This is a genomic window from Microbacterium sp. SD291 (assembly GCF_017355365.1).
GTDB lineage: Bacteria > Actinomycetota > Actinomycetes > Actinomycetales > Microbacteriaceae > Microbacterium.
In genome coordinates this window covers 1-55,931 of sequence record NZ_JADIJR010000012.1, presented here as the reverse complement: position 1 = coordinate 55,931, position 55,931 = coordinate 1, and the positions used below count along the sequence as shown (strand labels likewise).

Genomic DNA, 55,931 nt, shown 5'->3' with positions numbered 1-55,931 from the left:
AGAGCGCGGATGTTCGCCGCCTGCATGCCCTTGGGGCCACGCTCAGCGTCGAATTCGACCTTCTGGTTCTCACGGAGCTCCTTGAAACCGGAGCCGGTGATAGCCGAGTAGTGGGCGAAGAGGTCGTCCGAGCCGTCATCGGGAGCGATGAAGCCGAAGCCCTTTTCCGCGTTGAACCATTTCACAGTGCCAGTGGCCATGTGTTTCTACTTTCTACTGTTGAACGGGCCGCTTACGCGACCTTGAGCACCGCACCGGAACCTCCGGCAGGTACGAGGAAAGTCGCGCTCCGGGTGGAGGCGACGAGATGATGAACGCGGATGCCGTGAGCGGCTGCGTGTGACAAGTGGGAAGTCTTTCGGTGGGATCCGTGCCGAATCGATCGAGGCACAGAACTCGGATCCTGGTGTAGGGCCACACACGTCGCATCAAGCGTTCGCGGGCCGGTGATGAATGTCACCTCCGGTAGGAGGGCTACGCTCACCGTACCACGCCAGGCGGGGAATGCGCCCGGAAGGATTCTCAACCCGATCTCCGTCATCGGCGCAGCACCAGATCCGCCGTGTCGGAGCGTCGCCCTGCGGCGAGCGCGGCCTCGGTGCGGGTGGTGACGGCGAGCTTGCGCAGCACCGCCGAGACGTGCACGCTCACGGTCTTCACGCTGATGAAGAGCCGCTCCCCGATCTGCCTGTTGCTGAGTCCCTCCGCGATCAGCGCGAGCACCTGCCGCTCGCGTGCCGTGAGCTGGTCGGCCTCCGCCCCGCCGTCGTGACCGGACGGCCGCAGGCCCGCGGCATCCGCGAAGCCGCCGACCGCCCGGATGAGCTCGGCGTGGCCGAGACTCTCGGCGAGGTCGGATGCCGTGGCGATGACGCTCGCCGCCTCGGTGCGGTCGCCGTCCTGGACGAGTGCACGTGCGAGCTCCAGCCGCGTCACGACGCGGAACGTCACCGGCACGTCGTCGCCGTCCGCGAGTTCGACCGCGGTCTGCAGCGCCGGGATCGACGGCGCGAGCAGCGCCGAGAGGATCGCCGACCAGGAGTCACCCGTCAGCTGCGGGGACTGCGCCTCCCACGCGGACCTGATCGCCTCGGTCCACCCGCTCACGTCCGCGCCGGTCGCGCGCAGCGCGGAGATGATCCAGCCGGCCTGGAAGAGCACGCGGCGCTGGTGCAGCAGCACGGGGCCGTCGTCGCGCAGCATCCCGAGGACCGCGTCGAGCGCACCGGGGTAGTCGCCGCGGCTCTCCGCCACGGCGACCGCCATCACGATCGTGTCGTACCAGATCTGCCGCTCCGCCTGACCGGTCTCGATGAATGCAGGGAGCCATTCCCGCATCACCTCGTCGGCCTCGTCGGAGCGCCCTCGCCAGGAGAGCGCGCGCACGCGCGTCATCGTCGTGTACATCCGGAACACCCGGAGCGTGGTCTGCGAGAGGTCGCGGGCGAGCATCTCCTCGACCCGCTCGATCTCGCCGAGCTCGAGCAGCGGCACCGCCATGTTCTGCGTCATCACCGAGCCGGACGTGCGCTCCACGCCGTACGACCGGGACCGCGCGAAGCCCTCCTCGGCCACCCGCACCGCCTCCCGGAAGCGGCCGAGGAGCGTGAGCAGATCGGAGTAGTTGACCCGGTATCGCAGCTCGGCCGTCGACCCCCTGGCCAGGGTGCGGGCGAGTTCATACTCGCGGATGCCCGTCTCCACATCACCCATGTGCGTGCGGGAGGCGGCGCGGATGTTGGCCGCGATCGACGCCTCGTCGTCGGATCCCGCCCGCTCGGCGAGCACGCCGGCCTCGGCGCTGAGCTCCAGCCCCGAGGCGAGATCGCCGGCGATCATGTAGCGGCTCGCGAGCGTGTTCAGGATGGTCGCGTGGAGCCGGTCGTCGTCGACCCTCCCGTCGAGCACGGCGAGCGCCTCGCGCAGCAGCGGGATGGATCCGAGGCGGCCCAGATTCATCGTGTAATAAGCCTTGTCGCGCAGCAGCCGCGCGTGCAGGCGCGGATCGGCAGATGCCGGATCGACCTCGTCGAGCGCCAGGTTCACGACGGCGAGCGCGCGCTCTCCGTCGCCGGCGTTGCGGAGGATCGACGCCAGCGTCTGCAGGAGTTCGAGCCGTTCGATGCCCGCCGCGTCGGCGGCATCCGTCACCTGGGGCCAGATCTCGAGGGCGAGCTCGCCGAAGCGCGCCGCGCTCGCGAACGCGAACCGCGCCTTGGCATGGCGCATCGCCTCGACCGCAGCTCCCAGGGCCCTGCGGTCGTCCTGCGCGAGCCGCCAGTGGTAGGCCAGTGCGGCGGCACTGTCGTCGTGGCAGCTCTCCTCCAGGGCCTCGGCATAGGCGCGGTGCAGCCGCGAGCGCTCTCCCGGAAGGAGGTCGCCGTGCACGGCCTCGCGCAGCAGCGCGTGGCGGAAGCGGTAGGTGTCGTCGCCGACGACGAGGATGCCGCTGAGCGACGCCTCGCGAACCGCCTCCTCGACTCTCTCCTCCGGCAGGTCGACCAGGCACGCGAACAGCTGGTGCGTGAGCGGCTGCTCGGAGCCGGAGACCACCTTGACGACCCGCCTGGCGTCGTCGCCCAGGCGGTCGAAGCGCGCCAGCAGCAGGTCTCTGAGCCCGTCGGGCAACGGGCCCGACGTGCAGCAGGCGAGCTCCTCGACGAAGAACGGAATGCCCTCCGCCCGCTCCTGCACGCGCTCCAGCGCACCTTCGGAGAGGGGCCGGCCGATGAGCTGCTGGGCGAGGTCGCGCACCGCGTCGGCGCCGAGCCGCTTCAGCTCGACCCGCTCGAGCAGTCGGGCACGCGTCGCCTCGGCGATGAACCGGCTCACGGCGTCGCCCCGGCGCACGTCGTCGGTGCGGCAGGTGATCAGAAGAAGGATGCGCCCGCGCTCGAGCGCGCGCAGCAGGAAGGAGAGGATCGCCAGGGTGGACTCGTCGGCCCAGTGCAGGTCTTCGACGATGAGCACCTGGGGCGCCTGCTCCGCCGCCGCGTCGATGAGGCTCGCGATCGCGTCGCGGAGACGGTCGGGGCTGGTGCGCTCGCGATCGGCGAGCGCGGAGGACAGCTCAGGCAGCAGCATCCCGAGGGCCTCGACGCCGACGCCGACCGCCTCGCGGACCCGCTCGATGCCGAGGCGGGCGAGGATCGATCGGAGGATGCCCGTGAGCGGGCCGTACGGGGTCCGTGCGGAGCCCAGGTCGAGGCACCAGCCCACGTGCACGTCTGCGCGGCTCTCGACCTCGGCTCCGAACTCGCGCAGCAGCCGCGACTTGCCGATCCCGGCCTCGCCCTCGACGAGCAGGGCGGCGGGCACGCCGCCGAGCGTCCGCTCGAAGGCCGCACGGACGTGATCGAGGTCGGCGTCCCGGCCGACCATCGCGGCGCTGAGGACGGGAGGTGGCATGAATTCATCGTGCCACCCCCTTCGGACATCCGGGGCCGGATCCGCGACGTCTTCCGGAGAGCCCGATCCGACGCCCTCGGCGAGGATCGTCGTCACCGGGCGGTCGCAGGCTCGCAGCCCGCCGGGACGCCGCGGCGTGCGGCATCCGTCGTCCCTGCGGACTCCGCGGACCGAGACGTCCGCGGGGCCCGCGCCTTCTGCGCCGCGCGCCCGCTGAGCAGGCGCAGGATCCGCAGGAGTGCACCCTCCGGACGGCGGACGACCTGGCCGGGGTGCTCGGCGATGAACCGGCGCAGCTCGGCCGCGCGCTCCAGCTGCTGCTGCTCGTACTCGTTGACCTTGGCGGTGAAGTAGGGGTGCTCGTACATGGTGTCTCCTCGGCGGTTCTCTGTACCCCTACATTCCGCTCTGAGGCACCCCTCCGACATCGGACAGATTCCCTATCTTCCGGATGCCGTGTCGCGGCATCCGTCTAAGGTGGCCTCATGCCAGTCAGCCGCAGCCGCCGCGCCCGGCTGGATCGACGTCGACGGCGTCGAGTCGCCGCCGCCGACAACGACCTGACGCCCGGGGAGTGGGCGGCGCTGCAGCAGGAGTGGAGCGGATGCGCCTACTGCGGTGCGTCGGCCGTGCCGCTGCAGCGCGACTGCGTGCAGCCGATCTCGCGCGGCGGCCGCTACACCCTGAGCAACGTCGTGCCGGCGTGCGGCTCCTGCAACGCCAGCAAGTCGAACGGCGAGGTGACCAGCTGGCTGCGCCGGCGCGGGCTCGACGAGGCCGCGTTCCTGCTCCGCCATCACGCGGTGCAGCGGGCCTTCGCAGACGACGGGGCCGGGGACGACGCTGCGGACGACGGACCCGCCGACTGAGCCGCCGCCGTCAGCCGGGAAGCAGCGAACGGCGGAGGGACGGGCGGGATGCCGGCGGCACGATGATCGCGAGCACCCGCACCAGCGTCGTCATCCAGACGAGGCCGAGCCCCACGACGATCGCCTCCAGCGCGGTGAGGCCGTAGAGGCCGAACGGGACCCACATCACGAGCGCCGCCGCGATCAGGATCACCACCCCGATCGTCGTGATGACCAGGGCGCGCGGCGGCCCTGGCACGCGCAGCGTCGTGCACACCGCCGCGGCGGCGAACAGCGCGAGGGCCGCGAACGCGGCGATATTGTGCGGGATCGGCACCCGGTGCAGCGGAAGAAGCCCCACCGCGGCGAGCGCCGCACCGGTGGCGGCCCACAGCAGCACGATCGCGCCGATGCGTCCGAGAGCGTCGTCTCCGAGCATCCGGTGCAGATCGCGTCCGACGTACGAGCCGACCGTCGCGATCAGGAGTCCTGCGACGATGAGGGTCCCGTTGAAGGCCCAGGAGCCCGCGCCGTTGCCGAGCTGCGAGAAGTTCACCTCCCACCAGCGCGGGTCGACCGCGGTGACCATCGCGAAGAGCGTGCCGATGACGAGGTAGCTCGCGAGGAGCCCGGAGAGGTCCGCCGTGCGGAGGCCGATGCCCGCCCCGAACGCGAAGCGCCCGCCGATCGCCGAGGCGACGCCGGCGAGCAGGCCGCCGCCGATCGCGGCGAGCTCCAGCCCCTGCAGGCCGGCGGCGAGGATCTCTGTGGCCAGGAGCACTCCCATGGCGGTGACCGCCCCGATCGCGACGGTCAGGGCGATCGCCGACAGGTCGGACACCACTGCCTGCCAGCGCGGCATCGGCGCGGTCTCGCCGCGGCGGTGCCGGACCGTGCTGAGCACGAAGGCCGCGGATGCGATGATCCCGGCGATCGCCGCCACCGGAAGGGCGAGCGATCCCTCGCCGGTCAGCGGACGAGAATCGCCGCCGAGGAGCAGGATGCCGGCGCCCGCGCCGAGCGCGAACGACACAACCGTCGCCCAGACCGCCTCGGTCTCGCCGCGCAGACGCTGCGCCCGGTCCTGCTGCTCCATGCCTCCATGCAACCACGTCGTCCCGGCGAAGACGTCGGCCAGGGCGGGCGCGTGGCGAAACGGCCTGCGTCCTGAGCATCCGCCCCCGTCGCGGACCCACCTGGCCGCCTCCGCACTCACCAGGCGACCATTCAAGGTCCGCGGCCACATCCAAGGCCGCACTACCGTGGGACCATGCGCATCCCCGCCGCGATCCGTGCCTCCAGGCGCTCTCCGCTGCTGCAGGTCGTGAAGTCGGCTGCGGCGACGATCGCCGCGTGGCTCCTCGCCGGCTTGGCGTTCCCCGGACAGCTGCCCGTGTTCGCGGCGATCGCCGCGCTTCTGGTCGTTCAGCCGAGCGTCAACCAGTCTCTGTCGAAGGCGCTCGAGCGCAGCATCGGCGTGATCGTCGGCGTGCTGGTCGCGGTCGCGCTCGGCCTGCTGCTCGGTTCCCCGAGCTGGATCGTGCTGCTCGCGATCGTCGTGGCGATGCTGGTCGCCTGGGTGTTCCGCGCTTCTCCCGGCACCGGCAATCAGGTGGCGATCTCGGCCATGCTCGTGCTCGCGCTCGGCTCGTCGAGCCCGGAGTACGCGTTCGCCCGCATCGCCGAGACGCTGATCGGCGTCGTGATCGGCATCGTCGTGAACGCGCTGATCGTGCCGCCCGTGCTGGTCGCGCCGGCACGCCGTGACCTCGGGCTCCTCGGCAGGGAGCTCGCGGCGAGCCTCGACCGTCTCGCGGCCGCCCTTCCGGAGTCGCAGACACCCGCGCTGCTGCAGGAGCTGATGCTGCAGGTGCGGCTGCTCCGGCCGATGAAGGATGCTGCCGAGGCATCCATCGCCGCCGGCGAGGAGTCACTCACCCTGAACCCGCGCCGCTCCGCGCACCGCGAGGATCTCCGCGAGATGCGGGCGCTGCTCGAACGGCTCTCCCCGATCGTGACCCAGACGATCGGGATGACCCGCGCCTACTTCGATCACTACGACGACGCGATCGGGCAGGAGCCCGCCGTCACCGCGATCGCCGAGCAGCTGCGCCGCGCGGGCCACGATGTGCGCCTCGCGGTGCAGATCGCCGATGTGACACCCGAGCCGGAGACCCTGACCTCCGCGATCCCCGCGCTGACGGCTCCGCTCGTGATCAGGCCCCCGGCATCCGGCCACTGGATCCTGATCGGATCGCTGATGGAGGACCTCCGCCGCATCCGCGGGGAGCTGCTCGACGAGGTCTGAGTCCGAGCACCGCCACAACTCCGGAGATCCGAGCCGATTCACCGTGCAGTGGGGCGAATCGGCGGATTCGCGTGCCGGTTCTCCGGAGTTGCGGCACCGACTTACCCTGGAACCATGGCAGACATGACCGTCCCCGAAGTCCTCGCCGAACTCGCCGCGCTCGAAGATCCGAAGATGCGCGCGGCCAACGAGAAGCGCGGCGACGACCACGGCATGAACCTCAGCCGCCTGCGCGCGCTCGCGAAGCGCGTCAAGACCGATCAGGAACTGGCGAAGGAACTCTGGGCGACCGGCGAGACCCCGGCCAGGCTGCTCGCGCTGCTCATCTGCAAGCCCCGCGAGTTCACGGCCGACGAGCTCGACGGCATGCTCCGCGAGACCGACCGCCCCAAGGTGAACGACTGGTTCGTGAACTACGTCGCGAAGAAGTCGCCGCGCGCGGAGGAGATGCGGCTGCGGTGGTTCGGCGACGCCGACCCGACGGTCGCGGCCGCGGCGTGGTCGCTGACGTCCGTGCGCGTGGCCAAGGACCCTGAGGGCCTCGACCTCGAGCATCTCCTCGATCTGATCGAGCGGGGCATGAAGGCTGCCCCCTCACGACTGCAGTGGGCGATGAACGAGACCCTCGCGCACATCGGCATCGCGCACCCGCACCTCCGCGACCGCGCCCTCGCGATCGGCGATGAGCTCCAGGTGCTGGCCGACTATCCGACCGCCCCCGGATGCGTCTCGCCGTTCGCTCCGATCTGGATCACGGAGATGGTGAAGCGCCAGGCCTGACCGCCCGGCCGGGTCGCCGGATGCCCTCTGCCGCCCTCGCGCGCAGGCCCGCGGCGGCCGCGACGCGCGCGCCAGCGGCGGCCGCGACGCGCGCGCCGAGTCCTCGAGGACAAGGGAGACGTGATGCTGGGCGCGCTGCTGGGCGTGCTCCCGCTGATCGCACTGTTCTTCACGCTGCAGCGCTATTGGCGGTCGGGGCTCGCGGCGGGTGCCGTCAAGGGCTGACACCACCTCGACGAGAAACCGCCCCGGAGCTTCGGCTCCGGGGCGGTTTCTCGTGTGCGGCGGCTCAGGAGCCGATGAACTCCTCGGTCTCCCCGAAGGTGGGCCGCTCCCGGATCTCGACGACGTATCCGAGTCGGTCGGTGTCGAGGATGCGGATCTCGTTGTGCCCGCTCCGCCACAGCGGCGCGGGTGCGTAGAGGGTCTCCTGCGGGCCGATCTCCCAGTAGCGACCGAGGAGGAAGCCGTTCAGCCAGACCATCCCCTTCGCCCCGCCGGGGAAGGCGAGCCAGGCGTCTGCCGGTGCCGCGATGTCGAACGTCGCGACGGCGACCCCGTCGTCGGCTGCTGTGCCGGCCGTCACCGGCGCGCTCTGAGGCAGGATGCGGTGGCTCCAGCCGTGCACGTAGCGGCGGCCGATCGTCACGCCTCGCATGATGCCCTTGCCCTCGCCGGTCAGAGGCCCGTAGTTGATGCGTCCGAGACTCTCGACGACGATCGTCAGCCGGCCGGCGCCGCCCGCAGCCGGCAGCGCCAGCTTGGCGAGACCGTCGCGTTCGAGGGTGCCCAGGCGCTCCCCGTCCATGAAGACGGTGGCCCGATCATGGAGTCCGAGGATCGAGAGGGTCGCCTCCTGCGGGAACGAGCAGTCGGCCTCGTACGCGACGAGGCCGTCTTCGGCACCGAGCTGCTCGAATGTGAGCGGAACGGCCGAGCCGGCGACGACGGGTGCGGCGCGCACGACGTCCATCAGCGACGCCTGCGCCACGAGCGCGGCGGAGGCGGCGGACTGCCGTAGCGGCGGAGCCGGGATCGCGGGGAGCTCGCCGGTGTGGAACGGCGCGAACGCGGCACGCAGCGCGTAGAACTTCGCGTTCAGGGTGCCGTCCTCGCCGATGGGCGCGTCGGAGTCGTAGCTGGTCACGGTCGGCTGGAGCACGGCGTCGTGGTTGGCGCCGTTCCACAGACCGAAGTTCGTGCCGCCGTGCGCCATGTACAGGCTCACGGAGCCTTCGGCATCCAGCAGCTCCTGCACGGTGCTGATCATGCTGTCGGCGGAGCGCACGTGATGCCGCTCCCCCCAGTGGTCGAACCATCCGCCCCAGAGCTCGCTGCACATCAGCGCGGCGTCGGCCGGTCGCAGCTCCCTGGCCTTGGCGACCCCGGTGCCGAAGGTGAAAGTGGGCATCGCACCGGACACGCTGCCGTGGCGGAGCATGTCGGCCGTGATCCCGTCAGCCGTCGTCAGCATCTCGACGATGCCGCGCGCTCGCAGCCCGTCACGGAGGTGCGCGAGGTAGGCGGGGTCGCTGCCGAACGAGCCGTTCTCGTTCTCGACCTGAACGGCCACGACGGGTCCGCCGCTGATCGCCTGCAGCGGCACGAGTCGAGGGATCAGCTCGTCGTACCAGGCGTCGACCGCCGCGAGGAACACCGGATCGCCGGTGCGCAGCGCACGCGTGCGGCCGCTGAGCCAGAACGGGATGCCGCCGTTCGACCACTCCGCGCAGATGTACGGGCTCGGTCGCACGAGCACGTCGAGACCGACCTCGCCGGCGAGGCGGATGAACCGCTCCACGTCGCGCCAGCCGTCGAACCGGACGTCTCCCTCGGCGCGGTCGTGGAAGTTCCAGGCGATGTACGTGTCGACCGTGTTCGCCCCCATCGCGGCGAGTCGGCGAAGACGGTCCTCCCACTGGTCCGGGTGCACGCGGAAGTAGTGGATGCTGCCGGCGAGGATGCGGTGCGGGCGCCCCTCGCGGACGATCTCGCCGTCGCGCCACGTCAGCGTCGACGTGGTCGGGGAATCCGCGCGATCGTCTCGCGCGAGGATGTCGGTCATGAAGCTCCAGATGCCAGTGTTTGCGTTCACATTATCGCATCGCGGCGACCCTGGCAGCCCGTATTCACGCGGAATGATCGCTATCATGAGCACATGTCGCCTCGTCGCTCCAAAGAGGACCGCGCCCCCAGCCAGGTCGATGTCGCCCGCCTGGCCGGAGTCTCGACCCAGACCGTCTCCCGCGTGATGTCGGGTGTGGACAACGTCCGCCCGGAGACCGCCCGCCGCGTGCACACCGCGGTCGAGGAGCTCGGCTACCGGGTGCATGCCGCCGCAGCCTCGCTCGCCTCCGGGCGCACCCGGATCCTCGGGGTCGTCGTCGTCTCGACGGACCGCTACTCCTCTGCCGCCCTGGGCGTCGGCATCGAGCAGGCCGCTGCCGCCAACGGCTACACGGTGACGACGGCCGCCGTCGCGGACCACGCGTCCACCGATGCCTTCCACGACGCCTTCGACCGCCTTCAGCGCCAGGGAGCCGAGGGCATCATCCTCGGCGTGCCGGTCGAACTGGACAGCCCGTCCATGCGAGCGCGAACACAGCGGACCCCTGCGACCCGCACGGATCGCGTCTCGCTGCAGGCGGATGCTCCGCTCGCGGTCGATCAGAACGAGATCACCCGTCTCGCGGTCGAGCACCTCCTCGACCTCGGGCATCGCACGGTCTGGCACGTCTCCGGCGACGAGTACTGGGCCGAGACCGTGCAGCGCCGCGAGACATGGGAGCGGGTGCTGGAGGAGCGCGGCATCACTCCGCCGCCGGTGATCCCCGGCGACTGGACGCCCGAGTCGGGCTACCGCGCGGGGCGCACGATCGCCGCGATCCCCGATGCGACCGCCGTGTTCGTGAGCAGCGATGAGATGGCGTTCGGCGTCATCCGCGCGCTGCACGAGGCGGGACGCAGCATCCCCGAGGACGTCTCCGTGGTCAGCGTCGACGACATCTCTCTGGCCGCCTACGCGTCGCCCGCGCTCACCACCGTGCGGCAGCCGTTCGAAGCGCTGGGGCGCGCGGCCGCGCTGCGCCTGATCGCGGAGATCGAGGGCGGAGAGCCCGTCGGCGGCGAACCGGAGATCACGCCGACGCTCGTGGTGCGCGCCTCCACGGCGCCGCCGCGGGGCTGAGCGACGGCCCAGCCCCGCGGCGACTGCCGGTCAGGGTGTATCGCCGACCGCGTGCGGCCGCGGCACCGCGAGCATCGCGCCGGTGTCGGTGAACTCCTGCTGGATCTCCTCGTTGTGCCTGTAGGTCAGGAGGCTCACGAGCACCGCGGCGACGAAGGCGAACACGAACGCCGGGAGCAGCTCGTACAGCCCCGTGTTCAGCCCCTTCCAGATGAAGACCGTGGCGGCGCCGACGAACATGCCGGCGAGCGCACCCCAGTTGGTGAGCTTGCGCCAGAACAGGCTCAGCAGGATGATCGGCCCGAACGCCGCCCCGAAGCCGGCCCAGGCGAACGACACCAGACCGAGGATCGAGTCGTTCGGGGTGATCGCGAGGATGATCGCGATGATCGCGACCACGAGCACCGCCATCCGCCCCATCAGCACCAGTCTCTTCTGCGACGGCGGGGTCCTGCGCACCACGTTGTAGAGGTCCTCGACGAGGGCCGAGGAGCACACCACCAGCTGACTGGAGATCGTGCTCATGATCGCCGCGAGCACGGCGGCGAGCACGAGACCGGCGACGAACGGATGCAGCAGCGTCTGCGACATCAGGAGCACGACGGTCTCGGGGTTGTCCAGTGTGATGCCGCGCTGCGCCATGTACGCGATGCCGACGAGGCCCGAGATGATCGCGCCGAACATCGACAGGACCATCCAGGAGATCCCGATGCGCCTGGCGCTCTTCGCCTCCTGCGGCGAGCGCAGCGCCAGGAAGCGGACGACGATGTGCGGCTGCCCGAAGTAGCCGAGGCCCCACGCCAGCGCCGAGACGATCGCGAGGAACGTGCCTCCCGTGACCGCGCCGCCTCCGAGCATCGACAGGAAGCCCTCGCCGCCGTTCGCGGTGATCAGGGTGCTGGTCTCATCGAGCCCGCCGATCGCGATCACGGCCGCCACGGGCACGACGATCAGCGCGATCACCATCATGAGCCCCTGCACGACGTCGGTGAGGGAGGCCCCGAGGAATCCGCCGAAGAGCGTGTACAGCAGCGTGATGCCGCCGACCAGCAGCATCCCGAACATGTAGTCGCCGTTGAACGAGCTCTCGAAGAAGACACCGGCGGCGACCATCCCCGAGGAGATGTAGAGGGTGAAGAAGACCAGGATGATGAGGCCGGCGAGCACGCGCAGCGAGCGGCTCGAGTCGCGGAGGCGGTTCTCGAAGTAACTCGGGATCGTGATCGAGTTGCGCGACACCTCGGTGTAGGCGCGAAGGCGCGGCGCCACCAGCAGCCAGTTGAGGTAGGCGCCGATCGTGAGGCCGATCGCGATCCACGCCTCGATCAGGCCTGCGGCGTAGATGGCGCCGGGAAGGCCCATCACGAGCCAGCCGGACATGTCGGCGGCTCCCGCGCTGATCGCCGCGACCCACGGCGGGAGGTTGCGGCCGCCGAGCATGTAGTCCTCGTGGTCGGAGGTGCGCTTGTAGGCGAAATAGCCGATGAGGAGCATCCCGGCGAAATACACGCCGAGCGCCGCGTACATGAAGATCTGGTCGGACATCATCGTCCCTCCTGAGCGGTGCAGGTCACCGCATCCGTGCCTCGATGATCCCAACACGGATGCCGCAGCCGAACGCGCCACGCAGAGACTGCTGGTTACGCTGATGCCATGAGCACCCACATCGCTGCCGAGCAAGGCCAGATCGCCCCCATCGTCCTCTTCCCCGGTGACCCGCTGCGGGCGAAGTGGATCGCGGAGACCTTCCTCGAGGACGCAGAGCTGTACACGCAGACCCGGGGGATGCTCGGCTTCACGGGCACCTGGCAGGGGCACCGCGTCTCTGTGCAGGGGTCCGGCATGGGGCAGCCGTCCATGTCCATCTACGCGAACGAGCTGTTCGACTCGTACGGCGTCCAGACGATCGTCCGCGTCGGCTCGTGCGGGGCCCTGACCGAGAAGCTGAAGCTGCGCGACATCATCATCGCGAACGGCGCCTGCACGGACTCGGGCATCAATCGGGTGCGCTTCCATGGCCAGGACTACGCGCCTGTCGCCGACTTCGCGCTGCTGCGGGCAGCCGTCGAGGCGAGCAAGTCGGAGCCGCTGGATTCGGCCGTGCACGTCGGGCTGCTGTTCTCGAGCGACCAGTTCTACAGCACGCGTCCTGAGCTGACCGAGCCGCTCGTGAAGCACGGCGTGCTCGGCGTCGAGATGGAGACCAGCGGTCTCTACACCCTCGCCGCCTTCTACGACCGGCGGGCCCTCAGCATCTGCACGGTGTCCGACCACATCGTCACCGGTGAGGAGACCACCGCGCAGGAGCGGGAGCAGACCTTCGGCGACATGATCCGCATCGCGCTGCAGGCGGCGACCACGGTCTGACCGCTACGCCGCGGCCCGCGCGACATGGCTGCGGGCGTGCGAGGCGGCGGCGTCGATGTCGTCGAACAGATGGTTCTGGTGACGCAGCGAGGCGAGAACGCCGACGCGCTCGGCGAGCGGCAGATGCTGCGCGGGGATGCCCTTCACGAGCACCGTGATGCCCCGCCGCTCCAGTGAGGTGATCAGCTCGGTGATGACCTGTGCGCCGGTGGCGTCGAGGACCTGCAGCTGCGACATCCGCAGCACCACCACCTCGATGTCGCGGAGGGTGCCGACGCGCTCCATGGTCCGCTCCGCCGCGCCGAAGAAGAGCGCGCCCTCGAGCCGGAACACCGCGATGCGCTCGTCGCCCTGGCGCACGGGCCCCGGCAGCTCCTCACGGTGGACGCCGCTGGTGCGCGCCAGCTGACGCAGCGCGAAGAAGCCCGCCGCGAGGAACCCGATCAGCACGGCGTAGATGAGGTCGACGCTCACGGTGACGACCGCGGTGAGGCAGAAGACGACGGCATCCGCTCGCGTCGACCGCAGCACGGTGCGCACGGTCGCCGGCGCGATCATGCGGCAGGCGGTGACGATGAGCACGCCGGCGAGGGCGGCGAGCGGGATGTGCGAGACGACGGATGCTCCGACCAGGGCGACCACGAGCAGCAGCAGCGCGTGCGTGATCGCCGCGAGCCGGGTGCGGGCGCCGGCGCGGACGTTGACGGCGGTGCGGGCGATCGCGCCGGTGGCGGGCATCCCGCCGAACAGCCCCGCCGTCAGCGACGCGAGGCCCTGCCCCACGAGCTCGCGATCCGGGTCGTACGAGCCGGTGTCCGCGAGGGTCGACGCGACGCGGGCCGACAGCAGGGACTCGATGGCGGCGAGAGCGGCGACCGCCGCCGCGGGGCCCGCGAGGGCGAGCAGCGACGCCGGGTCGAGATGAGGCAGGGTCGGCGCGGGAAGCCCTGCCGGCAGCTCGCCGATCGTGTCGACGGGAAGGCCGGACGCGACCGCCAGCAGCGACGTCACGACGATCGCGAGAAGGGAACCGGGGAATCGCGGGTGGATTCTCGGCGACGCCAGCATGATCGCCACGACGATGCCGACGAGCAGCAGCGACCAGCCGAGCTTGGGCCATGACGCGCTCGCGAGCGACTGCCCTGCGGCGATCAGGGCGTTGGTGCTCTCGCCGGTCCGCGTGCCGGTGGCCGTGGGCACCTGCTGCAGGAAGATGATGACGGCGATGCCGAGGGTGAACCCCTCGATCACGGGCCACGGGATGTACCCGACCGTGCGGCCGAGTCTCAGGAGCCCCGCTGCCAGCACGAGGAGCCCGGCGAGGAGGCAGACCGCGGCCAGCGCCCCCGCACCGCGCTCGGCGAGGATGGGCGCGAGCACGACCACCATGGCGCCGGTCGGCCCGGACACCTGCACGTTCGAGCCGCCGAAGACCGCGGCGATGACGCCCGCGACGATGGCGGTGACAAGTCCGCTCGCAGCCCCGGCCCCCGAGCTGACGCCGAAGGCGAGTGCGAGCGGCAGAGCGACGATGCCGACCGTGACGCCCGCGAGCAGGTCAAGCCTCCAGGATCTGCGGAGACCCCGATAGTCGGATGCCGCCGGCAGCAGGCTCCGCGCGCTCCTGAGTCTCCAGGCACTCATGCCCGCACGGGGATCTCGGGCAGTCCTGCGGTCTCCACGAGCTGCTGCTGCGTGGTCTCCAGGATCTCGCCGAGCAGCGCCCTGGCGACGCGGAGGAGATCCGCCACCTGCGGGTAGGCGAGGCGGTAGTAGACGAGGCTGCCGCGGCGCTCGGACACGACGAGCCGGTTGCGCCGGAGCACGGCCAGGTGCTGCGAGACGTGCGAGGCCTCCAGCTCGACGACCTCGAGGAGATCCGACACGGAGACCTCGGCTGATGCCGACAGCACCTCGAGGATGCGGATGCGGATCGGGTGCGCGAGGCCCTTGAACAGCCCGGCCTTCACCTCGTAGAGCGGACGGCTCGGATCACTGAGCATCCTCGGCTCCTCCCGATGCGATCTGATGGATTCATCATATCGCGCTATCCTGGAGGCATGGCCGACAGCATCCCCCTCTGCCCCGAATGCTCGAGCGAGCACGCCTACGAGATGGGCGCCCTGCTCGTCTGCCCGATGTGCGGGCACGAGTGGTCGCCCGCCGATTCCTCCTCCTCGGGCGATCCGGCTTCCGCAGACGCCGAGCGGGTCGTGAAGGATGCGGTCGGCAACATCCTCGCCGATGGCGACACGGTCGTCGTCACCACGTCGATCAAGGTCAAGGGCTCCCCGCAGGGGATCAAGGCCGGCACGAAGGTGCGCGGCATCCGCCTGATCGATCCCGTCAACGGTCACGACATCGACTGCAAGGTCGACGGCTTCGGCGCGATGCTGCTGAAGTCGAGCCTCGTCAAGAAGGCCTGAGCCGCCGCTCCTCCCCGCATAGGGGATGATCGAAGGATGCTCCTCGACCCCGCCGCGCTTCCAGACGGATCCGATGCGGATGCCGTCTACACGGCGTTCGTCGAATGGGCGGAGTCGACCGGGATCACCCTCTACCCGGCGCAGGACGAAGCGGCGATCGAGATCGTCTCCGGCAACAACCTGATCCTGTCGACGCCGACCGGCACCGGGAAGTCGCTCGTGGCGATCGGCGCCCACTTCGCGGCCCTCGTCGCCGGACGGCGCACGTACTACACCGCGCCCATCAAGGCCCTGGTGAGCGAGAAGTTCTTCGCGCTGGTCGACGTGTTCGGCGCGTCGAACGTCGGCATGATCACGGGCGACTCCTCCGTGAACGCGGACGCCCCGATCATCTGCTGCACGGCGGAGATCCTTGCCAACCTCGCGCTGCGTCAGGGGACGGATGCCGACGTCGGCCAGGTCGTGATGGACGAGTTCCATTTCTACGCCGATCCCGACCGCGGCTGGGCCTGGCAGGTGCCGCTGCTCGAGCTGCCGCAGGCGCAGTTCATCCTGATGTCGGCGACCCTCGGCGACGTCACGGAGCTCGCGGCCGACCTCACGCGGCGGACGGGCCGGGAGACGGCATCCGTCTCCGGCGTCGAGCGCCCGGTGCCGCTGCACTTCTTCTACGAGCTGACGCCGATCCACGAGACGGTCGACGACCTGCTGAACACCGGGCAGGCGCCGGTCTACGTCGTGCACTTCTCGCAGGCCGCCGCGATGGAGCGGGCGCAGGCGCTGTCGAGCACGAAGGTCGCGACCAGAGAGCAGCGCGACGAGATCGCGGCGCTGATCGCGGAATTCCGCTTCACCACGGCCTTCGGCAAGACGCTCTCACGGTTCCTGCGCGCGGGCATCGGCGTGCATCATGCGGGGATGCTGCCGAAGTACCGGCGTCTCGTCGAACAGCTCGCGCAGCGCGGCCTGCTCCGGGTGATCTGCGGCACCGACACCCTCGGCGTCGGCATCAACGTGCCGATCCGCACGGTGCTGCTCACGGCCCTCACGAAGTTCGACGGCACGCGGATGCGGCAGCTGAACGCCCGCGAATTCCACCAGATCGCCGGTCGCGCGGGGCGTGCGGGGTACGACACGGCGGGCACGGTCACGGCCCAGGCCCCCGAGCACGAGACAGAGAACGCCGCCGCGATCAGGAAGGCCGGCGACGACCCGAAGAAGAAGCGCAAGCTCATCCGCAAGAAGGCGCCGGACGGCTTCGTGTCGTGGGGCGAGCCGTCATTCCGGAAGCTGATCGACGCCGTGCCGGAGACGCTGACCTCGCACATGCAGATCACGAGCGCGATGATGCTCAACGTGATCGCCCGCGGCGGCGACGTCTTCGGCAATATGCGCAGACTCGTATACGAGAACCACGAGTCTCGGCAGCGGCAGCGGGAGCTGGCGCTCCGCGCCATCGGGATCTACCGCACGCTGCTCGAATCGGGAGTCGTGGAGCGATACGACGCTTCGACAGGCTCAGCGAACCAGGATGCTGGGTCCCTGAGCTCGTCGACGGGCCCCGGCATCCGCCTCACCGTCGACCTGCAGCCGAACTTCGCGCTGAACCAGCCGCTGTCGCCGTTCGCTCTCGCCGCGTTCGACCTGCTCGACCCCGACCCTTCGGCGGGCTCAGGGACCGGCCAATATGCCCTCGACATGATCTCGATCGTCGAGTCGACCCTCGACGATCCGCGCGCGGTGCTCGGCCAGCAGGAGTTCCTCGCCCGCGGTGAGGCGGTGGCCGAGATGAAGCGCGAGGGCATCGAGTACGACGAGCGTATGGAGATGCTCGAGCAGGTCACCTACCCGAAGCCCCTCGACGAGCTGCTCAGCGCCGCCTTCGAGACCTTCAGCGCCGCCCAGCCGTGGATCCGCGACTTCGAGCTGCACCCCAAGTCGGTGGTCCGCGACATGTACGAGCGGGCCATGTCGTTCGGGGAATATGTCGCCCACTACAAGATCGCGCGCTCCGAGGGAGTCGTGCTCCGCTACCTCTCCGACGCCTACCGCGCAGCCTCCCAGACCATCCCCGAGGAGTTGAAGAACGACGACCTCCGCGACCTCATCGAGTGGCTCGGCGAGCTCGTGCGGCAGGTCGACTCGAGCCTGCTCGACGAATGGGAGGAGCTCGTGTCCGGCGTCATCCCGGCCCACGGTTCCGACGAGCCGATCGTGCCGCCAGCGCCGAAGCGCCTCACCTCGAACGTGCGCGCCTTCCGGATCCTGGTGCGCAACGAGCTGTTCCGCAGGGTGCAGCTCGCGGCGAGGGATGACGTGGACGCCCTCGCGGACCTGGATCCGTCGTTCGGCGCGGACGCCTGGTCCGACGCACTCGACGCCTACTTCGACGAGCATGGCGAGATCCTCACCGGAGCGGATGCCCGGAGCTCGAAGCTGCTGCTGATCACCGAGGGCGCTTCGGAGTGGTCGGTGCATCAGATCCTCGACGACCCGGCCGGCGACCACGACTGGCGCATCTCCGCGACCGTCGACCTCGCGGCATCCGACGAGGAGGGGGCGGCCGTCGTCACCGTGACCGGAGTCGCCCGCCTGTAACCCTCCCGCCAGCCGCCCCGCCGCGTCCGCGGCATCCTCCGCTCCATCCGTTTCGCCGTCGACTCCGAATCACCTGCAGACGTGACGACGACAGCGCATGACGAGGGAGACGCGATGAACGACCGCCGTGAGTGCCTGCGATTCATCTCGCTGGCGAGTCTCGCAGGACTTGTCAGCGGGGCGGTGTTCCTCGCGACCGCGGAGGTCGTCGCGCTCATCGGGGCGAGAGGGGCGAGTCCGATCCTCGCGGTCGGATCGTTCGTGATCGACGTCGTCCCGCAGCCCGTCAAGGAGTTCGCGATCGCGACCTTCGGGGAGTACGACAAGATCATCCTGCTCGCGAGCCTCGCCGCCGCCGTGCTCATCGCGTCGGCGATCGCCGGCGTTCTGCAGTACCTGCGTCCCCCGCTGGGGGCGGCGGCCTTCGTGGTCGCCGGTGCGCTGTCCGGGGCGGCGATCGTCACCCGTGCAGGGGCAGCGCCCTTCGCATTCGCCGCGCCGCTGCTGGCCACGGTGGCCGGCGTCATCGTCGTCATCATCCTCGCTCGACGGCTGCGCGAGAGGCGCCGCTCCGTGGGGACCCGACCGACAGCCGTCGAGGGCGAGACCGGGACCGCCCCGCAGCCCTCGACAGTGCTGGGCCGCCGTGGGTTCCTGCTGACGGCCGCGATCGCGGGAGTGTCCGCGGCGGTCGCGGGTGTCGCAGCCCGCACCGTCTCAGCCGCCACATCCTCGGTGGCCAGCATCCGCAAGGCGCTGCGCCTTCCCGACCCGCGAACGACCGTGACGGTTCCGGACGGAGCGGAGCTCGACGTTCCAGGGCTCTCTCCGCTCTACACCCCGAACGCCGACTTCTACCGCGTGGACACCGCGCTCACCGTGCCGACGATCGACCCCGCCGGCTGGCGACTCGTGATCGACGGGATGGTCGACCAGCGGGTCGAGATCGGCTTCGACGAACTCATCGCGATGGGCCTGGACGAGTACTCGATCACGCTGACCTGCGTCTCGAACGAGGTCGGCGGCGGACTCGTCGGCAGTGCGCGGTGGCTCGGCGTGCCGGTGCGCGACCTGCTCCGCCTCGCCGCGCCGCAGACGGATGCCGACATGGTGCTCTCGCGCAGCATCGACGGGTTCACCGCGAGCACGCCGCTGAGCACGCTGACCGACGACGGGACCGACGCGATCCTCGCGGTGGCGATGAACGGCGAGCCGTTGCCGCTGGAGCACGGGTTCCCGGTGCGGATGGTCGTGCCAGGACTGTACGGGTACGTCTCGGCGACCAAGTGGCTGACACAGCTCACGGTCACCACGTTCGAGAAGGACGAGGCGTACTGGACGCCGCGCGGATACAGCGCGCAGGCTCCGATCAAGCTCTCCTCGCGCGTCGACACCCCCCGCTCGGGAAAGCCCGTCTCGGCCGGTGTCGTGCCGATCGCGGGTGTCGCCTGGGCGCAGACCGTCGGCATCGACCGGGTCGAGGTGCAGATCGATGACGGCGACTGGCAGCAGGCGACGCTCTCGAACGCGGTCAACGAGGACACGTGGGTGCAGTGGCTCGTCGAGTGGGACGCGACGCCGGGAACGCACTACGTCTCGGTCAGGGCGACGGATCGCGAGGGGAAGATGCAGGTGCGCGAGCGCACCCGCATCGCCCCCGACGGCTCCACCGGCTGGCAGCGGGTCCTGATCACGGTCAGCTGAGCACGCCCAGCTGACCGGCTTCAGCCGACCAGGGCGCCCGCCGGCGCGCGGCGGCCCGGCACCTCCGCCGCCCGCACCAGGCGCGTCATCAGGTCGACGTGGTGCACGTCGGCCGCCGCGAACATCCGGGGAACCTGCGATGCCGCCGTCATCCCCGGCATCGTGTTCACCTCGTTCATGACCGGCCCCTCGTCCGTGAGGAAGAAGTCGATCCTGGCGACGCCCGCACAGCCGAGTGCGTCGAACATGGTCACCGCCGCGCGTCTCAGCGTCGCGCCCTCGGCCGCCGTCAGCGCCGCCGGCACCGTGAACCTCGCGGTGCCGTCGTACTTCGTCGCGGTGTCGAAGAGCCCCGCCGCGTGGATCTCCAGCGGCGGGGCCGCCCAGCGCACGCCCCCGGCTTCGCGGATCACCGCGACGTCGATCTCGCGCCCCTGCACGACCTCCTCGACGAGGATCCTGCTGTCGAACCCGGCCGCGGTGCGCAGCGCTCCGAGCAGTTCGTCCGCCGCGCGCACGAGCGTCACGCCGTGGCTCGACCCGGCCGAGACCGGCTTCACGACGACCGGTCCCGCGAACTCGACGTCGCCGATGTCGGCCGCGGCCACCAGGCGCCCCCGTGCGGTGCGGATGCCCGCGGCCCCCGCCACGAGCTTCGTCGCCCACTTGTCCATCCCGATCGCCCCGGCACGCAGGTCAGAGCCGACCACCCGCACGCCCGCCAGGGCGCACAGCGCCGCGAACGCACCGTCCTCCCCCAGCGCTCCATGCACTGCGGGGAATACGACGTCGGTGCGCGCCAGGAGCGGCATCGTGAGACGCAGGGATTCGGCCACCGTGACCCCCGCCGCTGCATCCGGGACCTCCCACACACCCTCCCGGGAGATCGTCACCGTGCTCACCTCGTGTCCCCCGGCGCGCAGCGCCTCCGCGACGGCCGCCGCCGACGCGAGCGACACCTCGTGCTCGGAGTTCTGCCCTCCGCCGATCACCAGCACCGCGGTCATGCCACGCTCCTCTGAACGCGCGGACCGACGCCCGTCACGATCGTGTGCGGGATGGTGGCCGCCCAGCGCGCCCAGTCCTGCACGGTCGGCACCGCACCCCCTTCCGGCCCGAACACCGTCGCCTCCGTCCCCCGCGGAAAGGCGACGTCGCCGGTGTCCACCACGATCTGGTCCATCGAGACCCGGCCGACGATCGGATGCCGGGTCCCGCCGATCTCGATGCCGGCCCCGGTCCCGGCTCCGATGCCGGCCTCTCCGGAGAGCTCGCGCGGGATGCCGTCGCCGTACCCGACGCCGATCACGCTGAGGTGCGTGTCGCGCTCGGTCACGTGGACGCCGTCGTAGCCGACAGACGTGCCAGCCCGCGCGACGCGAGTGTGCACGACGGATGCCGTCAGGCGCGCAGCTCCGTGCAGCGGCACGGTTCCCGACGGGTCGATGCCGACGAGACCTGCACCGATGCGCACCATGTCGAAGTGCGTGGCGGGGTCGGTGAGCGCGCCCGAGGTCGCGGCCAGATGGACCAGCAGAGAGCCGAACCCCGCCCGGAGCGCCGCGTCGCGGGCATGCCGCATCCGCAGCACGGCCGCGGAGTTGGCTCGGGGATCGGCCTCGTCCGCGCGGGGAAGATGTCCCATCACGCCCACCACGTCGATGCGTCCGGCTCCTGCGCGCGCGAGGCGCAGCAGGTCCGCCCAGTCGTCCAGCGGGCAGCCGCCCCTGGCCATGCCGGTGTCCATGCTCAGGTGCACGCGCACCGGGGCCGCGGCATCCGCGATCAGCTGGCGGAGCTCCTCGACCGAGCCGACCGCGATGTCGACGCGATCGGCTGCCGCCTGCGCGGCGTCGACCCCCGACGGATTCAGCCAGGCCAGGATCGGCGCCTCGATGCCGGCGTCGCGCAGTGCGACCGCCTCAGCGGCATCCGTCACTCCGAGCCATTCCGCTCCCGCCGCAAGCGCGGCCTGCGCGACCGTGACCGCACCCAGCCCGTAGCCGTCGGCCTTCACGACCGCCATGATCCGGGCGGTGGTCGCCGAGCGGATGCGCGCGACGTTCGCGGCGACGGCGTCGGGCAGGGTGCACAGCGTCGGCGCGTGCATCCTCGACAGCGTGACGCGCTCCGGCGCGAGCACGGCGGTCATCGCTGCGTCCTCGGATCTGCGGTGGGATCCTCGTACATCACCGGACATCCGTTCGCGACCGCCGCCGGCCGCAGCTCGAAGTGCCAGCGCTCGTTGGCGTAGATCTGGCAGAGTCCGAACTCGGCCCCGCGCTGCGACAGCCAGTCCTGCGCCGCGACCGGTCCGAGATCGACGGCGTCACCCGACACGTGCTCCGAGTTGTCGGCCGTGGTCACCCAGCGGGCGGCCTCCTCGGCGGAGCCGTACCTCTCGACGGCATCCGAGAGCAGCGCCTCCTGGTAGGCCGGCGAGCGCCATCCGCTGTTGACGTGCATCCGCACGCCCTCCTGCTCAGCGGTGGCCGCTGCCTCGCGCACGGCGGCGAGCAGCTCCGGGTCCAGGTTCGCCACGGCCGGGGTCTGATCGAAGACGGAGATCTGATCCTCCTGGTGGATGAGGCCATCGTCCTCGCCGACCGATCCGTCCATGAGCGGCGCGGTGATCGTGCGATCGGATGCCGCGGCCGGCGGCAGCTGCCCGATCACGATGACCGAGAGGACGACGACGATGGCGAGCAGCGTGACGCCGATCGTGGCGGTGACGCGTCGCTGTCTGAGAGAGCGGCTTGAGTTCATGTCTCCAGTGAAGAAGGGAGCCTGTTGCGACGACGTATGCGCTTTTCCATATGCTCGCGATATGCCCGGGTGCGTAAGCTCTGAGCACATGGGAGCTGTGTCGTGCGGGTGCTGATCGTCGAGGACGAGCCGTATCTCGCCGACGCCGTCCGCGACGGCCTGCGACTGGAGGCGATCGCTGCCGACATCGCCGGCGACGGCGACACCGCACTCGAGCTGCTCGGCATCAACTCCTACGACATCGCGGTGTTGGACCGTGACATCCCCGGCCCTTCCGGCGACGACGTGGCACGCTGGATCGTCGCCTCCGGCAGCGGCATCCCGATCCTGATGCTCACGGCCGCCGACCGCCTCGACGACAAGGAATCGGGCTTCGAGATCGGCGCCGACGACTACCTCACGAAGCCCTTCGAGCTCCGCGAGCTGGTGCTCCGGCTGCGGGCGCTCGACCGGCGGCGCCAGCGCTCTCGCCCGCCGGTGGTGGAGGTCGGAGGGCTGAGGCTCGACCCATTCCGCCGCGAGGTATACCGCGACGGCCGCTACGTCGCTCTCACCCGCAAGCAGTTCGCCGTGCTCGAGGTCCTGGTCGACGCCGAGGGCGGCGTGGTCAGTGCCGAGGAGCTGCTGGAGCGGGCGTGGGACGAGAACGCCGACCCGTTCACGAACGCCGTGCGGATCACGGTCTCGTCGCTGCGCAAGCGTCTGGGTGAGCCGTGGCTCATCCTCACGGTGCCGGGCGTCGGCTACCGGATCGGTGCGGAGTCGGCGGCTCCTCCGGCGGGTGGGGCCGATGCCGATGCGTAGGCGCCGCGGCATGAGCGCCCGCCTGAAGCTCACGCTCAGCTACGCGGCTGTCGTCGTGGTCTCCGGTGTGCTGATGCTGACGGCGGTGGCTGTATACCTGCTGCGGTATGTACCCGACACCGTCGAGTTCTTCCCCAACCGCTCCGACCTCACCAGGGCGTTCATCCCGGCGGTCGTCGTCGTGATGCTCGTGCTGCTGGCGATCGGGCTGGGCGGAGGGTGGCTTCTCGCCGGGCGGATGCTCGCGCCGCTGGACCGCATCGGCCGGGCGGCGCAGCTCGCCGCGCAGGGCTCGCTCTCGCACCGCGTCGCGCTCGAAGGGCCGAGAGACGAGTTCCGCGACCTCGCCGACGTCTTCGACTCGATGCTCGAGCAGCTCGAGGCCAATATGGCCGAGCAGAAGCGGTTCGCGGCGAACGCCTCGCATGAGCTGCGCACGCCTCTCGCGATCTCGCAGACCATGCTCGAGGTCGCGCGCACGGACCCGCACCGCGACGTCGACGCGCTCATCGACCGCCTGCAGCAGGTCAACGCGAGGGCGATCGAGCTCACCGAGGCGCTGCTGCTGCTGAGCCGCGCCGACCGCAGGGCGTTCACCCGCGAGATCGTCGACCTGTCGCTGCTCGCCGAAGAGTCCGTCGAGACGCTCGCGCCGCTCGCCGGCCGTCGCGCGGTGACCATCGACGTCGGTGGCGACGCCGCGCATGTTCTCGGATCGCCGGCGCTGCTGCAGCAGCTGATCACGAACCTCGTGCACAACGCGATCGTGCACAACCTGCCCGAAGGCGGTGCGGTCACGGTGCGGACGCACTCACGGCCCGAGGCCGTGGCTCTCGTCGTCGAGAACACCGGCGCCGACCTGCCGGCGCATCGGGTGGCGACGATCGCCGAGCCCTTCCAGCGCGGCGCGGAGCGCGCCCGCGACGTCGACCATGCCGGGGCCGGGCTCGGACTCGCGATCGTGCAGCGCATCGCGCAGGCGCACGAAGGCTCACTCGTGCTGACTCCACGCGCGGGCGGCGGTCTGAACGTCACGGTGTGGCTGCCGCATCCGTATCCCGGCGTGCACGGATTCGCGGCGCAGGCTTAGGCTGTCGCGGTGACGAATCCACTCGATGAGGGGCCGTTCTTCCACGGCACGAAAGCCGACCTCGCGGCCGGTGACCTGCTGACGGCGGGGTTCCGCTCGAACTACCGCCCCGAGATCGTGATGAACCACATCTACTTCACGGCGCTGCGCGACGGCGCGGGACTGGCTGCCGAGCTCGCGACCGGCGAGGGAGAGCCGCGGGTCTACCTCGTCGATCCGACCGGCGCGTTCGAGGACGACCCGAACGTGACCGACAAGAAGTTCCCCGGCAACCCGACGAGGTCGTACCGCAGCGCGGCGCCCCTTCGCGTCGTCGAAGAGGTGACCGACTGGACGCGGCTCACGCCGGAGGCGCTGCAGACCTGGCGGGATCGGCTCGCCGCCATCCGCGACGACGAGCACGGCGAGATCATCAACTGAACCCGCCTGCTCACCAGGGGCTGGGCTCGTAGTCCTTCAGGAAGACGCCGTGGATGTCCTCGCCCGCCTCGCCGCGCACGATCGGGTCGTACACGCGGGCAGCGCCGTCGACCAGGTCGAGCGGGGCGTGGAAGCCCTCCTCGGCCAGGCGCACCTTGGTGAAGTGCGGGCGCTCGTCGGTGATCCAGCCGGTGTCGACGGCGGTCATCAGGATGCCGTCGGTGTCGAGCATCTCGCCGGCGCTGGTGCGGGTGAGCATGTTCAGCGCGGCCTTCGCCATGTTCGTGTGCGGGTGCCCTGGGCCCTTGTACCGGCGGGAGAACTGCCCCTCCATGGCGGACACGTTGACCACGTACTTGCGGTTCGACTCGGACGCCGCCATCGCGGGCCGCAGCCTGCTGATCAGCAGGAACGGCGCCGTGGTGTTGCAGAGCTGCACCTCGAGCATCTCGAGCGGATCGACCTGATCGACCGACTGCACCCAGCTGTTCACGCGGTTCACGTCGGGCACGAGCCCGCCGGCGTCGATCGCGGTGCCGTCGGCGTGCTTCTCCAGCGACGACGACCCCGGGGCCATCGCGAGACGAGCGAGGTCTTCGGCGGTGAGCGCCTGCCCGCCCTGCTCTGCGACCGTGCCACCCAGGGCCGCGACCGAGAGCAGCGGGTGCGCGTCGACGGATGCCTGCAGCGCCTGCGGATGCTGATCGTTGGTGTGCCCGAAGGTCTCCATCTCGGGGAGGGGTCCGTCGGGAAGAGGCTGCAGCTCGGCATCCGCCAGCAGCGAGTACGAACCCGGCGAGCGCCGCACGGTCTGCGCGGCGTTGTTGATGAGGATGTCGAGCGGTCCCTGGGCGGCGACCGAATCGGCGAGGCCGATCACCTGGGCCGGGTCGCGCAGGTCGATGCCGACGACTCGCAGCCGGTGCAGCCAGTCGTCCGAGTCCGGCAGAGCCGAGAACCGGCGCACGGCATCCCGCGGGAAACGCGTGGTGATGGTGGTGTGCGCGCCGTCGCGGAGCAGCCGCAGCGCGATGTGCATCCCGATCTTCGCGCGGCCGCCGGTGAGCAGCGCACGCTTGCCGGAGAGGTCGGTGCGGGCGTTGCGCTTGCCGTGGCTGAAGCGGGCGCAGTCGGGGCAGAGCTGGTGGTAGAACGCGTCGACGACCGTGTACGGCTGCTTGCAGATGTAGCAGTTGCGTGGTTTCAGCAGCTCGCCGGCGATCGGAGCGTCGATGACGCTGGTCGCGAGATCGTGGCCGCGGGTCTCGTCGTCGATGCGGTCGGGGGCGCCGGTCGCGGTGCGGGCGACGACGGCCTTGTCGGCATCGGCGATCGCGTCGCGGATCTCCTTGCGGCGCACGCGCTTGACGGCCTTGAACATCGCGGCGGTCGCGTGGCGCACCGCGACGAAGTCCGGATGCTCGTTGTCGATCTCGTGCAGCTCCGCGAGGACGCGCAGCGTAGTGGCGAGATCGTCGGGGTCGATTCCGGCACCCAGGTCGGAGGTGGCGTCGGGGGTGTCGGTCATTAGGCCGATTTTACGCGAGAGACCTGGGGGTCGGCCCGGCACCCTCTCCCTCCCGTCGCGAAGAGGCTCGCCATTCGGCCGGAATGACGAGCCTTTTCGCGACGGGAACGGATGCCGTCACACATCGGCCGACTATCCGTGCCCGTTCGCCGGCTTCTGCCGCTCGGATGCCGTCAGGCGATGCCGCCGCCGTCCACGACGAGCGCGGAGCCCGTGACGTACGACGAGTCGTCGCTTGCGAGCCACACGACGGCCTGGGCGATCTCGCTGGGCTGGCCCATGCGGCGCAACGGCCGGTCGGCGGCCTCGGCGAGGAACGCCGCCGGGTCCTGTCCGAGCTGGCGGGCCTCTTCGCTGAGCATCCCGGTGTTCACATCTCCGGGGTTGACCGAGTTCACGCGGATGCCGGCGGGCCCGTGGTCGATCGCGAGGGCACGTGTCATGTTCACGACCGCGCCCTTCGAGGCGCAGTACGAGATCGCCTGACCGCCGCCCTTGAGCCCCCAGCCGGAGCCGGTGTTGATGATCGAGCCGCCGCCCGCGGCCTCCATGATCGGCACGATGTGCTTGCACATCAGGAAGATCGAGCGCACGTTCACGCCGAACACGCGGTCCCACTCCTCGACGGTCGTCTCGACCGCCGTTGTGCGGCGGATGATGCCGGCGTTGTTGAAGACGACGTTCACTCCGCCGAGCTCCGCGACGCTCGTGGCGACGACGCGCTCGATGTCGGCCTCGCTGGCCACGTCGGCGGCGATCGCGATCGCGGTGCCGCCTGCCTCGCGGATCTCCGCGGCGACGGCCTCGGCGGCCTCGGCGTTCAGGTCGACGACGGCGACGGACGCGCCCTCCGCGGCGAGCGCGATCGACGTGGCGCGGCCGATGCCGCCGGCGCCGCCGGTGACGATGGCCTTCTTGTTCTCGAGACGCATGGTGTTCCTTACTGTGTGGGTACGAGTTCGGGGGCGGCGACGGCGTAGAGACTGCTGGTGCCGACACCGGTGATGATGCGCACGTGTCCGGCCAGCTTCGCATCGAGCTCGGCGTCGCCGGTGTCGACGATCAGCGGACGGCCGTGCAGGTCGATGAGCTTCTGCTCCGGCGCCACGACCAGAAGCGGATCGTCGCCGAGGGCGCGGAGGACGGATGCCGAGAGCTGCTGGTTCCCTCGTCCGAGCAGGAACCCCTGCCCGCCGATGACGGTCACCACGGCCTTCGCGGGGCCCTGGGCGATGTCGTCGAGGAGCTCGTGCTCGCTCGCGCCCTTCCTGATGACGACACCGTCGAGGACGACGTCGACGCCGAGGGGCGAGCCCTCGACACCGAGCCGGCGGGCGACCTCGGCGGTCGTGCCACCGGGTCCGAGGAGGTAGCGGATGCCTGGCAGCATCCGCGCCACGACGCCGCGAGCGGCCGCTTCGACGGCGGCGGCCTCGGTGGTGGGAGTGGCGGCCTTCCGTGCCTGGGTGCGGCCGCTCCGGTACGGCACACGGAGGAATCCGTAGAGGGCGGGGTCGACGCGCGCCCGGCGCATCGCGGCCTCGTCGATGTCGAGGACCTCGCGTTCCTCGACGGGCAGGCCGCCCTGCGTGATCCACTCCGCAGCGACGGCTCCGGCCGCCGACGGGCTGACCGCGAACACCGGGGAGTACATCTTCACGCCCGCCGGGACTCCGAGCACCGCCGGTGCGCGTTCACAACTCCTCAGGTTCGGCCCGGATTCGCCGGATTCCGCGCCCGAGGGGGCTGCGGTCGGGGTCTCCTGAGGAGTTGTGCCGCCGCGCGCCCCGCCATGACTCCGGAGATCCGCACCGGTTTCCGCCGAAACCGCCCCGGAGCCGGCTGCGACGGCTCGGTTCTCCGGAGTTGTGGAGCCGGATCCGACGAGACCGAGCCCCGCGACCGCGTCGCGCAGCGTCCCGTCGCCGCCGACCACGAGGATGAGGTCGGCCCCGGCCGCGGCCACGGCGTCGACCGCTCGTGACGTGTCGGCTCCCTCGCTCGACGCCCGGGTCGTGTGAACCACCCGCGGTACCAGCCCGGCGGCGCGCACGGCATCCGCGCCCATCGCACCGGCGGCGGTCACCACGGAGACTCCCGGATGCTGCGCCGCGAGCACGCGCAGCGCGATGGCCGTCCGCTCCTGCACGCGCGAACGGGCGCCGCGCGCGAAGGCGAGGCGCTGCACGTCCGCGCCGTCGGAGCCGGCGAGCCCCGCGGGCCCGCCGACTCCGGCGACAGGGTTGACGACCAGTCCGATCACGACGCGACGGACTCCGAGAAGTACTTCCGCTGATAGGCGCGCCAGGTGATGGCCCAGCGCTCGGGGTCGTCGAGGTCGTCGTGGTGCGTATGGTGCACGGTCTGGTTGTGCGGAGCCGTGCGGACGACGTCGGGGGTCTCCCTCGCCTCGCGCGCCACCTCGGCCAGCGTCGCCGCGTACTCGTCGAGCTCGGCCATCGAGTACGACTCGGTGGGCTCGAGCGTGAACGGCTGCGGCACGACGTAGGGGTGGTGGCTGGTCCAGTAGTGCATGCCGAAATCGGTCATCCGGATGCCGATCTCCTCGGACGAGACACCGGTGTCCTGGAACAGCTCCTCCCACGAGTACCGCACCTGCTCGATGCGCCGGCGCCCCGTCGCGTACGGCGCCGAGGCACCGGGGATCGCGAGCACCCGCGCCATCAGGTAGTTGTTGTTCAGCACCGCGATCTCCGCCGCCGCCAGGAGCCCCTCGGCGCCGAGCGCCATGATCCACGAGTAGGCCCGCACGATGTTCGGGATCACGCCGTGGAACGGCGCGACCGCCCCGATCGACTGCGCGCCCTCGTCGGCGACGTCGAAGGTCCCGTCATCCTGACGGACCACGCGAGGCCCCGGGAGGAACGGAGCCAGCGCCGCCGAAACCGCGTTCGCGCCGGCGCCGGGGCCGCCGCACGCATGCGGGGTGGAGAACGTCTTGTGCAGGTTGAAGTGGCAGACGTCGAAGCCGGCGTCGCGGGCGCGCGTGATGCCCAGGATGCCGTTGGCGTTCGCCTGGTCGTACGAGGCGAGGGCGCCGACGGCGTGCGCGGCATCCACCCATTCCCTGATCGCCGGGTTGTAGATGCCGGTGTCCTCGGGGTTGGTGACCATGATCGCCGCGGTCCGCGGGGACAGCGCCGCCTTGAGCGCGGCCAGGTCGGGGTAGCCCTCGGCATCCGGGAACACCGTGATGACCTCATAGCCGGCCGCCTTCGCCGCCGCCGCGTTGGACGGGTGGCTGAAGATCGTGGTGATGACCTCGCGACGCTGCTCGCCCTCGCCGTTCGCCTCGTGGTACGCGCGGATCATCGCGATGTTCGACCAGATCGCCGCCGATCCGCCCTGGGTGTGCAGGGAGACCTCGTCCATGCCGGAGATCTCGGCCAGCATCCGCTCGAGGCTCCAGACGATCTCGAGCACGCCCTGCGCGTCGGCCGGATCCTGATGCGGGTGCATGTCGGTGAGCTGAGGGGTGCCGATCAGCTGGTCGTTGATCTTCGGCGAGTACTTCATGGTGCAGGTGCCCTGGCCGACGTCGACGTTGAAGTCGGCGCCGAGGTTCTCCTGCGACAGGCGCAGATAGTGCTTGAGCACCCGCATCTGCCCGATCTCGGGGAGCTTCGGCTTCGAGGCGCGACGCAGGGATGCCGGCAGCGAGCCGACCACGTCGCCGACGGCGTCGCGGACGCCCGGCTCGACCTGCGAGACGAGCACGCCGCGCTCACCGGGGGTGGACAGCTCGAAGATGATCGGCTCGTCCCAGCGAGCCTGCTGGAAGCGGCGGATGGCCGGCTTCGGGGCGACGGGAAGGCTCATCGCTTGTTCTCCTCAGCGAGTTCAGGGGTGATGACGGAGGCGAGCGCGCCCGCCAGGGTGTCGATGTCGGCCTGGGAGGTGAGTTCGGTGACGCACACCAGCAGGCGGTGCGAGTCCACGACGACGCCGGGTTCGATGCCCTGCTCGCGGAGCGCGGTGACGACATCGGATGCCGGGACGGCGAGGGTCACGGTGAACTCGCGCAGGTGCACGGCGTCGTCGTCCAGCTCGACGCCTGGCACCGCGGCGAGCGCCTGCTGCGCGTACCGGGTGCGCGCGAGGAGGGTCTCGCCGAGCTCGGCCATGCCCTCGGGCCCCATCAGGGAGAGGTATACGCCGGCGGCGATGCCCCAGAGGGCGGCGGCCGTGCCGACCCATTCCTTGCCCTCTTCGCGGTGGGCGAAGGAGGTGCGGTCGTAGGCGACGTCGCCGAAGCCGTATTCGCCGGGGACGTCGGTGGTCGCGAGACCGAAGAGGCGCGAGGGCATCTCCATGATGAACTTCGGATCGTCGTGCACCGCGATGAAGCCGCCGTGGGCGCCGCCGTACCACTGGTGAAGTCCCAGCGACTGGATGTCGCCGGTGACGATGTCGGCACCGCCCAGGGAGGGCGGGGTGAGGATGCCGTAGCCGATCGGGTCGGTGCCGACGACGAGCACTGCGCCGGCGGCGTGCGCGGCATCCGCGATCTGCTGCAGGGCGGCCTCGACGGCGCCGGTGGCGCTGGGGGTCTCCACCCAGACGGCCGCGACGTCGTCGCCGAGCGCGGCGGCGAGGGCCGCGATGTCGGCGGTGCCGTCTATCGTCGGCACATGCTCCAGCGTCAGGTGGGCCCGCACGTAGTCGGCCACCTTGGCGAGCTTCGCGGGCAGCACGTCGCTGGCGACGAGCACCCGAGGCCGGCCCGTGATCCGCCCTGACATGGTGAGGCCCGTGGCGGTGGCCTGGTAGCCGTCATAGGTGGGGACGTTCACGACGTCCATCTCGAGCAGCTCGGCCATCAGCGACTGGTACTGGAACAGCGCCTGGAAGCGGCCGTGGTCCTCGTAGGGCTCACCGGCGTAGGCGGTGAGGAACTCGCTGCGGCCGATGACCTCGTCGACGACGGCGGGCACGTAGTGGTTGTAGACGCCGGCGCCGAGGAAGCTCAGTCGCTCCTGCGTCGACCGGTTCTTCGCCAGGATGCCGCGGACGTGCCTGGCCAGGTCCTGCTCGGCGACGAGCGGGGCCGGGAGGTCGAGCGAGCGGTTCAGGCGCAGCGACTCGGGGATGTCGGCGTAGAACTCGTCGATGGATGCGGCGCCCACGGCCGCGAGCATCGCTGCGCGCGACTCGGGTGCCGTGTTGGGGATGTACGGATGCACGAAGGTCATGCTTCCTCCTTCACGTGGTTCACAGAGGGGGTCGGGTGATTCGGGATGATCGTGGAGAACGGGATGCTCTCGGAACAGGGAGCCGCCAGCACCGCGACGCCGTAGCGGCCGAGGTCGAGGCGCCCGGACTGGCGGATGCCGGTGAGCAGGTCGGTCGCGGGTCCCGCGAGCTCGAACGACACCGGGCTCTGCCCGTGGTTCAGGTAGAACGTGTAGTCGGTGGTGTCATCGGCACGGGTGACGACCTCGACGTCGACGTCGGTGTCGTCTCGCGCGGGGAGGCCGGCGGTGCGGAGCACGTCGCGGAAGACCGGGAGCATGCTGTCGTGGTCGAGCATCGCGCTGAGGTACCAGGCGGAGCCGGAGCCTCCCTTGCGACCAGCACCCTCTCCACCGGAGTCGCCCTCTTGACCCGCGCCCTCTCGGCCCGCGACCGCGCGACGCGTCACCGCGGGCAGCCCTGCCAGCTCGCCCGAGGCGTACGTGCCGCGGACCTCGACGTCGGCATCCGCCTCGATCCATTCGCTCCAGCTCGGCGCCGTAAGGACGTCATGACCGTAGTCGATCGACTCGGTGCGTCCGTCGGCGATGGGCCACTGCTCGTCGACCTCGATGCCGAGGAGGTCGCGCAGCGGTCCGGGGGCGCCGCCGTCGTGCACCTTCTCGGTGGCGTCGATGACACCCGAGAACGGGCCGACGACGAGGTGCCCGCCGCGCTCGACGAACTCCCGGAGCGCATCGGCCTGCGGCTGCTCGGTGATGTACAGGTTCGGCACCACGACCACGTCGTACGCGTCGAACGGGCCGGTGGCGCGCACGGCATCCGTCGGCTGGCCGAGCGTGTAGAGCGCGCGATGCCATTCCCTGGCCTGGCGCGCCCACTGCAGCCGCTGCGAGGGAAGCGACTCCAGCGCGCTCGATCCCCACCACGAGTCCCAGTCGACGACGAGGGCGACCCGCGAGCGCACCCGTGTGCCGCGCACCGGCTCGAGCTTGCGCAGCTCGAGTCCCAGCGCCTTGGTCTCCTGGAAGCTGCGCGAGCGCTCACCACGGTGCCCGAGCATCGACGAGTGGAACTTCTCCTGGCCGTACTTGGCCTGGCGCCACTGGAAGAACATCACGGCATCCGAGCCGTGCGCGACGGCCTGCAGGCTCTCGACCCGGATCTTTCCCGGCGCCTTCGGGACGTTGACGTCCCGCCAGCTGGTGGCACTGGCAGACGACTCCAGCAGCAGCCATGGCTGCCCGCCCTTGAGCGAGCGCATCAGCCCGTAGTTCAGCGCGGCGCCGACGTGCGAGGTGGGGTCTGCGGGCTCGGGGTAGGCGTCGTCGGTCACGACGTCCTCCACAGCGGCGAAGTCCCAGTAGTCGAGGTCGCGGAACATGCTCATGAAGTTCGTCGTCACCGCGATGTCGGGGGTGACCTCGCGCAGCACGTCGATCTCGACCTGAAACAGCTCGAGCAGCGCATCCGACGAGAACCGCTCGAAGTCGAGCAGTTTGGTCGGGTTGATCGGCCCCGGCGCCTTCTTCGGCGTCTCGATGTGGTCCCACGCCGTGTACCGCTGACCCCACACGTTCACGCCCCACGCCTCGTTGAGGCCGTCGAGGTCGCCGTATCGGTTCTCCAGCCAGCGGCGGAAGTGCTTGGCCGATTCGGGGCACCAGCAGCGAGAGGTGTGATCGCCGTACTCGTTCGAGATGTGCCACATCGCGAGCCCGGGGTGCTCGCCGTAGCGCTCGGCCATGGCCCGCGTCATCCGCTCGACGTTCTCGCGCCAGACCGGCGACGACGGGCAGTAGGTCTGGCGGGAGCCGAACTCGAGCCGGTGGCCGTCGGCATCCCACGGCGCCATCTCGGGGTGCGCGCGCAGCAGCCACGACGGCGGGGTGGCGGTTGCGGTGGCCAGATCGATGCGGATGCCGGCCTCATGCAGCAGGTCGATGATGCGGTCGAGCCACTCCCAGTCGTAGACCCCGGGCTCGGGCTCCAGCTGCGGCCAGCTGAAGATCGGCAGGCTCACCATGTTCACGCCGGCCTCGCGCATCAGGCGGATGTCCTCGTGCCAGACCTCCTCCGACCACTGGTCGGGGTTGTAGTCGCCACCGTAGGCGAGCGCGTCGATGCGGACACGTCGGATCGGCTGATCGCCGCCGTCTGCTGACGAGGGTGCGGACACGTGGGCTCCTCTCTGAGTCTGGCCGGGAGCGGTTTCCGTCTTGCTCTGGTGCATTCCCGAACACCGCTGTATTCTGTATACACCACAGTAGGTCGTCGTACCGGAGCCGTCAAGCCATAGGCTGACGGGCAGGGCGCGACGCAGAAGGGGGACGGCCGATGGCCATCGAACGCAAGAACCTGCGCTCTCAGGTACGCGAGGAGCTCCTCGCCCGGATGCGGGCCGGTCTCGTCCAGCCCGGAGAGGGGATCAACGAGGTCCAGCTCGCCGGCGAACTCGGAGTCAGCCGCACCCCGCTGCGTGAAGCGCTGATCGCGCTCGAGTCCGAGGGGCAGATCGAGAGCGAGAACGGCAAGGGCTTCCGCTTCGTGCCGCTCAGCGCCTCCGAGTTCCGTGACCTCGCCCCCGTCATGGCCGCTCTCGAGAGCCTGGCGCTCGAACTCAGCCCGCCCGACGAGCTGCGGTCGATCGGCGCACGCCTCAAGGAGATGGCGGATGCCTTCGCCGACGAGCTCGTCGAGCACCAGCTCGTCATCACCAAGGACGACGAGTGGCACTCCGTGATGCTCTCGACATGCCCGAACTCCCGGCTGCTCGCCGTGATCGAGAGCGTGCGGAGCTCGTTCCACCGCTACGAGTCGCTGCTCGTCCCCGAAGACGTCAAGGTCGAGCGCGTCGCCGCCGAGCACGCCGAGATCGCCACCCGTCTCGCGGCCGGCGACATCCCGGGCGCGATCGTGGCGCTGAAGGCCAACTGGATGCACGGCATGCAGCGCATCATCGACAACGCCACGAGCAGCTACTTCTCCGCGTAGCCCGCCGACCTCGTGGTCGCGCTCGTCTCGGCGGCCCTGTTCGCCGTGCTGCACGCCGGCAACCTGCTCACCGGGCAGGCGCTGATCCCGACTCTCCTCCGCTCCCGTCGCGAAAAAGCCCGCTGTTCCCGCCGAATAGCGAGCCTCTTCGCGACCGGCGCACCGAGGCGGGGGTCACCCCTTGACGGCTCCGCCCAGGAGCCCGGCGACGAACTGCTTCTGGAACACCAGGAACAGGATCATCAGGGGCAGCGTCGCGAGCAGCGAGCCGAGCATGAGGCCGGAGTAGTCGACGCGGCTCATGCCGATCATCGTGTTCAGCGCGACGGGCACGGTGTAGTTCGCCTCGGTGTTGAGCATGAGCAGCGGCCAGATGAACGAGTTCCACTGGCTGATGAACGTGTAGATCACGAGCGCCGCGATCTGCGGCTTCGCCACCGGCAGCACGATCCGGTAGAAGGTCCGCAGCTCGCTCGCCCCGTCGATCCGCGCGGCCTCGATCAGGCTGGGCGGGAAGTCGAGGAACCCCTGCCGCATCAGGAAGATCCCGAACGCGTTCGCGAGGAACGGCAGGATGACGGCCTGATAGGTGTCGATCCACCCCATCCCGGCCATGATCTGGAACAGCGGCACGAGCAGCACCTGCATCGGGATCATCATGGTCACCAGCACGAGCCCGAGCAGGATGCCGCGGCCGCGGAACCGGTAGGTGGCGAGGCCGTAACCCGCCATGATGCTGACGACCGAGCTGAACACCGTGTAGATCACCGCGATCAGAAGGCTGTTGAGCATCACCCGGCTGAAGCCGATGCTCTCCTCGAGCCGGGCGAGGTTCACCCACAGGTCGCCGCCCGGCAGCACCGGCAGAGGCGTGCCGAACAGCTCCGAGGTCGGATGCGTGGAAGCGATCACCATCCACAGGAACGGGATGATCGACACCACCGAGGCGGCGATCAGCAGCAGATACAGCGGCAGTCTGAGCATCCGCGATCGGATGCCGCGCTCCCCGGCTCCGCTGCTGCGCGTCTCCCGGCCTTCCGTGACGATGGTGCGGGTGGCGAGATCGGTCATGGCTTCTCCCTCATGAGCCGGAACTGCATGATCGCGATGATCGCGGTGAGCAGCACGAGCATCCAGGCGATGGCGGATGCGTAGCCGAAGTCGAACTGCCGGAACCCGACCTTGTAGAGGTAGAGCACCGGTGTGAGCGTGGCGTCGCTGGGGCCGCCGCCGGTGAGGATGAAGTTCTCGTCGAACAGCTGCAGCGCGCCGATCGTCGAGGTGATCCCCGTGAAGATGAGCACCGGGCGCAGCTGCGGCAGCACGATGTGCCAGAAGGTCTGCCAGCGGCCGGCGCCGTCGACCTTCGCCGCCTCGTACAGCTCCGGCGGGATCGACTGCAGCCCGGCGAGGATGATGACCATGTTGTAGCCGGTCCAGCGCCACGTGACCGCGGCGATGACCGCGACCCGCGCCCACCACTCGTTGTTGAGCCAGTCGATCGGGGCGATGCCGACGACGCCGAGCATCTGGTTCACGGCGCCGCCGTCGGTCGCGAGCAGCACCCGGAACACCACCGCGTAGGCGACGAGGGTCGTCACCGCGGGGAGGAAGGTGAGCAGCCGGAACCCCGACCGGAACCGCAGCCAGGACTGGTTCAGCAGGTAGGCGAGGCCCACGGCGAGCCCGATCATCAGCGGCACCTGGACGATCAGGATGAGGCCGGCGTTGAACAGGCTCTTCGCGATCAGCGGGTCGGCGAACAGTCGCGCGTACTGCCCGAGGCCGACGAACTGCGTGACGCCGGCCTCGGTGCGGAACAGGCTCTGCCAGAGCGACGCGAGCAGCGGGTATGCGAAGAAGAACACGAGCAGGGCGGCGGCCGGCAGCACGAACCAGCGCCCGGCCCTGCCCGGGTCCAGCCGGCGCGGCCGCCGTCCTGCCCCGGGCATCCTGGGCGCCGACGCGCCAGATGTCGGACCGACCGTGCCGAAACGTCCTTCATCTGGCGTGTCGGCCCCCGGACCGACATCGGACACGGATGCCGGCACCGCACCGCGGCGGGGCATGCGCGAGCGGAGACGAGCCATGATCAGTCCGCGATCTCCCGGCCGGTCGACGTCGCGAGCTGCTTCGCGGCGTCCGCCAGCACGGTCGCCGGGTCCGCGCCGTTCAGCACCGCCGCGGAGACCGCGTTCGCCACGATGTCGGTCGCCTCGGCGCTGTCGGAGGTGAACACGATCGGCGGGATCTCGCCGGTGAGCTCGGCGAACGTCTCGTATACGGGGTCGCCGGCGAAGTAGTCCACCGGCTCTGCGAACTGCTCGTCCTCGAGCGCCGGCAGGTAGGAGGGGAACAGGCCCTCGTTCTTCATCATGGATGCCTGGCTGCCGGCATCCGCCAGCACGAAGTCCACGAAGGCGGCCGCGAGCTGCGGGTTCTTCGCCTGCGCGGGCACGGCGAGACCGGAGCCGCCGTTGTTCGAGGTGCGTGCGCCGCCCTCGTCGAACGCGGGCAGCGGCAGCACGCCGTACTTGCCTGCGTGCTCGGGGGCGTCGCCCTGCAGCGTGCCGATCCACCACACCGCCTCGGCAGTCACGGCGGAGTCGCCGTCCTTGGCGGAGGTGACCCTCCCGTCCCAGCCGGTCACGTTCTTGAGCAGGCCGGCCTCGTTCATCTCCTTGAGCATGGTGAGCACGCGTACAGCCTCTGGCGAATCGATCGTGATCTCGCCCTTCTCGTTGAAGAGGCCCTGCCCGAGCTGCTGCAGCCGCGCCTGGAAGCCGGCGCCGGCCGCGATGTCGGTCGACATCAGCGTGTGCCCGGTCGTCTCCTTGATGACCTTGCCGGCCGCGATGAGGTCATCCCAGGTCTGCACGGCCTCGATGTCGACGCCCGCCTCCTCGACGATGTCGGTGCGGTAGAACATCGCGACGGTGCCGGAGTCCCAGGGCGCGATGCGCAGCGTGCCCTCGGCATCCGACCCCGCCGACCACTTGAACGGGTCGAAGTCCGCCTCGTCGTCGCCGAGGATCGGGCTCAGGTCGAGCATCCCCTTCGGGAACTGCGTGATGTAGCCGGGCGCGGCATCCGTCTCGATCGTGACGACGTCGGGAAGGCCGGTGCCGGCCTGGAAGCCGACCGACATCTTGTCGTACGCGTTGTCGTAGCCGACGTCGACGACGTTGACGGTCGTGCCCTCGTGCTCCTTCTCGAAGTCGGCGGCGAGGCGCTCGAGGGCGACCGCGCCGACGTCCCACGACCAGACCGTGATCTCGCCGTCGAGCTTCGCGTCGGGGTCGAGGGCCGTCGATCCGGAGCCCCCGGTGGGGACTCCGCCGGTCGCGCAGCCCGCGAGTGCGAGGCCGGCCGCAGCGAGGGCCGCGAGGGCGATGGGCTTGGTGTTCATTCAGGACTCCTTCGTCTAGTGAATATTGAATACAAATCGTGTGTGCAGTTCCCCCCTTCGCTCCCGTCTCGAAAAAGCCCGGTTCGGAGGCCGTTTGGCGAGCTTTTTCGCGACGGGAGCGGCGGAGGGTCAGCCGCTGAGGCCCACGGCGAGGTCGATGAACAGCGCGGCGGACCAGCCGAAGGCGGTCGTGGCGCGGTCGGCCTTGCGGCCCGTGTGCGGGTTGAAGTACTCGTGCGGGCCGCCGCCGTGGATCACCAGCGCGACCGTCTGCTCACGCAGCTCTCGCGCGCGCTCCGGCCAGCCCGACGCCTCGAGCCCCTCGGCCACGAGCACGCTCGTGTTGACCCAGATCGGACCGCGCCACATGCGCTCGGGCGAGAAGTCGGGGTCGGATGCCGCGACGGTCGGCAGCCCGTACTCGAGGGCGAAGCGCGACGGGTCATCGACGGCGGCGCGCAGAGTGTCGGCGATCGGCGCGGGAAGCGTGCCGGTGAGCAGCGGCATCAGCCCGACGACGGTGTCGCTGAGCTGAGCCTCGCCCCCGCCGTAGGCGAGGAAGCGGCCGTGCTCGGGCGACCACATCCTCAACAGCAGCTCCTGCGTGACGGCGGCGCGCTCGCGGAAACGGGTCGGGTCGGCATCCGGCTCGTACCGTTCGAGGAGCGCGGCGATCTCGAGGTCCTGCCGCACGAGGTAGGCGCCGAGATCCGGAGCGGCGGTCGGCAGCGGACCGTCGAAGATCGGGCTGTCGTCGAGGCCGGAGGAGTACGGATGCCCGTACTCCGGCATCCCGTCATGATCGAGGTCGGAGCCGGCGAACCACCAGTCCTGTGAGGCGATGATCCGGGGCAGCTGCGCCCGCGCGAACTCCGGGTCGTCGGCCACCTCGAGCACCTTGCGCAGCGCCCAGGCCGCGAGCGGCGGCTTGGTCAGCGGCACCGGGGCGCTCGGGTCGGCGATCTGCGAGCCCGCGCGGCGGAGGTTCGCGCGGTCGCTCTCGGGGAGGTCGTCACTCGTCGCCAGCACGCCGAGCTCGTGCACCACGTCGGGCAGCTGCCCGTCGGGCTGCGGGAACCGGAACGCGATCGCCAGCTGCTCGCGCGCGAGTTCGGGGTCGCCATGGCGGAGGCCGACGGCGATGAAATACGCGTCCCACTGCCAGAGCCCGACGTAGCCGATCTTCGAAGGCACGATCGCGCGGGCGTCGCCCAGCGATGGCAGCTCGACGATGTTGGCGCCGAGCACCCACCAGCAGAACGCGGTCATCTCCTGCAGGTCGTCGCGGACGACAGGGCACTTCGCGAACCAGTCGTCCCAGATCGTCGCGGTCGCGGCGAGGGCCGCGCCGTGGTCGCCGGAGTCGACGGTCACGGTGCGATCGGCGGCGATGTGCAGGCGGATGCCGGCATCGAGCGGATGCTCCTCGATGCTGCCGTCCGGGCGCTCGAGGCGCACCCGCGTGCCGGGGGTTCCGCCGAGGCTCAGCGTCGACGGGTCGGCGAACGCGAGCGTGGCTTCGGCCGCTTCCCGGTCGTTGAGCGAGCGAAGCGAGACGAAACGCTCGTCTCCGACGCTCGACTGAAGGTCCGGAACGTCCTCACTCAACGACCGAGAAGGGAGGGCGAAGCGCACCCGCCCTGGGAGCGCATCCGCCACCGGGAGCATGTGCCCCTCGGCATCCGTCACCACGACCGAATCGAGCACCCGGCACTCCGAGAGCCGCTTCTCGTACTCGGAGGTGTGCACGAGCACCCCGTCTCCGGAGGAGGAGCGGAACACGAGCACGCGCGAGCGCGGCAGCGTGAACGGCGCCGAGACGAGGTCGAGGTGCCTTCCGGCAAGCAGAGCGAGAGTCATCGTCCTCCGAGCCCCGAGGCGGCCATGCTGTTCAGGATCTTCCGCTGCCCGATCACGAACACGATCAGCATCGGAATGGTCGAGATCGCCGACGCCGCCGTCACCAGACCGTAGTTGACGGAGCCGAACTGCCCCTGGAACGCGGTCAGCAGCAGCGGCACGGTGAAGAGGTCCGGCGTGTTCAGCAGCACGAGCGGGAACAGGAAGGCGTTCCACACGCTGAGCGACACGATGATGCTGAGCGCCGCGAGCCCCGGCTTGAGGTTCGGCAGGATGACGCTCCAGAAGATGCGCCACCGCCCGGCGCCGTCGATGATCGCGGCCTCCTCCAGCTCCCGTGGCAGCGACAGCACGAACTGGCGCATCAGGAACACGGCGAAGGGGTTGGCCAGGAGCCCCGGCACGATCAGGGCGAGGTGGGAGTCGACCCAGCCGAACTGCGACATCAGCAGATAGAACGGGATCAGCGTGACCTGCGCGGGGATCATCTGCGTCGCGAGGAACACGATGAAGATCACCCTGCTGCCCCGGAACGGGATGCGGGCGAAGGCGTAGCCGGCCATCGACGCCGTGATGAGCGTGCCGATCACGACGAGCACCGCGATGTAGGCGCTGTTCACGTACGCCTGCCCGAACGGCACCGAGGTCCACGCCTCGGTGTAGTTGTCGACGGTCCACGGGCTCGGGAGGATCGACAGCGGGTCCTTGAGCAGCTGGGGCAGCGTCTTGAACGACGTCAGCAGCATCCACACGAACGGGAAGACCATGCCGATCGCGCCCAGAACCAGCAGTACGTGCAGCACTGTGGAGTTGAGGCGCCGCTTGGCACGGTCGCGCACCGGCGTGCTGCGCTGACGGCGACCGGGCGCGACGAGGGCCACGGTCGACTCGGTGGGCGGCTGCTGGGTGCCGTCGGTGAGACGGACGACGGGAGCGGTCACGCGGCGTCCTCCTCGTAGTGCACGAACCTCTTCTGCGCGCCGAACTGGATCGCGGTGATGATCAGCGTGATCACGAGCAGCATGATCGATGCGGCGCTCGACGGCCCGAACTCGAACCGCCGGAACCCGAGATCGAAGATGTGGTAGACGATCGTGCGAGTGGCGTTGTCGGGTCCGGCGTCGGCGACGAGCACGTACACGGTGTCGAAGGTCTGCAGCGACGAGATGAACGCGACGACGCTGGAGAAGAAGATGATGGGCGACAGCAGCGGAAGGCGGATGCTCCAGAAGATCCGCCAGGCGCCGGCGCCGTCGATGCGGGCCGCCTCGATGACGCCGGGCGAGATGTTCTGCAGGCCGGCGAGGAAGATGACGACGTTGAGCCCGAGGGATGCCCAGATCGTCACGATGGACACGGCGATGAGCGCGAGCTTGGGATCGCCGAGCCAGTCCGGCGGGGCGATGCCGAGGACCTTCGCGATCGCGGCGGACATGATGCCGTCGGCGCGGAACATCTGCTGCCAGATCATCGCCACGGCGACGGTCGAGGTCATCACGGGGGCGAAGAACAGCACGAGGTACAGGGTGCGGGTCTTGAGCTTCTCCAGCGCCACCGCGATCACGACGGCGAGCCCGAGCCCGATCGGCACCGTGACGATCGCGATGAAGAGGGTGTTCGCGATGGAGCGCCAGAGCAGCTCGTCCTGGAACTGGTCGGCGAAGTTGTCGAAGCCGACCCATTCGAGCGCCGTGAGACCGTTCCAGGAGGCGAACGCGAGCACCATGCTCGCGAAGAACGGCAGGACCACGAACACGCCCATGCCGATGAGCTGGGGGCCGACGAACAGCCAGCCCCAGGCGCGATCGCGGCGCCGCCAGGCCGATTCCGTCCGCCGCGGCGGATCGGGGCGCGCACTCGTGAGGGCGGCCGCCTCGGCGACCGCCCCCTCGATGCCGGACGTCGTCATTCGCCCGTCTTCTCCGCGACCAGATCGGCGACCTCGTCGAGCGTGGCCTGGGCATCCTGCTTGCCCTCGTACAGCTTGAGGAAGATCGCGGCGATGTCGGTGGGGAGGTTCGGCACCTCCGCCTCGGCGGCGTAGTCGACGAAGCCGATGTCGCGCATGTCGAGCATGGTCTGCGCGTGCATCGGGTAGTCGTCCTCGAGCACGACCTCGTCGGCGCCCGCGATCGACGGAACGGCGTTGCCGTCGCCGGAGAGGCGCGAGAGCTGCCCCTCGGCGCTCAGGAACTCGGTCCAGAACGTGAACGCGGCATCCTTCACCTTCGTCCCGCTGTTGATCGCGAGGTATGACACGGCGACGCCGGTCGGCGCCTCGGCGCCGTCGGGCGTGGGCCAGCGCACGACGTCGACGTTGTCGGCGGTGCCTGCCTCCTTGACCGCGCTGATCGTGTAGCGGCCCTGGATGAAGAAGCCCGCCTTGCCGGTGACGAACACGCTGTCGGCGCCCGCGCCGTCGGGGAGGGTGTCGGCGACGATGAACTGGCCGTCCTGCACACGGTCACCCAGCTCCTGGATCAGCTCGACCGACTCCGCGTCCTCGTGTGCGACGAACGCGCCGGACTCGTCGTACGGCGCCGCAGCTCCCTGGGACGACAGCCAGCTCCAGTGCGTGGCCCAGTAGTTCCAGAACATCGTGCCGCCGATGCCGGCGGCAGCGAGCTTGTCGTTCATCTCCAGGAACTTCTCCGTCGTCCACTCGCCGTTCTCGGCCAGGGTCGCTGGGTCCTCGGTGATTCCCGCCGCCTCGAGCGTCGCCTTGTCGTACCAGAGTGCGTCGGGGTTGGAGTCGTTCGGGACGCCGTAGTACTCGCCGTCCTTCTCCGCCGCACCGAACAGTCCGGGGAAGAAGTCGTCTGTGGCGGTCTTGCTGTCGCCCGACTCCATGAGCTCCTTGACCGGCATCAGGCGGCCGGAGTCGATGAACTGGCCGATCTGGTCGTCGCCGATGTAGAAGACGTCGGGCGCCTTGTTGGCGGCCAGCTGCGCGAGCAGCTTGGGGTGGTAGTCGCCGTAGCCTGCGACCGGCTGCATCTTGACGGTGATCTCCGGGTGGCGCTCCATGAACTCCTTGTTGAACGCGTCGAAGCGCTTGAGCTCGTCGGCGGTGCCCCAGGTCGACCAGACGACCGTGGCACTGCCATCGTCCGCGACTCCTCCGCCTCCGCCGCCGCTGCACGCGGCGAGCCCCAGGACCAGGGCACCGGCGGCACCTGCTGCCAGATATCGCGTCGCCTTCACACGTGCCATCTCGCTACCTCTTTCATCATCGGAAGACTGCGTCGGGTACCCCTCGGGGCATAGTCGTATTCTGTATACAAAACGCAGAGGTGTCAAGGGGATGACGTCGTCGAGACCATCTCGTGACGTCGGGATCGCGCCTTTCGGCGTGACGCCCGGCCACCCCGGGGAGCAGAATGGGGCGCATGACCGACCCGCGCATCATCGGCCCAGGGCTGCTGCCGACGCCGTTCACCGCCGAGGAGATCCGCGACGCGACGGGCAAGGGCAAGACGATCAGGATCCGCATCGATCTCCCCGACGGGACCCACCAGTTCCGGATCAACCGCTTCAGGGAGACGGATGCCGAGGGCGCCACACTGGAGCGCTGGCCTGAGGCGTCACCGGAGGAGATGACAGCGAACCGCGTGACCTGGGCGGAGCTGCAGGGGCACGCCGCGTTCGATGCGGAGACGACGTCGGTGTCGACCGGCATCCTCTCCCTGGCGCTCGGCGACGTGAACTGCCTGCGCTACGACACCGAGGGCGGCACGTTCTGGTTCTCCCTCGCGCATCCGGGGATGCCGGTGCGGTACGAATCCGCCGGAACGCGGACGACCGTGGTGAGCGTCGATCACGCCTGATCCCGGCATCCGGGTCTGCGCGCTGCCGGGCCTCCGGCATCCGGGTCTGCGCGCTGCCAGGCCTCCGGCATCCGGGTCTGCGCGCTGCCAGGCCTCCGGCATCCGGGTCTGCGCGCTGCCGAGCCTCCGGCATCCGCGGACCCCGAATTGCCGCCCCCACGCGCCCCGGACGACCATCCGAGGTCCCCGATCACGCGAGGGGCCGGGCCTCCGGCATCCGGGTCTGCGCGCTGCCGAGCCTCCGGCATCCGCGTACCCCGAATGGCCGCCCCCACGCGCCCCGGACGACCATCCGAGGTCCCCGATCACGCGAGGGGCCGCACGAACAGACCACGCGCGAGCGGCCGCACGAACAGACAACGGGGCGGACCCGGCGCACCGGACCCGCCCCACCCGCGAAAAGAATCAGTGGCCGGCTGCGCCTGCCACCACGAACTCGCCCGGCACGACGTCGAGGGTCTGCGATGCGACGACCTCGCCGGTGTGCAGGTCGACCGCGAGCACCTTCTTCGCCGCGGGCTCGGTGACGTACGCGATGTCGCCGACGACGCGCAGGCCCGGGTGCGGATGCTGCCACTCCTCCGGGCTCTCCCACGGCTCGATGACGCTCCAGGAGTCCTGCACGGCGCCCTTCTCGTCGAGCGTGTAGAGCGAGCCGTCGGCGCTGAGCACCACGATGCCGTCGTGGGAGTCGCGGCCCACGCCGCGCCAGGTGTACTCGACGCCCTCGGGCAGGTCGACCACGTCGAGGGTCTGCGCGGCGGTGTCGATCAGGGTGAGCGCGGAGAGCAGGTAGCCCTCGGCATCCGGATCGGTCTTGTAGTCGCCGACCGCGATCGCGCTCGTCTCCGTCACGTACGCGTTGCCGACGCGTCCGAACTCGTCAGGCGCGTCGAGCTTCGTGAACGCGCCGTCGGCGAAGACCAGGACGCCGTCTTCGCAGCCGAACACCACGACCTCGTCCTTCAGCGCACCCTCGCCGTGCACGGCGGGGCACTGCTCGCTGCGCGCGAGCTCGCTGCCGTCTGCGGCGAGGTGGCGCACGCCGGAGCGCGATTCGGACGTGCCGATGGTCGACAGCATCGTGCCGTCGGAGAGCTCGATCGCGACGCCGTGGTGCGCGGCCTCGGACTTCACGGTGTCGAACTCGGGCAGGGAGCCGGTGCCGACGGCATCCGTCTCGAACACGCGCACGTCGCCGGTGGCGTCGTCGAACAGAGCGGTGCGGCCGGCGTGCGGGGTGACGTGGCCGGGGGCGTCGGCATCGAACACCTCGCCAGTGAACTCGACGGTTCCGGACGCGAGTCCGGTGTCGAGCAGGTGGAAGCCGCCGTCTGTGGTGACGAACACATGTCCAGCGGCGTCGCCGGCGTCGCTCACGCGGAGGTACCCGGCGAGCTCGGCGTCACCCACGGGCTCGAGGGTCTCCCCGTCGAGGACCAGGATGCCGCCGTCATGGGCGACGGCGACGCGGGTGCCGCTCTCGGTCGCCGCGGGCTTCTCCGGATCCGGAGTGGATGCCGGTGCGGTGCTGCCCGCGCATCCGGCGAGGGTCACCGCCGCGATGGCGGCGAGGGCGCCGAACGCGAGGCGGGGTCTGTGCAGACGTGGACTGGTGGGGCGGAACATGACGTTCTCTCTTTCTCTCTCGGTTCTTCTCTGAGCGCGGTTCTCAGCCGACCTGGACGATCGACCAGGGCTGCAGGCCGGTGAAGGAGCGGATGACGCGGGCGTCGTCGAGGTCGATCTCGTGCACGGCGCCGGCGGCGGCATCCGACACGTAGGCGTGCCCGGCGTCGACGAGCAGCTCCATGCGGTCGCGGAGCAGCGGATCGGAGACGGATGCCGCGAGCAGCGGCTCCGTGCGGGCGATGACGCTGCCGTCGGTTGCGAGGATGCGCACGGCGCCGTCCGCATCGACCCCGACCGTGCGAGCGTCGTCGTCGCCGACTGCGGCGGCGCGGATGAGCGGGACGTCCGAGGGCAGCGCGGTCCAGCTGCGGGCGCGCACGTCGAGGAGCCACGCGCTGCCGTCGCTCGTGACACCGGCGAGATCCGGACGGTCGGCGCGACCGGACAGTGCGATCGCCGGAGCATCCGCGCCGGACGGATGAGGGATCGTCTCCGCGGCGAGCGCGCCGCCGACTTCGCGGGTGATCAGGACTGCCCCGCCGGCGCAGGAGAGCACCAGGCCGACGCGGGTGATGTCGGCGCCGGCCGGCTCGGCGCAGAGCGTGACCGGCGCACCGGGCAGCTCGATGCCGGCCGGCGTCAACTCGACGATCTCCCCCGCGAACGGCAGCGAGGGCCCGGCGGCGGATCGCGTTGCGGCATCCGTTCCGCCTTCGGCGAGGGCCTCGTGATCGAGGACCACGCGCTCGCGGCCGCCGGCGAAGGCCACGGCGGTGCCGTCGGAGCCGATGCCGACGGTCACGGCGCCGTCGCCCTCGATCGAGCCGAGTGTCCGCGGCTCTCCGCGGAAGTAGTGCGAGTGGTCGCCGTGCGGCATGGTCCAGCGGCCGGAGTCGGTGACCGTCACCGTGCTGCCCTCTTCGGCCTCGCGGGTGACGAACAGGAAGCGCCCGTCGGTGTCGACGCCGGTGACCGCCCCGCCTTCCTCGGCACTGCTCGCGGCGATCACGGTGCGCTCCTCGGTCTCGAGGTCGAGGAGAGTCAGCTCCCCGCCCTCATCGGCGATCACCAGGGCGCGTGCGGGCTCGGCCACCTCGGCCGCGCCACCCCCGTCGACGATGTCCCCGGCCGGCGCGGCGGCGCCCGGCGCCGACGCGTCGGCGGGTGCGCAGCCGGTGGTTCCCGCCACGATGAGCGCGGTCGCGACGAGCAGGGCGGCGGAGGTGCGGGAGGTCGGAGTCACGGGATCCCACTGTATTGAGAACGATTCTCAATATCAACTTGGCGACGCCGACCACTCCGGCGAGACGCACCCCGAACGTCACACGCCCGGCGTAGGGTCGCACCATGAGCAGCCGCACAGAATCCCCCGGAATCGTCCCTTCCTACCTGCTCGCGCGCCTGGCCGAATCCGGCCGCTTCCCCGGCGCCGCAGCTGCCGCGCGTCAGACGCTGACTTCCGGGCGCCCGCCGTTCCGCGCCCGCCTCGACCTGTCCATCGACGAGAACGGCGACCTCGTCGCTTCACTGTCGGATGCCCCGAACCGCACCATCAGCGACGCGGGCAACACGCAGAAGCTCCCCGGCGCCGTCGTCCGGACCGAAGACGACGACCCGGTGGCCGATGTCTCGGTGAACGAGGCGTTCGACGGCCTCGGCGCGACGTTCGAGATGCTCCTCGCCTCGTTCGCCCGCAACTCCCTCGACGACGCCGGCGCCCCGCTGCACGCCAGCGTGCACTACGGCGTCGACTACGACAACGCCTTCTGGGACGGCGAGCGCATGGTGTTCGGCGACGGCGACGGCGAGGTGTTCCGCGGCTTCACCGGCTCGATCACCGTGATCGGCCACGAACTCGCGCACGGGGTGGTGCAGCACACCGCGAACCTCGAGTACCAGGGGCAGCCGGGTGCGCTGAACGAGTCGATCGCCGACGTCTTCGGTGCGCTCACCGAGCAGCATCTTCTGGGCCAGTCTGCGGCGGAGGCGAACTGGCTCATCGGCGCCGAAATCTTCACGGATGCGGTGCAGGGCAAGGCGCTGCGCTCGATGATCGAGCCGGGCACCGCGTACGACGACGACGAGCTCGGAAAGGATCCACAGCCCGCGCACATGAGCGGGTTCGTCCGCACGACCGAGGACAACGGCGGGGTGCACATCAACTCCGGCATCCCGAACCGTGCATTCGCGCTGTTCGCGACCGACCTCGGCGGCAACGCCTGGGAGACCGCGGGCAGCGTCTGGTACCGCACGCTGACCGGCGCGCTCACCAGCACCGCCACCTTCACGGAGTTCGCCGACGCGACCGTGGCCGCGGCCGCCGGCGTGGGCGACGATGTGGCGGATGCCGCTCGACGCGCGTGGACGACCGTGGGAGTCTATTCAGATGAGCGAGTCCCGGACGCCGGCTGAGGAGAACGAGCCGGCCGACCGCCCCGCACGCAACGGCGCGCGGGTCGTGATCGCGGTCGTGCGCACCGGCGGCATCGCCGGCATCCGGCGGCGATGGAAGGTCGAGCCGGAACCGGCCGAGGCCGGGGACTGGATCGCCCTGATCGAGCGGTGCCCGTGGGACGAATCACCCGAGGGCAGCGGGGCCGACCGCTTCGTATGGAGCATCCGCGTCCGCACCCCGTCGGAGCGACGTGAGCAGGAACTGCCGGACGACGCGCTCGACGGCCCATGGCGCGAGCTCGTCGACGCCGTCCGCGCCGCGTCGGCGGACCGGCGCACCTGACGCCGGTTCCGCGACTCGGGCGCACAATGGATGCATGGGACTTTTCCAGCACCGCCCGGAGGATGAAGAGAAGCAGTGGGCAGGGCTCCCCTCCGAGCCGCGAGAGCACGGCACGGCAGATCTGCTGGATGCCGCGCCCGCCATCGATCCGCTGAGCCTGGGTTTCGGCACAGCCGGGGATGTGAGCTCGATCGTGTTCCCGGTGGCGCCGCCCGCCCCGGAGGCCGAGACGATCGAGAGCAGCGAGCCGAAGGGCTGAGCGCGGCTGTCGCCGCGGTTCTCGTGCGGGCCGGGCGACGGACTGTGTGCGCACGGCCGTGTCGCCGCGCGCGGCTACGGTTGAGGGATGACGATCACCGCCGCCGCAGACGGCTCCGCCCTGGGCAATCCCGGCCCGAACGGCTGGGCCTGGTACATCGACGACGCGAACTGGGCGGCCGGCGGCTCGCCGCACGGCACGAACAACCAGGGCGAGCTGCGGGCGGTGCTCGAGCTGCTGCTGGCCACGGCCGGCACCGACGAGAAGCTGCTCATCGAGTGCGACAGCCGCTACGTGATCGACTCGGTGACCAAGTGGATGCCGGGGTGGAAGCGCAAGGGCTGGCGCAAGTCCGACGGCGGGCCTGTGCTCAACCGCGACCTGCTCGAGGGCATCGATGAGGCGATCCGCGGACGCGATGTCGAGTTCTCCTGGGTCAAGGGGCATGCGGGCCACCCTCTGAACGAGGCCGCCGACGAGCGCGCGAACGCCGCCGCGAGGGCCTACCAGCAGAAGCAGGAGCCGAGGCGGGGCCCCGGATTCACCAGGGCGACGGATGCCGGAGCAGCGGTCGCGGGTGCTGCGGCCGTCGCCGCGGGTGCGGACCGCTCCTCGGCATCCGAGCCCGCCGATGCGCCAGACGACTCCTGGATCGATGACGCCGAGGCGCGCGCCGAAGCTGACCGCGACGCCGCCCGGGCCTCCGGCTACGCCGCCGCCGCGGCATCCGCTCCCTCCCCTGCCGCAGCGGCGTCGCTCATCGAGCCGCTGTGGGCCGAGGCTTCCGACCTGCTCGACGGACTCGATGCGCCGGAGTCGGATCCGATCGAACTGCGGCTGACGCTCACCGCCGAGGAGCACGCCCGCCTGACCGACCGCGCCGAGGCGCAGGGCGTCTCCCTCGAAGAGGCGCTGCGCCGCCTGATCTGACCGGCCCGGGACAGCCCGCCCGCATTCCACCCCCAGAACTGGGTCTGTGCAGCGCTGAACTACAGGTCTAGTGTGTGCGACATGAGCGCCAGATCAACCCGATTCGGCCGCGCCCTTCGCTACGCGACTGACCACGCCCCTCGCACGATCCCGTCCGGGATCGACGCGGCATCCGCCGTACCATCGCCCGCACGACGGGCCCTCCGCCTTCTCGCCGTGATCGCCGTCGCCGCCGGCGTCGCAGTGGGTGCGGCGGCCCCTGCGTCCGCCGCACCCGGCGGCAACGGAGGAGGCGGCGGAGGCAAGCCGAGCTCCGTGACATATGCAGCCCTCGGCGACTCCTACGCGGCCGGCCAGGGTGCCGGCAGCTACCTCAGCACGACCTGCTACGTGAGCTCGAAGGGGTACCCCGCGCTCATCGATGCCGACCGGAAGATCGATCTGGTCGCGCGCCCCGCGTGCTCCGGCAGCTCCACGGTCGAGGTGGCGTCCTTGCAGATCCCGCAGGTGCCTGCGAACACGACGCGCGTCACGCTGACGGCCGGCGGCAACGACGTCGGATTCGGCACGGTGATGCAGAGCTGCTTCATCATCGTGAGCTCGTCGGCGTGCACGCAGGCGATCGCGGCGGGCGACGCGATGGTGCAGGACGGCACGGTGGCCACCCGGATCGCCGCGACCGTGAACGCGATCAGGGCCAAGGCGCCGACCGCGAAGATCATCGTGACCGGCTATCCGCGGCTGTTCGAGCCGACGGTCACGAGGGCCTACGCCCAGCAGGTGAACACCAGCACGACCGCCCTCAACGTGGCGATCCGGGCGGGCGCGCAGTCGGCCGGAGCGGTGTTCGTGGATGTCGAGGCGACCTTCGCCGGGCACGGGATCGGCAGTGCGAGCCCGTGGATCAACGACTGGAGCTGGTTCAACACGGCGGCCGGATTCCATCCGAATGCCAGCGGGTACGTGGCGTACACCGGGCAGATCAAGACGGTCTGGTGAGCGGATGCCGGGCCGCCGGGCGTCCATGGCCAGGCATCCGGCGCCACAACTCCGGAGATCCCGTCCGCCGACGCGTCAGAATCAGCTGATTCGCGACTGATCCGGCCACTTCTCCGGAGTTATGGCGCGGCGGCCGGGCATGACTCCTCAGATTCACCGTCCCTGCACGCGAGACCGGCCGATTCCCGAGGGAGCCGGCCGGTCTCTGAGGAGTTGTGAACCTCAGACCTTGAGCAGCGTGCTCTCCAGGCGGGCGTACGACGCCTCCATGCCCTCGGCCATGCCGGTGGCGAGGATCATGTCGCGGGTCTCCTTGTCGGGGTACTCGATGAGCAGCGTGACGAGCGTCGCGCCGTCCTCCTCGTACAGGTTGAGGTCGTTGAGCGTCTCGGGGCCGTCGGTGCCGATCATCCGCTCGGTGGTGACGGCGCGACGCGGTGCGTCGACGAGCAGCACCTCGCCTTCGAAGCCGAACGCCTCGCCCTCGGTGTCGCCGACCGGCGCCCATGACGTGCGGTGCGTGTCGCCGGGAGTGGTCGCGATGACGCACTCGGTCATCTCCCACCCGTCCGGGCCGAGCATCCACTGCCGCATCAGCTCCTCCTCGTTGTAGGCGCGCCAGACGAGGTCTCGCGGCCCGTCGACGAGGCGCGTGATGCGCACGTGGGTGTCGTCGAGCAGCTCGACCTCGGTGCCCTTGCCCTGTGCGAACTCGCGGAGGTCCTGCAGCACGATGTCGAGCTGGGCCATCGCCATCTTGAGGCCCTCGACCATGCCCATGCCGACGAGCTGCTCGAGCGCCTCGACCGAGGGGAAGTAGCTCTTCGTGACCATGCGGCTGCCGTCGGCGGTCGGCTCGAAGTCGAACGTCATGCGTGTCGCCGGGAAGTTCTCAAGCGGCTCGCCGTCTTCGTCGGCGAAGGCGTCGATGACCTCGAAGCGGCTCGGCGCCTCGATCGCGAGGAACTCCCACGAACCCGAGGAGCTCTCCCCGCGCGGCCCGTTCATGGTGTAGTTCGCGCGGCCTCCGACGGAGTGGTCCCAGCTGGTGAAGGTGGCGGGCCATCCGGGAGGGCCCCAGAAGCGCTCGAGCTGGCGCGGGTCGCTGTAGGCGGACCAGACCCGCTCGACGGGCGCCGCGAAGTCCGCGACGACGGTCATGGTGAGGTTCTCGGTATCGGTGATCACGTCGGTGACGGGCATGTCAGTCTCCCTGCTCATTCGGTTCGGTGTCGTGCTGCGTGGATGCCGGCTCGGCCAGCAGATCGTCGAGCCTGGCGATGCGCGACCGCCACAGCTCTTCGTAACGGGCGAGGAGCGCCCTGGCGCGGGCGATCATCTCGGGGTTCGCGCGGACGAGCCGCTCGCGTCCCTCGGCGCGCTTGATGATGAGGTTCGCGGCTTCGAGCACCGCCACGTGCTTCTGCACCGCTGCGAACGACATCTCGTATTCGGAGGCGAGGGTCGAGACGGACTGCTCACGCTCGATCGTCCGGCGCAGGATGTCGCGCCGGGTCGACGTCGCCAGTGCGTGGAACACACGGTCGACCTCCGCTTCGCTCAGTTCAATTTGTGCAACCATTTGGTTGTACGTTATGCCGAAGCGGATGCCGTGTCAAGAGTTGATTGCAAGGTGAGTTGGGCCGCAGTGCGAGATCTACGATGGCGCCGGGGGAAAGGAAGGGATCCGAGTCGGCCGAGCTTCTCGGTGTCCTGTCTCATCGGCACGCGACACGGCAGTTCTCACCGGCGAACCGAGAGTCGAGGGCGAAGATGTCGCTGACGCAGCCGACAATGCTTCCGGATTGCGGTGAAAGCGACGCCCCGTGACGATCTGAGCTGTCAACCTCACGACGTGAGGCTTGAAGCGCGGGCTCCATGTGGAGACACGGCGAACGCCCGAACGCTCGATCTCAACTTCGTCTCTGAGATGGGTCACAGGGCCTCGAACGACAACACTCCATCGTTCCTCTGTTGCGCCGCCGTCTATTTCGAAGGCACCGAGAACGTCGTTCCTGCCTTCGATGCTGGTGAGCTTCAGGTCCGAAGCCGTGCGGATGTAGATCGATCCCTCGTGGGCCACATAGTTGACGGGAAAGATCTGCGGTGATGCATCTCTGCCGGGGATCACCAGCCTGCCCACGTCCTGCCCTTCAAGCAATTGCCAGCACTCTGCCGTGCTCAGGTGCCCAGGGTGTGCACTGGGTGCGATCGCCATGTCTCGTCCTTTCGTCGTATCAGTGCAGCAGACCGCGGGAGAACGGGGAAGGGCCAAAGGTCCCGCAGAGATGGCGCCAGCCGCGCACCGGTCGTATCGTGGCTGGGACAAGAGAAAGCCGGGTGGCATGGAGGAACAGCAGCTGTCGTTCCCGGATGGCCCGCGCCTCGATCTCGACGAGGCGATCGCGAGTCTCCTCGCCCATGCAGAACGTGTCCGGACGACGCAGGAACGTCTGAGAGCCTTGCTGTCTGCCACACAGGCGGTGGTGGAGGAGAGCGAGCTCTCGGTGGTGCTGCGTCGGATCGTCGATGCGGCCGTAGCGCTGGTCGACGCCGAGTACGGCGCCCTGGGCGTGATATCACCTGAAGGCGACTCACTCGACGAGTTCATCTACGTGGGGCTGGATGAGTCGGCTGCCGCAGCCATCGGGAATCTTCCGACCGGGCACGGCCTTCTCGGAGCATTGATCGTCGAGCCCCACCCAATCCGCCTCTCACACATGCGCAGTGACCGACGCGCATCGGGGTTCCCCGCTCATCACCCTCCGATGGACTCCTTTCTCGGCGTCCCCGTTCGAGTTCGCGGCGAGGTGTTCGGGAACCTCTATCTCACGAATCGAAGAGAAGGTCAGTTCACATCGGAGGACGAGCAACTCATCGAGGCGCTGGCAACCACAGCCGGATTCGCGATCGAGAACGCTCGACTTCTTGATCAGGCACGGACTCGAGAAAGATGGATGAAGACTGCCGCCGAGCTCTCGTCATCAGTTCTCTCATCGCCGACCGAGACTTCCCTCGACCTCATCTCCGGCCGGATATTCGATCTTCCTGACATCGATCAGGTGACAATCGTCCTCACCGACGATGAGGGGAAGAACGTGAGAGTTGCCGCCGCACGCGGGCCAGGCGAGGCCACACTGCGCGGGAGCGTCCTCGAAACCGACGCTGTCTGCGCGGGCTCGGTACTGAGCGACGGCAAGCCGCGCTCGCTCCCCCGCGGCGAGCCCACCGACGACCCGCTGCGACTGACCCGAGACGGCGCCGAAGGACCGGTGCTCGTCGCACCGCTGAGGACCCGTGCACGGTTGTGGGGAGCGGTGTGCATCGCACGCAGCCCATCGGGTCGTCGATTCACGGCGACGGAGACGGAAAGCGCTGCGGACCTCGCCTCCCGTGCCAGCATCGCCTTGGAGCTCGCGCACGCTCGTGAGGAGGGTCAGCGATCGATGCTCGCTGATGACCGTCGACGCATAGCCCGGGATCTTCACGATCATGTGATCCAGCAGCTCTTCGGAACCGGGTTGACCCTGCAGGCTGTCGCCAGCGGCCTTCCCTCGGGTCCCGCAACAGAGCGGTTGAACGAATCCGTCGCGCAGCTCGACGACGCGATCACGCAGATCCGGAACGTCATCTTCGCGTTGTCCCACAGCGACAGCAGCTCGATCCGACACCACATCATCGACGCCGTCGCCGAGCTGACCGGGTCACTTACCCGACCGCCCGTCTTCCGCTTCATCGGTCCCGTGGATCACGCGATCACCGGACCACTGGCCGCCGACGTCCTCGGCGCGGCGCGTGAGCTCCTCAGCAACGCGGTTCGCCATTCCCAAGCCGACCGCATCTCCGTCGAAGTGGGAGTCGTCGACGGTCTCGCCGTCGTCAGCGTCGAGGATAACGGTGTCGGCATCCCGGCGACCGGACGCCGGAGCGGCCTCGACAACGTAGCCCACCGCGCGAACGCGCGTGGCGGTGAGTTCTCTCTCGACACCAGCGAGACAGGGACTGTGGCCAAGTGGTCGGTACCCCTCGCGGATGAGTAGATGAAAGGGAGCAGGATGATCAGAGTGTTCCTGGTCGACGACCATGAGATCGTCCGACGCGGACTCGCCGACCTCCTCGGCTCCTTCGACGACATCGAGGTCATCGGAGAGGCGGGCTCCGTGCAGCAAGCCACCGGACGCATACAGGCCACTCAGCCGGATGTGGCCGTGCTCGACGTTCGCCTTCCGGACGGCAGCGGCATCGACCTGTGCAGAGACATCCGCTCACGCATGTCTGGCGTGGCGTGTCTGATTCTGACCGCATACGATGACGACGCTGCTGTCAACGCGGCGGTCCTCGCAGGAGCCGCGGGCTATGTGCTCAAGGACATCGGCGGTCAACGACTGGTGGAGGCAGTCAGGGTCGTTGCTGCCGGGCGATCTCTGATGAACCCGCGAGTTGTCCATCAGGCGACCGCCATGATCCGCCAGCGCGCTGACGAGGAGGATCCGCGTCTGGGGTCCTTGGGTCTGCGCGAGCGTCAGATACTCCGGCTGATCGCCGACGGCCTGACGAACCGCCAGATCGGCGAGCGTCTCGGCATCGCAGAGAAGACCGTCAAGAACTACGTGTCCTCGCTCTTGAGCAAGCTGGGCCTCGAGCGGCGAACTCAGGCGGCGATATTGCAGTTGGGGCACGAGCCGGAGTGAGCCGGATCCGCGATGGCGGGGCACAGGCGCCGTCACGCCGAGCCGATCCGGGGGCGTCGAGGCCGCGATGAGGATGGCACGATCGCCACTGGGCATTCAGCACGCCAGAGAACCTCCTGCGTGACCGATCCGAACAGACTGCCGGCGAGCGGACCGAGGCGTCGGGTGCCCATCACCAGCATCGAGGACCGATCGGCATAGCTCAGCAGCGCACCAGACGCGACATCGCGGACCAGCTCGGTGCAGACGGCAGCCCTCGGGTAGTGACCGAGGACCCACACGGAAGCTCGGTCGAGCACTCTGCTGTGGCCCTCCGCGACGCTCTCCGGCGTAGGCTGCACCGCGTGAGGTTCAGCGAATCGCGGGGTCGGCATCAGCCACGAGTGCACCAGTCGGGTCGGCACGTCGAGGATCTCGGCTTCGGCCGCCGCGAATGCGAGCGCAGCATCAGAGGAGCCGTCTGCGGCGATGCCGACGGTGACGGGATCCCCCGTCTCTGTCCAGTCTGACGGAACCAGAACGACCGGAACGTCTGCGCGTGCACTCAGGCGAACGGGCAGCGCTCCCGCGAGCTTCGCGCGGACCGGGCGACCGAGATTGATCCCTGTCACGAGAATATCGGCGTCGTCGACAACCCCGGCCAGGCCATCGGCGACATCGCCTTCGAGACGATGCAATCCCACGCGCGTTCCCCGCGCCTGGTCACGGAGCCGGGCTTCTGCAGCCTCCAAGTGTTCGAGCGACGAGGATCGATCCACTGCGTGCGTCGGCACAACGCTGACGATGTCGATGCGCGCGACCCTTCTGTTGACGCGTCGGATCACCCAGGAAAGCGCGGCGACCGCCGCGGGTCCGCCGTCGTAGCCGAGGACGATGCGTTCCATCGCGGTCTCCCTCCTCATTCACCCGGGTCGACCGTACGTCTCAGGGGCACCGCTTCTGCGGGCCGAAAGTCCCGTCCACCCGGCCAGTGCTCCTGCACGGGACCTTCGACCCGTCCAGGAGCGCTGCCTGCCGCTGCAATGGGGAGATCAATCACGGAAGCCCCTCCGGGGCCGGACACGCACGTACGTGAGTCCGTCGACCGAAGTGGCGATCGAGCAAGGAGCCTGAAGCCGATGAACAGCGAAATCAGAGCCGCCCAG

At 69.9% G+C, this 55,931-nt stretch carries 50 protein-coding genes (1 of these 50 running past the window's edge); 20 read left to right on the top strand and 30 right to left on the bottom strand.

Features of this window, described 5'->3' with window-relative positions; genetic code table 11:
- The 3 genes from IPV10_RS08905 to IPV10_RS08895 form a co-directional block, all read right to left on the bottom strand.
- A protein-coding gene (locus IPV10_RS08905) for a cold-shock protein (protein WP_141874111.1) crosses the window boundary here: on the bottom strand, positions 1 to 200 show its 5' portion. The gene continues 4 nt to the left of window position 1, outside the view; 200 of the gene's 204 nt are visible here — the first part of the coding sequence; the start codon lies at positions 198 to 200; the stop codon falls past the left edge of the window.
- 337 nt (positions 201 to 537) lie between these two features.
- Positions 538 to 3,408, bottom strand: coding sequence for an AAA family ATPase (locus IPV10_RS08900; RefSeq protein WP_207482904.1), 2,871 nt, complete (start codon positions 3,406 to 3,408; stop codon positions 538 to 540).
- A 92-nt stretch (positions 3,409 to 3,500) separates the two neighbouring features.
- Positions 3,501 to 3,776: a hypothetical protein gene (locus IPV10_RS08895; RefSeq protein WP_207482902.1), complete on the bottom strand. Its 276-nt coding sequence runs from the start codon at positions 3,774 to 3,776 to the stop codon at positions 3,501 to 3,503.
- 117 nt (positions 3,777 to 3,893) lie between these two features.
- Between IPV10_RS08895 and IPV10_RS08890 the strand changes: the two genes are divergently transcribed.
- A complete protein-coding gene (locus IPV10_RS08890; RefSeq protein ID WP_207482900.1) occupies positions 3,894 to 4,277 on the top strand; it encodes an HNH endonuclease in 384 nt (127 codons plus the stop codon).
- A 10-nt stretch (positions 4,278 to 4,287) separates the two neighbouring features.
- On the opposite strand, the gene IPV10_RS08885 is transcribed toward IPV10_RS08890, so the two are convergent.
- Positions 4,288 to 5,352: a DUF998 domain-containing protein gene (locus tag IPV10_RS08885; protein ID WP_207482898.1), complete on the bottom strand. Its 1,065-nt coding sequence runs from the start codon at positions 5,350 to 5,352 to the stop codon at positions 4,288 to 4,290.
- 174 nt (positions 5,353 to 5,526) lie between these two features.
- On the opposite strand from IPV10_RS08885, the gene IPV10_RS08880 reads away from it, so the two are divergent.
- Positions 5,527 to 6,564: an aromatic acid exporter family protein gene (locus IPV10_RS08880; protein WP_207482896.1), complete on the top strand. Its 1,038-nt coding sequence runs from the start codon at positions 5,527 to 5,529 to the stop codon at positions 6,562 to 6,564.
- Positions 6,565 to 6,678: 114 nt separating this feature from the next.
- Complete coding sequence (locus IPV10_RS08875) at positions 6,679 to 7,344, top strand: DNA alkylation repair protein (RefSeq protein WP_207482894.1); 666 nt, start codon at positions 6,679 to 6,681, stop codon at positions 7,342 to 7,344.
- Between the two features lie 289 nt (positions 7,345 to 7,633).
- On the opposite strand, the gene IPV10_RS08865 is transcribed toward IPV10_RS08875, so the two are convergent.
- Positions 7,634 to 9,409, bottom strand: a complete 1,776-nt coding sequence (locus IPV10_RS08865) for a beta-galactosidase family protein (RefSeq protein ID WP_207482892.1) — start codon at positions 9,407 to 9,409, stop codon at positions 7,634 to 7,636.
- A gap of 93 nt (positions 9,410 to 9,502) precedes the next feature.
- On the opposite strand from IPV10_RS08865, the gene IPV10_RS08860 reads away from it, so the two are divergent.
- A complete protein-coding gene (locus IPV10_RS08860) occupies positions 9,503 to 10,531 on the top strand; it encodes a LacI family DNA-binding transcriptional regulator (protein ID WP_207482890.1) in 1,029 nt (342 codons plus the stop codon).
- A gap of 30 nt (positions 10,532 to 10,561) precedes the next feature.
- On the opposite strand, the gene putP is transcribed toward IPV10_RS08860, so the two are convergent.
- Positions 10,562 to 12,076: a sodium/proline symporter PutP gene (gene putP, locus IPV10_RS08855; RefSeq protein WP_207482990.1), complete on the bottom strand. Its 1,515-nt coding sequence runs from the start codon at positions 12,074 to 12,076 to the stop codon at positions 10,562 to 10,564.
- 108 nt (positions 12,077 to 12,184) lie between these two features.
- Here putP and deoD point away from each other — a divergent pair, with 108 nt between their 5' ends.
- Positions 12,185 to 12,898 (top strand): purine-nucleoside phosphorylase, encoded by a 714-nt coding sequence (deoD, locus tag IPV10_RS08850; protein WP_207482888.1) that lies wholly within the window; start codon positions 12,185 to 12,187, stop codon positions 12,896 to 12,898.
- Between the two features lie 3 nt (positions 12,899 to 12,901).
- Here deoD and IPV10_RS08845 read toward each other — a convergent pair whose 3' ends face one another.
- Positions 12,902 to 14,542, bottom strand: coding sequence for a SulP family inorganic anion transporter (locus IPV10_RS08845; RefSeq protein WP_207482886.1), 1,641 nt, complete (start codon positions 14,540 to 14,542; stop codon positions 12,902 to 12,904).
- On the bottom strand, positions 14,539 to 14,901 hold the full coding sequence (locus IPV10_RS08840) for a metalloregulator ArsR/SmtB family transcription factor (RefSeq protein ID WP_207482884.1): 363 nt from the start codon (positions 14,899 to 14,901) through the stop codon (positions 14,539 to 14,541). The genes IPV10_RS08845 and IPV10_RS08840 overlap by 4 nt, the downstream gene beginning before the upstream one ends.
- 57 nt (positions 14,902 to 14,958) lie before the next feature.
- Between IPV10_RS08840 and IPV10_RS08835 the strand changes: the two genes are divergently transcribed.
- The 3 genes from IPV10_RS08835 to IPV10_RS08825 all read left to right on the top strand — a co-directional run bounded on the left by IPV10_RS08835 (position 14,959) and on the right by IPV10_RS08825 (position 19,626).
- Positions 14,959 to 15,324 (top strand): zinc ribbon domain-containing protein YjdM, encoded by a 366-nt coding sequence (locus tag IPV10_RS08835; protein WP_207482882.1) that lies wholly within the window; start codon positions 14,959 to 14,961, stop codon positions 15,322 to 15,324.
- A 36-nt stretch (positions 15,325 to 15,360) separates the two neighbouring features.
- On the top strand, positions 15,361 to 17,922 hold the full coding sequence (locus IPV10_RS08830) for an RNA helicase (RefSeq protein ID WP_207482880.1): 2,562 nt from the start codon (positions 15,361 to 15,363) through the stop codon (positions 17,920 to 17,922).
- A 114-nt stretch (positions 17,923 to 18,036) separates the two neighbouring features.
- Positions 18,037 to 19,626: a molybdopterin-dependent oxidoreductase gene (locus tag IPV10_RS08825; RefSeq protein ID WP_207482988.1), complete on the top strand. Its 1,590-nt coding sequence runs from the start codon at positions 18,037 to 18,039 to the stop codon at positions 19,624 to 19,626.
- A 20-nt stretch (positions 19,627 to 19,646) separates the two neighbouring features.
- On the opposite strand, the gene IPV10_RS08820 is transcribed toward IPV10_RS08825, so the two are convergent.
- The 3 genes from IPV10_RS08820 to IPV10_RS08810 are packed head-to-tail and all read right to left on the bottom strand — an operon-like array spanning position 19,647 to position 22,392.
- Complete coding sequence (locus IPV10_RS08820; RefSeq protein WP_207482878.1) at positions 19,647 to 20,633, bottom strand: D-alanine--D-alanine ligase; 987 nt, start codon at positions 20,631 to 20,633, stop codon at positions 19,647 to 19,649.
- Complete coding sequence (gene alr / locus IPV10_RS08815) at positions 20,630 to 21,778, bottom strand: alanine racemase (RefSeq protein WP_207482876.1); 1,149 nt, start codon at positions 21,776 to 21,778, stop codon at positions 20,630 to 20,632. Before alr ends, IPV10_RS08820 begins: the two co-directional genes overlap by 4 nt.
- A complete protein-coding gene (locus IPV10_RS08810; protein ID WP_207482874.1) occupies positions 21,775 to 22,392 on the bottom strand; it encodes a M15 family metallopeptidase in 618 nt (205 codons plus the stop codon). The genes alr and IPV10_RS08810 overlap by 4 nt, the downstream gene beginning before the upstream one ends.
- A 102-nt stretch (positions 22,393 to 22,494) precedes the next feature.
- On the opposite strand from IPV10_RS08810, the gene IPV10_RS08805 reads away from it, so the two are divergent.
- The 3 genes from IPV10_RS08805 to arr are packed head-to-tail and all read left to right on the top strand — an operon-like array spanning position 22,495 to position 24,706.
- The gene (locus IPV10_RS08805) at positions 22,495 to 23,196 is read left to right on the top strand and encodes a response regulator transcription factor (RefSeq protein WP_207482872.1); all 702 of its coding nucleotides are present in this window, start codon (positions 22,495 to 22,497) and stop codon (positions 23,194 to 23,196) included.
- Positions 23,197 to 23,206: 10 nt separating this feature from the next.
- On the top strand, positions 23,207 to 24,286 hold the full coding sequence (locus IPV10_RS08800; RefSeq protein WP_278249325.1) for a HAMP domain-containing sensor histidine kinase: 1,080 nt from the start codon (positions 23,207 to 23,209) through the stop codon (positions 24,284 to 24,286).
- 9 nt (positions 24,287 to 24,295) lie between these two features.
- Positions 24,296 to 24,706 (top strand): NAD(+)--rifampin ADP-ribosyltransferase, encoded by a 411-nt coding sequence (gene arr, locus IPV10_RS08795; protein ID WP_207482868.1) that lies wholly within the window; start codon positions 24,296 to 24,298, stop codon positions 24,704 to 24,706.
- Between the two features lie 10 nt (positions 24,707 to 24,716).
- Here the strand turns inward: arr and IPV10_RS08790 are convergent, their stop codons facing one another.
- From IPV10_RS08790 to IPV10_RS08765, 6 genes are all read right to left on the bottom strand, one after another.
- Positions 24,717 to 26,234, bottom strand: a complete 1,518-nt coding sequence (locus tag IPV10_RS08790; protein ID WP_207482866.1) for an SDR family NAD(P)-dependent oxidoreductase — start codon at positions 26,232 to 26,234, stop codon at positions 24,717 to 24,719.
- A gap of 173 nt (positions 26,235 to 26,407) precedes the next feature.
- Positions 26,408 to 27,166, bottom strand: a complete 759-nt coding sequence (locus tag IPV10_RS08785; RefSeq protein ID WP_207482864.1) for an SDR family NAD(P)-dependent oxidoreductase — start codon at positions 27,164 to 27,166, stop codon at positions 26,408 to 26,410.
- Positions 27,167 to 27,174: 8 nt separating this feature from the next.
- Positions 27,175 to 28,497 (bottom strand): ATP-NAD kinase family protein, encoded by a 1,323-nt coding sequence (locus tag IPV10_RS08780; protein ID WP_207482862.1) that lies wholly within the window; start codon positions 28,495 to 28,497, stop codon positions 27,175 to 27,177.
- The gene (gcvPB, locus tag IPV10_RS08775; protein WP_207482860.1) at positions 28,494 to 30,074 is read right to left on the bottom strand and encodes an aminomethyl-transferring glycine dehydrogenase subunit GcvPB; all 1,581 of its coding nucleotides are present in this window, start codon (positions 30,072 to 30,074) and stop codon (positions 28,494 to 28,496) included. Before gcvPB ends, IPV10_RS08780 begins: the two co-directional genes overlap by 4 nt.
- Positions 30,071 to 31,447: an aminomethyl-transferring glycine dehydrogenase subunit GcvPA gene (gene gcvPA / locus IPV10_RS08770; protein WP_207482858.1), complete on the bottom strand. Its 1,377-nt coding sequence runs from the start codon at positions 31,445 to 31,447 to the stop codon at positions 30,071 to 30,073. Before gcvPA ends, gcvPB begins: the two co-directional genes overlap by 4 nt.
- Positions 31,444 to 33,627 carry a beta-galactosidase gene (locus tag IPV10_RS08765; RefSeq protein ID WP_307861091.1) on the bottom strand — a complete coding sequence of 728 codons (2,184 nt, stop codon included), beginning with the start codon at positions 33,625 to 33,627 and terminating at the stop codon, positions 31,444 to 31,446. Before IPV10_RS08765 ends, gcvPA begins: the two co-directional genes overlap by 4 nt.
- Before the next feature lie 158 nt (positions 33,628 to 33,785).
- On the opposite strand from IPV10_RS08765, the gene IPV10_RS08760 reads away from it, so the two are divergent.
- Positions 33,786 to 34,442, top strand: coding sequence for a GntR family transcriptional regulator (locus IPV10_RS08760; protein WP_207482854.1), 657 nt, complete (start codon positions 33,786 to 33,788; stop codon positions 34,440 to 34,442).
- A gap of 174 nt (positions 34,443 to 34,616) precedes the next feature.
- Here the strand turns inward: IPV10_RS08760 and IPV10_RS08755 are convergent, their stop codons facing one another.
- From IPV10_RS08755 to IPV10_RS08725, 7 genes are all read right to left on the bottom strand, one after another.
- Positions 34,617 to 35,513, bottom strand: coding sequence for a carbohydrate ABC transporter permease (locus tag IPV10_RS08755; RefSeq protein ID WP_207482852.1), 897 nt, complete (start codon positions 35,511 to 35,513; stop codon positions 34,617 to 34,619).
- Positions 35,510 to 36,394: a carbohydrate ABC transporter permease gene (locus IPV10_RS08750; RefSeq protein WP_207482850.1), complete on the bottom strand. Its 885-nt coding sequence runs from the start codon at positions 36,392 to 36,394 to the stop codon at positions 35,510 to 35,512. Before IPV10_RS08750 ends, IPV10_RS08755 begins: the two co-directional genes overlap by 4 nt.
- A 140-nt stretch (positions 36,395 to 36,534) precedes the next feature.
- A complete protein-coding gene (locus IPV10_RS08745) occupies positions 36,535 to 37,851 on the bottom strand; it encodes an ABC transporter substrate-binding protein (protein WP_207482848.1) in 1,317 nt (438 codons plus the stop codon).
- A gap of 129 nt (positions 37,852 to 37,980) precedes the next feature.
- Positions 37,981 to 39,711: an amylo-alpha-1,6-glucosidase gene (locus IPV10_RS08740; protein WP_207482846.1), complete on the bottom strand. Its 1,731-nt coding sequence runs from the start codon at positions 39,709 to 39,711 to the stop codon at positions 37,981 to 37,983.
- Positions 39,708 to 40,652, bottom strand: a complete 945-nt coding sequence (locus tag IPV10_RS17315; RefSeq protein ID WP_207482844.1) for a carbohydrate ABC transporter permease — start codon at positions 40,650 to 40,652, stop codon at positions 39,708 to 39,710. The genes IPV10_RS08740 and IPV10_RS17315 overlap by 4 nt, the downstream gene beginning before the upstream one ends.
- Positions 40,649 to 41,620, bottom strand: coding sequence for a carbohydrate ABC transporter permease (locus tag IPV10_RS08730; protein ID WP_207482842.1), 972 nt, complete (start codon positions 41,618 to 41,620; stop codon positions 40,649 to 40,651). Before IPV10_RS08730 ends, IPV10_RS17315 begins: the two co-directional genes overlap by 4 nt.
- Entirely contained in the window at positions 41,617 to 42,924 is a 1,308-nt protein-coding gene (locus tag IPV10_RS08725) for a sugar ABC transporter substrate-binding protein (RefSeq protein ID WP_207482840.1), read from the bottom strand. The genes IPV10_RS08730 and IPV10_RS08725 overlap by 4 nt, the downstream gene beginning before the upstream one ends.
- Before the next feature lie 176 nt (positions 42,925 to 43,100).
- Between IPV10_RS08725 and IPV10_RS08720 the strand changes: the two genes are divergently transcribed.
- Positions 43,101 to 43,538 (top strand): hypothetical protein, encoded by a 438-nt coding sequence (locus IPV10_RS08720; RefSeq protein ID WP_207482838.1) that lies wholly within the window; start codon positions 43,101 to 43,103, stop codon positions 43,536 to 43,538.
- A 405-nt stretch (positions 43,539 to 43,943) separates the two neighbouring features.
- Here IPV10_RS08720 and IPV10_RS08715 read toward each other — a convergent pair whose 3' ends face one another.
- Complete coding sequence (locus tag IPV10_RS08715) at positions 43,944 to 45,167, bottom strand: hypothetical protein (protein ID WP_207482836.1); 1,224 nt, start codon at positions 45,165 to 45,167, stop codon at positions 43,944 to 43,946.
- Between the two features lie 43 nt (positions 45,168 to 45,210).
- Entirely contained in the window at positions 45,211 to 46,413 is a 1,203-nt protein-coding gene (locus tag IPV10_RS08710; protein WP_207482834.1) for a hypothetical protein, read from the bottom strand.
- Between the two features lie 104 nt (positions 46,414 to 46,517).
- Between IPV10_RS08710 and IPV10_RS08705 the strand changes: the two genes are divergently transcribed.
- The 5 genes from IPV10_RS08705 (at position 46,518) to IPV10_RS08685 (ending at position 50,095) form a co-directional block, all read left to right on the top strand.
- Positions 46,518 to 47,582 carry a M4 family metallopeptidase gene (locus IPV10_RS08705; protein WP_207482832.1) on the top strand — a complete coding sequence of 355 codons (1,065 nt, stop codon included), beginning with the start codon at positions 46,518 to 46,520 and terminating at the stop codon, positions 47,580 to 47,582.
- Complete coding sequence (locus tag IPV10_RS08700; RefSeq protein ID WP_242684800.1) at positions 47,557 to 47,907, top strand: protealysin inhibitor emfourin; 351 nt, start codon at positions 47,557 to 47,559, stop codon at positions 47,905 to 47,907. Before IPV10_RS08705 ends, IPV10_RS08700 begins: the two co-directional genes overlap by 26 nt.
- A gap of 34 nt (positions 47,908 to 47,941) precedes the next feature.
- Complete coding sequence (locus IPV10_RS08695) at positions 47,942 to 48,166, top strand: hypothetical protein (protein WP_207482830.1); 225 nt, start codon at positions 47,942 to 47,944, stop codon at positions 48,164 to 48,166.
- Between the two features lie 87 nt (positions 48,167 to 48,253).
- On the top strand, positions 48,254 to 49,096 hold the full coding sequence (locus tag IPV10_RS08690) for a ribonuclease H (protein ID WP_207482828.1): 843 nt from the start codon (positions 48,254 to 48,256) through the stop codon (positions 49,094 to 49,096).
- An 81-nt stretch (positions 49,097 to 49,177) separates the two neighbouring features.
- A complete protein-coding gene (locus IPV10_RS08685) occupies positions 49,178 to 50,095 on the top strand; it encodes an SGNH/GDSL hydrolase family protein (protein ID WP_207482826.1) in 918 nt (305 codons plus the stop codon).
- 222 nt (positions 50,096 to 50,317) lie between these two features.
- On the opposite strand, the gene IPV10_RS08680 is transcribed toward IPV10_RS08685, so the two are convergent.
- The 3 genes from IPV10_RS08680 to IPV10_RS08670 form a co-directional block, all read right to left on the bottom strand.
- Positions 50,318 to 51,298, bottom strand: a complete 981-nt coding sequence (locus tag IPV10_RS08680) for an SRPBCC family protein (protein ID WP_207482824.1) — start codon at positions 51,296 to 51,298, stop codon at positions 50,318 to 50,320.
- A gap of 1 nt (position 51,299) precedes the next feature.
- Positions 51,300 to 51,677, bottom strand: a complete 378-nt coding sequence (locus IPV10_RS08675; RefSeq protein WP_207482822.1) for a helix-turn-helix transcriptional regulator — start codon at positions 51,675 to 51,677, stop codon at positions 51,300 to 51,302.
- A gap of 75 nt (positions 51,678 to 51,752) precedes the next feature.
- A complete protein-coding gene (locus IPV10_RS08670; RefSeq protein WP_207482820.1) occupies positions 51,753 to 52,313 on the bottom strand; it encodes a pyridoxamine 5'-phosphate oxidase family protein in 561 nt (186 codons plus the stop codon).
- A 127-nt stretch (positions 52,314 to 52,440) separates the two neighbouring features.
- Between IPV10_RS08670 and IPV10_RS08665 the strand changes: the two genes are divergently transcribed.
- Entirely contained in the window at positions 52,441 to 54,135 is a 1,695-nt protein-coding gene (locus IPV10_RS08665; RefSeq protein WP_207482818.1) for a GAF domain-containing protein, read from the top strand.
- A gap of 15 nt (positions 54,136 to 54,150) precedes the next feature.
- A complete protein-coding gene (locus IPV10_RS08660; RefSeq protein WP_207482816.1) occupies positions 54,151 to 54,786 on the top strand; it encodes a response regulator transcription factor in 636 nt (211 codons plus the stop codon).
- Positions 54,787 to 54,818: 32 nt separating this feature from the next.
- On the opposite strand, the gene IPV10_RS08655 is transcribed toward IPV10_RS08660, so the two are convergent.
- Positions 54,819 to 55,670 carry a universal stress protein gene (locus tag IPV10_RS08655; protein WP_207482814.1) on the bottom strand — a complete coding sequence of 284 codons (852 nt, stop codon included), beginning with the start codon at positions 55,668 to 55,670 and terminating at the stop codon, positions 54,819 to 54,821.
- Between the last annotated feature and the right edge of the window lie 261 nt (positions 55,671 to 55,931).

What these genes read in the sequence shown, in the direction of transcription:
- IPV10_RS08665 (WP_207482818.1), top strand. Translation starts at nt 52,441, where the DNA reads ATGGAGGAACAGCAGCTGTCGTTCCCGGATGGCCCGCGCCTCGATCTC.
- IPV10_RS08885 (WP_207482898.1), bottom strand. Translation starts at nt 5,352, where the DNA reads ATGGAGCAGCAGGACCGGGCGCAGCGTCTGCGCGGCGAGACCGAGGCG.
- IPV10_RS08745 (WP_207482848.1), bottom strand. Translation starts at nt 37,851, where the DNA reads ATGAACACCAAGCCCATCGCCCTCGCGGCCCTCGCTGCGGCCGGCCTC.
- IPV10_RS08730 (WP_207482842.1), bottom strand. Translation starts at nt 41,620, where the DNA reads ATGACGACGTCCGGCATCGAGGGGGCGGTCGCCGAGGCGGCCGCCCTC.
- IPV10_RS08685 (WP_207482826.1), top strand. Translation starts at nt 49,178, where the DNA reads ATGAGCGCCAGATCAACCCGATTCGGCCGCGCCCTTCGCTACGCGACT.
- IPV10_RS08835 (WP_207482882.1), top strand. Translation starts at nt 14,959, where the DNA reads ATGGCCGACAGCATCCCCCTCTGCCCCGAATGCTCGAGCGAGCACGCC.
- IPV10_RS08655 (WP_207482814.1), bottom strand. Translation starts at nt 55,670, where the DNA reads ATGGAACGCATCGTCCTCGGCTACGACGGCGGACCCGCGGCGGTCGCC.
- IPV10_RS08880 (WP_207482896.1), top strand. Translation starts at nt 5,527, where the DNA reads ATGCGCATCCCCGCCGCGATCCGTGCCTCCAGGCGCTCTCCGCTGCTG.
- IPV10_RS08845 (WP_207482886.1), bottom strand. Translation starts at nt 14,542, where the DNA reads ATGAGTGCCTGGAGACTCAGGAGCGCGCGGAGCCTGCTGCCGGCGGCA.
- IPV10_RS08860 (WP_207482890.1), top strand. Translation starts at nt 9,503, where the DNA reads ATGTCGCCTCGTCGCTCCAAAGAGGACCGCGCCCCCAGCCAGGTCGAT.
- IPV10_RS08675 (WP_207482822.1), bottom strand. Translation starts at nt 51,677, where the DNA reads ATGGTTGCACAAATTGAACTGAGCGAAGCGGAGGTCGACCGTGTGTTC.
- IPV10_RS08830 (WP_207482880.1), top strand. Translation starts at nt 15,361, where the DNA reads ATGCTCCTCGACCCCGCCGCGCTTCCAGACGGATCCGATGCGGATGCC.
- IPV10_RS08700 (WP_242684800.1), top strand. Translation starts at nt 47,557, where the DNA reads ATGAGCGAGTCCCGGACGCCGGCTGAGGAGAACGAGCCGGCCGACCGC.
- alr (WP_207482876.1), bottom strand. Translation starts at nt 21,778, where the DNA reads ATGACCGCCGTGCTCGCGCCGGAGCGCGTCACGCTGTCGAGGATGCAC.
- IPV10_RS08695 (WP_207482830.1), top strand. Translation starts at nt 47,942, where the DNA reads ATGGGACTTTTCCAGCACCGCCCGGAGGATGAAGAGAAGCAGTGGGCA.
- IPV10_RS08785 (WP_207482864.1), bottom strand. Translation starts at nt 27,166, where the DNA reads ATGCGTCTCGAGAACAAGAAGGCCATCGTCACCGGCGGCGCCGGCGGC.
- IPV10_RS08820 (WP_207482878.1), bottom strand. Translation starts at nt 20,633, where the DNA reads ATGACCGCGGTGCTGGTGATCGGCGGAGGGCAGAACTCCGAGCACGAG.
- IPV10_RS08865 (WP_207482892.1), bottom strand. Translation starts at nt 9,409, where the DNA reads ATGACCGACATCCTCGCGCGAGACGATCGCGCGGATTCCCCGACCACG.
- IPV10_RS08680 (WP_207482824.1), bottom strand. Translation starts at nt 51,298, where the DNA reads ATGCCCGTCACCGACGTGATCACCGATACCGAGAACCTCACCATGACC.
- IPV10_RS08875 (WP_207482894.1), top strand. Translation starts at nt 6,679, where the DNA reads ATGGCAGACATGACCGTCCCCGAAGTCCTCGCCGAACTCGCCGCGCTC.
- deoD (WP_207482888.1), top strand. Translation starts at nt 12,185, where the DNA reads ATGAGCACCCACATCGCTGCCGAGCAAGGCCAGATCGCCCCCATCGTC.
- IPV10_RS08755 (WP_207482852.1), bottom strand. Translation starts at nt 35,513, where the DNA reads ATGACCGATCTCGCCACCCGCACCATCGTCACGGAAGGCCGGGAGACG.
- IPV10_RS08725 (WP_207482840.1), bottom strand. Translation starts at nt 42,924, where the DNA reads ATGGCACGTGTGAAGGCGACGCGATATCTGGCAGCAGGTGCCGCCGGT.
- IPV10_RS08705 (WP_207482832.1), top strand. Translation starts at nt 46,518, where the DNA reads ATGAGCAGCCGCACAGAATCCCCCGGAATCGTCCCTTCCTACCTGCTC.
- IPV10_RS08690 (WP_207482828.1), top strand. Translation starts at nt 48,254, where the DNA reads ATGACGATCACCGCCGCCGCAGACGGCTCCGCCCTGGGCAATCCCGGC.
- IPV10_RS08740 (WP_207482846.1), bottom strand. Translation starts at nt 39,711, where the DNA reads ATGACTCTCGCTCTGCTTGCCGGAAGGCACCTCGACCTCGTCTCGGCG.
- gcvPA (WP_207482858.1), bottom strand. Translation starts at nt 31,447, where the DNA reads ATGACCTTCGTGCATCCGTACATCCCCAACACGGCACCCGAGTCGCGC.
- IPV10_RS08895 (WP_207482902.1), bottom strand. Translation starts at nt 3,776, where the DNA reads ATGTACGAGCACCCCTACTTCACCGCCAAGGTCAACGAGTACGAGCAG.
- gcvPB (WP_207482860.1), bottom strand. Translation starts at nt 30,074, where the DNA reads ATGAGCCTTCCCGTCGCCCCGAAGCCGGCCATCCGCCGCTTCCAGCAG.
- IPV10_RS08800 (WP_278249325.1), top strand. Translation starts at nt 23,207, where the DNA reads ATGAGCGCCCGCCTGAAGCTCACGCTCAGCTACGCGGCTGTCGTCGTG.
- putP (WP_207482990.1), bottom strand. Translation starts at nt 12,076, where the DNA reads ATGTCCGACCAGATCTTCATGTACGCGGCGCTCGGCGTGTATTTCGCC.
- IPV10_RS08670 (WP_207482820.1), bottom strand. Translation starts at nt 52,313, where the DNA reads ATGGCGATCGCACCCAGTGCACACCCTGGGCACCTGAGCACGGCAGAG.
- IPV10_RS08890 (WP_207482900.1), top strand. Translation starts at nt 3,894, where the DNA reads ATGCCAGTCAGCCGCAGCCGCCGCGCCCGGCTGGATCGACGTCGACGG.
- IPV10_RS08790 (WP_207482866.1), bottom strand. Translation starts at nt 26,234, where the DNA reads ATGACCGACACCCCCGACGCCACCTCCGACCTGGGTGCCGGAATCGAC.
- IPV10_RS08660 (WP_207482816.1), top strand. Translation starts at nt 54,151, where the DNA reads ATGATCAGAGTGTTCCTGGTCGACGACCATGAGATCGTCCGACGCGGA.
- IPV10_RS08720 (WP_207482838.1), top strand. Translation starts at nt 43,101, where the DNA reads ATGACCGACCCGCGCATCATCGGCCCAGGGCTGCTGCCGACGCCGTTC.
- IPV10_RS08715 (WP_207482836.1), bottom strand. Translation starts at nt 45,167, where the DNA reads ATGTTCCGCCCCACCAGTCCACGTCTGCACAGACCCCGCCTCGCGTTC.
- IPV10_RS08840 (WP_207482884.1), bottom strand. Translation starts at nt 14,901, where the DNA reads ATGCTCAGTGATCCGAGCCGTCCGCTCTACGAGGTGAAGGCCGGGCTG.
- IPV10_RS08760 (WP_207482854.1), top strand. Translation starts at nt 33,786, where the DNA reads ATGGCCATCGAACGCAAGAACCTGCGCTCTCAGGTACGCGAGGAGCTC.
- IPV10_RS08750 (WP_207482850.1), bottom strand. Translation starts at nt 36,394, where the DNA reads ATGCCCGGGGCAGGACGGCGGCCGCGCCGGCTGGACCCGGGCAGGGCC.
- IPV10_RS08810 (WP_207482874.1), bottom strand. Translation starts at nt 22,392, where the DNA reads ATGAACTCAAGCCGCTCTCTCAGACAGCGACGCGTCACCGCCACGATC.
- IPV10_RS08900 (WP_207482904.1), bottom strand. Translation starts at nt 3,408, where the DNA reads ATGCCACCTCCCGTCCTCAGCGCCGCGATGGTCGGCCGGGACGCCGAC.
- IPV10_RS08825 (WP_207482988.1), top strand. Translation starts at nt 18,037, where the DNA reads ATGAACGACCGCCGTGAGTGCCTGCGATTCATCTCGCTGGCGAGTCTC.